The sequence below is a fragment of the Kribbella sp. NPDC004138 genome, from assembly GCF_053603655.1.
Genome location: NZ_JBSGFZ010000027.1, coordinates 53,977 through 110,307 on the forward strand (window position 1 = coordinate 53,977; position 56,331 = coordinate 110,307).

A 56,331-nucleotide genomic window follows, 5' to 3' on the forward strand; every position below is an offset into this window, starting at 1 on the left:
CCGCGATGGCGCAGTCCTTCCTGGCCGCGGGCGCGGACGGCTTCGTGCTCGGGTTCCTGACCCCGGACAACCAAGTGGACGTCGAGTCGGTGTCCGCGCTGGTCAGCACGTTCGCCGGGACGCCGTGGACGTTCCACCGCGCGATCGACGCGGTCCTGGATCAGCAGCAGGCCTGGCGCGCACTGCGCACGCTGCCCGGTCTGGACTGCGTGCTGACGGCCGGCTCGTCGATCGGCGTCAGCCACGGTCTGGACGACCTGTGCAAGCTGGCGAAGGAGGACGCCGCGGTGGCGGGCGTGATGATGGCGGGCGGCGGCCTGCAGCCCGAACACGTGCCCTGGCTCTACCAGAGCGGCGTCCGCCGGTTCCACGTCGGTACGTCGGTCCGCCAGGACGGCTCGTGGACGAAGGCGTACGTGAACTCCCGGTTCGTGCGCTCGTGGCGCACCCTGCTCGACGCCCAGGACGCGCGCGAATGATCCTCATCGACCCGCCCGCCTGGCCGGCCTGGAACCGGATCTGGTCGCACCTGGTGAGCGACGAGTCCCACGAGGAACTGCACGCGTTCGCGAAGGCCAACGGCATCCCGGAACGCGGCTTCGACCGCGACCACTACGACGTACCCAGCGACCGGTACGACGATCTCGTTGCCGCCGGCGCGGTACCGGTGTCCAGCCGCGAGCTGGTCAGCCGGCTGATCGCGTCGGGGCTACGGCACAGAAAACGGCCCCCGACCGGGTAGGTCGGGGGCCGTCGTTCAGTCGAGCAGCTCGGTGACGGTGCCTGCGGCGACCGTGTGGCCGCCCTCGCGGACCGCGAAGCCGAGGCCGACGTTCATCGCGACCGGCTTCTCCAGTTCCACGCCGAGCTCGATCGTGTCGCCGGGCATCACCAGGGCGATCTCACCCAGGTCGATCCCGCCGGACACGTCCGTGGTCCGGAAGTAGAACTGCGGCCGGTAGTCCGCGGCGAACGGGGTGTGCCGGCCACCCTCGGCGGTGGACAGCGCGTGCAGGTTCGCCCGGAACCTGCGGTGCGGCCGGACACTGCCCGGCAGCGCCACCACCTGGCCGCGACGGACCTCGTCGCGCTTCACGCCGCGCAGCAGCACCGCCGCGTTGTCGCCGGCGTCCGCGGACTCCAGCGACTTGCCGAACGTCTCCATCCCGATCGCCGTGCTGGTGATCGTCGGACCGAGCCCGACCACCTCGACCGCGTCGCCGAGCTTCAGCGAACCGCGCTCGACGGCACCGGTGACCACGGTGCCGCGGCCGCTGATGGTGAGCACGTTCTCGATCGGCATCAGGAACGGCTCGCCGAGCTCACGGTCCGGGACCGGCACGTAGTTGTCGACCGCGTCCAGCAGCTCGCCGATCGCGGCGGTCCACTGCGGGTCGCCCTCCAGCGCCTTCAGTCCGGACACGCGAACGACCGGTACGTCGTCGCCGGGGAAGCCGTACTCCGAGAGGAGCTCACGGACCTCCAGCTCGACCAGGTCGAGCAGCTCCGGGTCGTCGACGGTGTCGGCCTTGTTCAGCGCGACCACCAGGTACGGTACGCCGACCCGGCGCGCGAGCAGCACGTGCTCCCGCGTCTGCGGCATGGCGCCGTCCTGCGCGGACACGACCAGGATCGCAGCGTCCACCTGGGCGGCGCCGGTGATCATGTTCTTGACGTAGTCGGCGTGCCCGGGCATGTCCACGTGCGCGTAGTGCCGGGTCGCGGTCTCGTACTCGACGTGCGAGATGTTGATCGTGATCCCGCGCTGCATCTCCTCCGGCGCACGGTCGATGCCGTCGAAGGCGACGAAGCGGTTGACACTCGGGTCGCGCTCCGCGAGCACCTTGGTGATCGCGGCGGTCAGCGTGGTCTTGCCGTGGTCGACGTGACCCATCGTCCCGATGTTGAGGTGCGGCTTGGTCCGCACGAACTGGCTCTTGGCCATCAGAAATCCTTTGTCTGTCAGAAGGTTCGGTGTGAGCCAGGACCCTCCGGCAAGCCCTCACAGCGCTGTCACCGCGTGGAGGGGGCCGGTTCGGGCCACCCTCCTCCGCGGGTCCTGCTGGGCAGGAGGAGGGTCAGCTTCGCGCGCCGGTGCAATCGACTGACAGAGCCCACGTGGGAGCGCCCGTCAGGCCGGTGCCTGACAGGTCGGACTCGAAAACCACGCGGAACATGCGGATCACGGTAGGTGTCAACAGTGCCGGGAGCAACAGAATTCCCGGGCGCTCAGTTGAGCGCGAACAGCCGGGTTCCGTCGGAGAAGATCGGGCGGGCGGCGGCCACTGTGACGGCCGGCCTGTTGCAGGTGACTTCCTCGGACTTGGCCACCGGCTGCGTGTTCGGGCTGGGCAGGATCGGTCGCGGCTGGACGCCGGTGGTGCCGATCATCACGGGGGAGCAGCTGCCGTTCGGCTGCGGCATCAGCGTCACCACGCGCCCGTCCGGCAGCAGTGCGAAACCGTTCCGCGGGTACTCCGGCTGCTGCAGCCGCGGCGGCACCTGCAGCAGGTGGTGCCACTGCGGTGTCCCGTCGGCAGGGCTCGACGACGACACGTCGTACGTCTGCGGTTGTCCGGGGTCGTTCCCGGTCCGGCAGGTGATCAGCACCAGTGCGGCGTGCGTCGCGGCCAGCTGCGCGTCGCAGGACGAGGAGCCGAGCCGCGGGCGCGGGGTGCCCGGCACAGGCGTGGTCCAGATCAGGTGGCCTTCGCTGATGTCGACCGACCACTGGTACAGGGTGCCGCCGGCGGCACCGGTCCAGATCAGGCCGGAGACCTCACGGGTGTCCGGTACGGCGACCAGGTCGCCGACCCACGTCGACGGGTCCAGCTCCGAGCTCAGGTCGATCCGTGCGCCCAGGTCGACCTCCCAGCGCTGTGCGCCGGTCTTGATGTCCAGGCCGCGGACGACGGCGCCGTTGCCCGCACATGCGTCGACGACGACTGCCTGGTCGCCGACCAGCGCGCCCTGGGTGACAGTGCAGCGCACTTGCGCCCGCCAGTGTGTCGGGCTGCTGACGCCGTGCACGACCACGTAGTTGTCTTCAGCCACGAGCAACTGGTCGGCGTCGACGGCCAGCGCGGTCCCGTCGGTGTCGACCTCGGTCAGTACCTGTCCGCTCACCGCGTTCAGCACGGCGTACGTCGGCAGCTTGATGCCCGCGGGTGCGCGGTTGTCCGAGCGCGGGAGGTGCGCCACGACAGTGCGTCCGTCGGCGGACACCACCAGGCCCTTGGCCCCACTGGACGCGGCGTCCTGGACGTCGGCCCGGGAGTACCGCCACCTGATCTGGCCGGTGGCCGCGTCGGACATGACCACGCCGTCCGGCCGCAGCTCCGCGACGCCGCCCGCCGTACCGGTGATGGCGCCGGTCGCTGGGACCTCACGGCTCCACGCCAGCGTCCCGTCGAGCTGGACCGGCAGCTGGGTCGGCTGCGCGGTCGTTGTCGTGCTGACCGTGTTGGCCGTCTCCAGCCGGGCCTGGACGAACGGTTCGCCCGCCGAGACGACGACCCACGCCAGCAGCGCGCCGCACACGACGGTCGCGCCGACGCCCAGCCAGCGCGGGGGAGCCTGCGCGTATGGCGGGGCGAGCCGCAGTCGTCGTGCCAGCGCCAGCAAGGCGCCGGCGAGCACCAGCGCGACCGAGGCGATCAGGAGGTACGGCCAGCGCTCGGACATGGCTGCACCGGGCTGGGCGACCGGCCAGCGCCACCAGCACACGCCGACGGCGATGAGCCCGACAGCCGCGAAGACGATCGCCGGAACGGTCACCAGCCGCTGCTGCGACCGCCGGAACCACGCACAGGCCAGCGCGGCCGCCACCGCCGTACCGGCGATCGGGGCCCACACCGGGAAGCCGCTGATATCGGCCGGGTCGGCCGGCCACTTGGCGGCCGCGCCGAGGCCGCGGCCCAGCAGGACCGAGGACGCGACGACCGCTCCGAGGGCCGCACCGAAGTAGACGACCGGGATCAGCCCGCCGATCGGTCGGGCCGCCCTAGGGCCCAGGGAGCCGACCTCCCGGGTCAGGTTCTCCCTGGCGGGCCGTTCCCACTCCTCATGGCCCTTGGCGGTCGCGTACAGCCGGGTCTCGCTCAGACTCTGCAGGAACGACATCCGGCCGCGGGCGAAGTCCCGGTCGGCGATGTGCCCGTACTCCTGCCGGATCCCGGCGGCGTACTCGTCGTACCGCGCGGCCGGCAGGCTCAGGACCCGCAGGTCGGCGTCGCAGAGCACGGCGCCGTTGCGGTCGTCCGCCGCGCAGTCGTGCTTCGCGGTCAGCCGGACCAGGCGGCCGATCTCCTCGACCTGCGCGGCCTCGACGCCGTACGCCGCCAGCTCGAGCTCGGCCAGCTGCGCCGAGACCTCTTCGTTCTCGCCGGGGTCGGCCTGCGGGTCGTAGATGGCGTCGTGGAACCAGGCCGCCAGCCGCACCGTGTCCGCGTCGTCGGCGTACTCGGCCAGCTCGTCGATGGTCTGGAGGACCTCGGCGAGGTGCTGCTGGTCGTGATAGTGGCGATGTTGCTCTGCGTAACGAGCCAGCAGGTCGTCGCCCAACGGCTGCGCGTGCGGCAGCAGGCGATTCCACTGGTCGCGCAGGTCCATGGCCAAGGAGTCTGGCACCGGTAGGGAGCCGTCGCCGACCGATCCGGCGTTCCCGGATCGGTCCGTGGCCAAAGCGATATCGGCTCGTCACCTGACCGCTCCGGCAACTGCGCTCCGCAACGAATTGCACCCGTGGAATTGCGGCGCAGATCACACTCCGGCGCGGCCTCCGGGACTCGCGGACGACCCTGGCTACGCGCAGTCACTAGCGGAGGGCGATGACGTTGCTCCGGCCGGAGGTGAGGACCAGGTTGCCGACGGCGCGGGGGTCGCGGCTGCAGATGATGCCGGTGGGGAGGCGGGCCTGGCGGAAACCGGCGCGGCTGATCACGTTGGCGACGCAGGCGGTGGTGCCGAGGGCCAGTGAGACGACGCGGCCGTCCGCGGTGACCGTGACCTTGTTGCGCGGGTTCACCGGTGCCAGGGTCTGCCAGGCGGTCAGGCCGGTGTTCGCGTCGATGGCGGTCACGATCGTCCGGCGGTTCACCATGGTGGTCGGGCCGGGGCAGTCGATCACGATCAGGTACTTCCCGGCCGCGTTGAGCAGCGTGCGGCAGGCCCAGGTCTTCGGCACCTCCCAGCGCCACCGGATGTCGCCGGTGCGTGGCTCGATCGCGGTCAGCGCTGCCGGTACGTCGGAGTCGCCGCCGGGCTCGGCCACGACGACGAGACCCGCGACCACGACCGGGCGGCGGTAGGTGTCGGCCGAGGTCTTGGTCCACAGCTTCTTGCCCGACTGGACGTCCAGGGCGGTCATCTCGTCCGGCCGGTCGTCGCAGGTGTGGCTGACGAAGGTGAGCACGGTCTCGGCCGTGGCGATGGCGCCCATGTCGGTGCAGTCGCCGGAGTCGTACGTCCAGCGCTCGTGACCGCTGGGGTCGACACCGTGCAGCTTGCCGGAGCGTTCGCCGACCAGGAGCGGTTGAGCCTGCAGCACGAAGCGGTCCCGGGTCCGGCCGGGCCACGCCGCCTTGCGGTGACCGGTGTTCGCGTCGAGCAGCAGGTAGCCGACGTCGGCGAACTGGGCGAGCACGTACTCGCCGTTGCCGGTGGCCGCGATCACGGGCTTCTCGTCGGAGTCGGAGCGGCTGTAGCGCCAGCGCAGCGCGCCGGTGGCCGCGTCGAGCATCTCGACCACGCCGTTCGGGCGCGGGATCGCGACGCCGTACCGGGTGCCGATCGCCTCCTCTGCTCCGGTGCCCGCGACGGAGTCGCTGACCCACGCGACCCCGCCGTCGAGCACCGACGGGCTGGCCTTACCGGCCTCACGTGCGGCTCCCTCGATCCGCTCGTTGGACCGGAGGACGTACCCGCGGGACAGCGGCTGGACGATCAGCAACAGGACGAGGGCGACTGTTGCGGGTACGACGAGCCAGGCGAGCTGCTGACCAAGGTTGCGGGCCGGCAGGAAGCGAGCGGTCCGCGTACGAAGCAGCGAGGCCACGAGGGCAGCCGCACCGGCGCCGAGCAGCAGGATGAGTGCGGAGATCAGCAACGGGACGCGCAGGCCCACGCCGACGGCTGGGTTGGTTCTGGGCGCTTGAGCCCAGGCGATGAGCAGTCCGGTGACAGCAACCGCCAGTACGGCGCCCGCGATGAGGCGGGCGCGCTGACTGGCACTGCGGGCGCAGCGGAAGAGGACTGGTGCGCTGAAGAACGAGAGGACGGCCAGGGCGACCGTGGGCCAGCCGGCCTCGTCTTGTGCGGCCGGGGTCTGCCAGGACGCGCCCGACGCGGCAATGGCGACAACCGCGGCCGCAATCGCGGTGAAGGTGGCGATCGCGGTCAGGGCCGCTTGTTGCCAGCCACGCCACGGGGCCGGGAGCTCGCTGTCCAGTTCGGCGAGCTCTGCCTCGAGGTTGACCCGGGCGACCGGACTGAGGCGTTGGCGCGCCAGCTGGGTCCGGTACAGGTGGCCGCCGAGCAGTTCGCGGACCTCGTCGTACCTGTGCTCCAGTGCGGCCTTCCGGTCGCCGGCGTCGCGTCGTACCTCGGCTGTGTGGACGGCGTACCGGCTGGGGTCGGAGGCGAGGACGGCGTTGACGGCATCCAGCAGTACGTCGCCGTTCGCGTCCCGGCGCGGCGGCGCGTAGGAGTCCGGCGGCGGTGCGGCGAGGTCGCCGGTCAGCCGGATCAGCCGGGCGACCTCGGCGATCCGAACAGGAGGTACGCCGTACTGCGGCAGCAGCTGCTCGGCGAGCCGGGCCGATGCTTCGGCGTCCTCGTCCGGGGTGCCGCCCGGCTCATGGACCGCTCGATGGAACCAGGCCGCGAGGCGGACGCTGGTGGGGTCCGTGGACAGCTGGATCAGCGAGTCCAGCGCGGTGAGGACGATGCCGAGGTAGTGGTCGCGGTAGGCGCGACGGGTGCGCCCGACGTACCGCGCGACCAGGTCGTCGGCCAACGAGGCAGACCCGGGCACCAAGTCGTCCCACCGCGCCCGGAGCTCCACCACTGCTTCAGTCTGCCAGCCGCACTTCTACAACCGTCCCACGATCACCCCACCGCGAGCTTGCGGTTGCCTACTGCTTCGCCGACAGGATGCCCGTGAGCAGGCCGGGGTAGAGGGCCTCGAGGTCTTCGCGGCGCAGGATGCTGATCCGCCGGGTGCCGTCGGTGTGGGTGGACAGGACGCCTGCCTCGCGCAGGATCTTGAGGTGGTGGGCCCGCGTGGACGCGGTCACCGGCAGCTCGATCTCGCCGCAGCAGACGCCGGCCGGGTTGTCGGCGAGCGCGCGGACGATGGTCAGCCGGACCGGCTCGCCCAACGCCTGGAGAACCGCCTCGACGCGGATCTCGTCCCGCCCCGGCTGCGGGAGAACTTTCGTGGCCATGGCTCCATAGTACGACGCCCGTCGAAGTTCGATGAACTTCGTAGTACGATGATCGTCGAACTAGTGAACCTCGTCTCCGGAAGGTCTTCGATGTCCGCACGGATCTATCTGCTCGGCGCCGGTGCGTTCGCGGTCGGCACCAGCGCGTACGTCGTCTCCGGTGTCCTGCCCGACGTCAGCTCGGAGCTGCACGTCTCGCTCACCGCCGCGGGTCAGCTCGCCACCGCGTTCTCGCTCTCGTACGCGATCGGCGCCCCGATCCTGTCCACACTGACCGGCCGGTGGGAGCGTCGTACCCTCCTGATCGCCGCACTGGTCCTGGCCGCGCTCGGCAACCTGATCGCCGCGGTGGCCGCCGACTACCCGGTCCTGATCGCCGGCCGGGTCGTGGCCGCGCTCGGCGCCGCCCTGTACACACCGGCGGCCACACTGTTCGCCACCAGCCTGATGCCACCTGAGGAACGCGGCAGGGCAGTGGCCATCGTCTTCGGCGGTCTCACCTTCGCGCTGGTCCTCGGCGTACCCGCCGGGACACTGCTGGGTCCGACGCTCGGTTACAAGGGCGTCTTCGCACTCATCACCGCGGTCGCCGTACTGGTCGCCATCGCCGAGCGTGGCGTGCTCCCGAAGGTCGACGCTCCGCCCGTGGTCAGCCTGCGCGAGCGCTTCGCGGGCGTGACCGACCGTCGTGTGCAGGTCGTCCTGGCCATCACGGTGCTCGCCGTCCTCGCAGCGTTCAGCGTGTACATCTACATCGTGCCGCTGCTCAAGCACACCGCCGGACTGACCGGCAACGTCACCGGCCTGCTCCTGCTGCTGTACGGCGTGGGCGCGGTGATCGGGAACTTCCTCGGCGGACGGATCACGGACCGGTTCGGCAGCCTCCGCACGCTGGTCGTCCTGATGGCCGGCATCACGGCCGTCCTCGCCACGCTGGACCTGACGCTCACGACCGAGGCCGGCGCTGGGGTGGCCCTCGTGGTGTGGGGCATGCTGACCTGGGCGTTCAACCCGCCGATCCAGAACCTGCTGATGGAGCTCGGCGGTGGACTCCTGATCTCCCTCAACGCCTCCGCGATCTACCTGGGCGCCGGACTGTCGGCCGTGGTCGGCGGACTGGTGATCCAGACCGTCGGAGTCGGCTATCTCCCCGTGCTGGCCGCCGCGCTGTCGCTCGTGGTGCTCGGCCTGGTCTACGTGCTGTGGCGTGACCCGTCTCTGCAGCGCGTCGAGGAGCTCGAGCGTGACGAGGACATCTACGTCACGGCTACGGCTGACTGAGAACTGCGGGCAGGTCCTCGCTGTGCAGGACGACCAGTGAAGTGACCGCACGAGTCAGACAGACGTAGAGGCGGCGGAGCCCGGTCCGCTCGTCGGCTTCACCAGCCACGATGCCGGCCGGCTCCACCAGCACTACGTGGTCGAACTCGAGACCCTTGGCGAGTGAGGCCGGTACGACGTCCAGGTGGGCCTCTACGTCGTCCTCGTCGCCCAGCACCGAGAACGGGATGCCCTGCAGAGCCTTGCGGGCCGCGGGGACCAGCGCGTCCGGGACGATCAGCCCGATCGAGCCGAGACGCTCCGACACCTCGCGGACGGTGGTGACCGCGGCGGCCAGGCTGTCGGGCACGCGAGTGATGGTCAGCTCACCGCGTGCCCGTCGTACGGCCGTCGGCGGTTTCAGGTGCGGGGCGATCGACGGGAGCAGGCGGGCGGCGTACTCGATCACCTGACCGGGGACGCGGAAGCCGGCGGTCAGCTCCTCGGTGTGGGCGCTGGTCTTGCCCAGGTGCTTCAGCGCCTCGTCCCACGACGGCGTGGCCCACGGCGTGGTGCCCTGTGCGATGTCGCCGAGCACCGTCATCGAGCCGGTCGAGCAACGCCGCCCGACGGCCCGCAGCTGCATCGCGGACAGGTCCTGCGCCTCGTCCAGCACCACGTGCCCGAGGGACGGCGTACGGTCGACCAGGTCTGCGATCTCGTCGATCAGCGTGGCATCCGCGACGGACCACTTGGCCGCGCCCGCGGACCGCGGCACCTTGTCCCAGATCAGCACCGCCTGCTCTTCCGCGGTGAGGATGCCGTCGGCGTGCCGGGCCAGGAGCTCAGGGTCGGTGAACAGGCGGAAGAGCAGCTTCGCCGGGTCCACAGCCGGCCAGAGCGCGTCGGCGTACTGCTTGACCGGGCGGCTGCGGGCCACCGAGTCCTGCACGCGGTCGTCGGGGGAGTCGCCGGCCGCCTCCATCCGCAGCAGGACAGCGTGCGCCAGGCGCTGCGGCAGCATCGCGCGGCCGGCGCCGTACCGGATGCCGCGGCTGCGCAGCTCGGTGACGAGCTCCTCGGCCTGGTACGCCGCCACTCGCCAGCGGTGCGCCCCGCGGGGCACCACGAGCGACTCCTCGGGCAGCTTGACGTGGGACCAGACGGCCCGGTGCAGCACCTCGGCCATCCGCGCATCGCCCTTGAGTACGTCGACCAACGCCGGCCCGGGCCCCGCCACCTTCACGCGGGCGACCATCTCCTCGACGGTTGTCTGCTTCGCCTCGATCTCACCCAGCGCGGGGAGGACGTCGCCGATGTACCGCAGGAAGCTCGCGTTCGGACCCACGACGAGGACACCGGCCCGGCTGAGCTGGTCCCGGTACGCATAGAGCAGGTACGCCGCCCTGTGCAGCCCGACCGCGGTCTTACCGGTACCGGGGGCGCCCTGGACGCAGATGGTGTCGTCGACGCCGGCCCGGACGATCACGTCCTGCTCGGGCTGGATGGTGGCCACGATGTCGCGCATCGGGCCGGACCGTGGGCGCTCGATTTCCGCGTCGAGGATGTCGCTGTGCTGGTCGTCCTGACCACTCGCGGTGAGGTCCTCGTCCTCGAAGGCGGTCATCTCGCCGTGCGTGAAGCCGAACCGGCGACGGACCCCCACGCCCATCGGCTCGGTCTTGCTGGCCCGGTAGAACGGCACCGAGATGTCGGCCCGCCAGTCCACCACCAGCGGCTCGCCCAGCGCGTCGTTCACGTGCCGGCGGCCGATGTGGAACGTCTCGTCGGTCGGCTCGAGGTAGTCCAGCCGGCCGAAGAACAGGGGTACGTCGGGGTCGTCCTCCAGCTCCTTCATCCGCTGGAAGATGGCGGCCTGCAGGAACTCCTGGTTCACCCGGTCCGCGCTGTGGATCTCCAGTGCGCCGGTCTTCTCCCGCATCTGCGCCAGGGCCGCCCGGGAGGTCTTCAGGTAGTCCTTCTCGGCCTGGAGAGTGTCGGACGTGTCTGAGGGCATGCTGAAACCTCCGGCGAGTGTGGGGAGCCCAGCTACGTTACTTGAGCACTCTGCGCGGCGGAACTGAATTACGGGTCCATGGCCTGTCTGCGTGTAGGCCGCGCCGCAAGAGCAACGGCAGGCTGGCCGCCAGCAGGACCAGCGCGACCAGGCCGTCCAGCCAGTAGTGATTGGCGGTCACGACGACGACGCCGAACGTGATGATCGGGTGCAGCAGCCAGAGCCAGCGCCAGCGCGACCGGGTGATCAGGATCATCGACAGCGCGATCAGGGCGGCCCAGCCGACGTGCAGACTCGGCATGGCGGCGAACTGGTTCACCGCTCCGCCGGTGTGGTCCGGTCCGTAGACGGACTGACCGAACCGCAGCCCGGTGTCGACGAAGCCCGGCATCATCCGCGGCGGCGCCAGCGGGAACGCGATGTGACCGATCAGTGCCAGTCCGGTCAACGACACCATCGTCCAGCGGACATGCGAGTACGCCTGCGGCCGCCAGATGCTCAGCCAGAGCAGTACGGCGGCCGTCAGCGGGGCGTGCACGCTGGCGTAGTACAGGTTGGCGCCCTGGATCAGGTGGGGGAACTGGAAGGCCCAGTGCTGGACCGCGGCCTCGTTCGGCAGATGCAGCCAGTTCTGGAACGACAACACTTCGTGGGCGTGGTCGAAGGCCGACCCGGAGTGCCGGGCAGCGAGCTGCCGGCCGGCGCTGTAGACGAGAAAGAGGGTGGCCAGCAGGACTGCTTCCCGGGCCACTCTCCAAAAGACCTTCTGCTGTTGTTCCCTGCCCTGCCCCACCCGCTCCAGTGCCTGTATCCCCATACCGTTCGACGGTACTCGCCGGACCCTCAGGATGGGCCCAGGCCGGTCCCTGACGTTGCCCTGGGCAACCCCTGAGCGGTCAGCCCTTCACGGCGCCGGTCAGCACCCCCTTCGCGAAGTGCCGCTGCAGGAACGGGTAGATCACCAGGATCGGCACGATCGAGACGACCAGGATCGCCATCTGGATCGAGGCCTGCGGCGGCAGCAGTTCGGTGCCGAGCTCGGCGCTGCCGAGTTGCGTGTCGTTGATGACGTACGTCCGCAGGACCAGCTGCAACGGCCACAGCCTGGAGTCGTTCAGGTACAGCAGCGCGGAGAAGAACGCGTTCCAGTACGCCACCGCGTAGAACAGGCCGATCACCGACAGCACGGCCTTGGACAGCGGCAGCACGATGTACGAGAACGTCTTCAGCTCACCCGCGCCGTCGATCCGTGCGCTCTCGGTGATCTCGTTCGGCAGGTTCATGAAGAACGCCCGCAGGACGACCACGTTGAACGCGCTGATCATCGTCGGCACGATCAGCGCCCAGATGCTGTCCAGCAGCCCGACGCCCTTCACCGTGAGGTACAGCGGGATGATGCCGGGGGAGAACAGCATGCTGAACAGCACGACCAGCAGGATCGGCCGGCCCGCCACGAAGCCGGGGCGGGCCAGCGCGTAGGCCAGCAGGCACGACACGGTCAGGCTCAGCAGTGTGCCGACGATCGTGACGAAGATGCTGACGAACAGTGCCCGCGTCACCACACCGCCGGCGAACAACGACTCGTACGCCGCGAAGTTGATCGACTTCGGCAGCAGCACCAGACCGCCGGACTCGTTGATCTGCTTGTTCGGCGCCACGCTGGTCGAGATCACGCCCACGAACGGAATGATCACGACCGCGCAGAAGACCAGCAGCACCAGGCCCTTGAAGGCCCGCATCGGCCAGCCCGGCATCGGGACGCCCTGGACGATCTTCCGGCTCATTTCTGATACACCCCTTGCTCGCCGAAGATGTGGGCGACCTTGTTCGCGGTCAGCACGAGCACTACGCCGACGATGCCCTTCACGAGCCCGACCGCCGCGGCCACGCCCCAGGCGCCGCCCAGCACGCCGTTGTTGTAGACGTAGGTGTCCAGCACTTCGCTGACATCACGTCCGACCGCCTGCTGCTGGAGGATGATCTGCTCGAAACCGACGGTCAGCGAGTCACCAAGCCGCAGGATGAACAGCAGGATGATGATCCCGCGCAGGCCCGGCAGCGTGACGTGCCAGAGCTGTTTCATCCGGCTCGCGCCGTCCACGCTGGCCGCCTCGTACAGCTGCGAGTCGATCTGGGACAGCGCGGCCAGGAAAAGGATGGTCGCCCATCCGGTGTCCTTCCAGATGATCTGCGACGTCAGCAGCACGTGGAACAACTCGGAGTTCCCGATGATGTCGATCGTCGACAGGTCGTGGGACCGCAGGTAGTTGTTCAGCAGCCCGCTGCCGCCGAGCATCTGCTGGAACAGCGCGACCACGATCACCCAGGACATGAAGTGCGGCAGGTACAGGATGCTCTGTGCGATCCGCTTGATCCGCTCCGAGAACAGCGAGTTCAGCAGCAGGGCGAGCAGGATCGGCGCCGGGAACACGAAGATCGACTGCAGGCTGGTGAGGATCAGCGTGTTCTTCAGCGCCCGCAGGAACGCCGGGTCGCCGTTGAAGATCACACTGAAGTTCGCCCAGCCCGACCAGTCGCTGCCGCCGATCCCGAGGAACGGCTGATAGTCCTTGAACGCGATCACGTTGCCCAGCAGCGGCACGTAGTGGAACGCGACGATCAGCGCGACCCCGGGCAGCGCGAACAGCAGCAGCACGCGGTCCCGCAGCAGCCGCCGGCCGAGGCTCAGGCGCTGCTGCGGGTGCTTGGCGGATCTCTGCAGCATTACTTCCCTGCCGTGTCGGAGTGCGCCTGCTCGAGCTCGGTGCGGATCTTGTCGCCGCCCGAGGACTTCCAGGTCTGCACCGCGGCGGTCCAGTCCGACACCGGCTTCTTGCCCTGCACGATCTGGCCCTCCAGGTCGGTCATCGTCTTGGACAGCTGCGTCTGCTTCTTCGACTGGGTGTCGGAGTACAGCCCGTACGACGCGTCGTACACGAGCCGCTTCGCGACCTTCTCCTGGATCGCGTGCTGCTTGCGCGGAACGTCGGGCTTGCCGGCCCAGTACAGCGCGAGCGTCGAGTCGCTGATGTACTGCAGACCGATGCCCGTCTCCACCACGCCGACCTTCGTCGGGACCGGGTCGGTGCCCTGCAGCGTGTAGTGCCGGCCCGCGACGCCGTACTTGCGGAACATGTACTCCTCGGTGCCGAACGGGGCCGCCATCCAGTTGGCCACCTTCAGCAGCGTCTCGGCCGAGTGCTTGCTGGCCTTGCTGAACGACGTCACGTTGTTCAGCGCCGAGCCCATCCACGGCTTGCCCTCGCCGCCGTCGAAGCCCGGGACGTCGAGCATGTTCACCGCGAACGCGTCGCCGGCGGTGTTGTCGTTGTAGTACTGGTTCCAGGCGACGAAGCTGTCGTAGTCGAACGCGGCGATGCCGCCGTTGAACCACTGCTTGCGGGCGCTGGCCTTGTCGTTGAAGGCGTCGGGGTTGATCACCCCGGCGGCGACCATCTTGCGGCCGGCCTCGAGCGCCTCGAGCTGCGCCTCGTCCTCGAACGTCGAGGTGAATTTGCCGCCCTCCTCCTTCCAGACGTTGGCGATCCCCAGCATCTGCCGGATGGTCGACAGCGGCACCCGGGTCCAGGCCCACTTGTTCTGCTTGGCCGCGGTCAGCTCCTTGGCCAGGTCGAAGAACTCCTGGAAGTTCTTCGGCGCCGGGTCCTTGATGCCCTTGGCGGCGAGCAGGTCCTCGCGGTACAGCGCGAGCGACGTCCGGGACATGCCGCGCGGCACCGGTACGCCGTAGATGGCGCCGTTGAACACGCAGCCCTTCCAGTACTCGGCCGGGATGTTCGCCAGGAACGGGTACTTCTTGATCGCATCACCCGACAGGTGCTCGGTCAGGTCCATGCACTTGGACTTCACCAGGCCGGGGATCTGCGGCGTGTCGGTCGGGATGTTCAGGATGTCCGGCAGGTCGCCGCCGGCGATCCGGGTCGCGAACTTGTCCTTGTACTCGTCGTTGGACGCCATGCTGATCTGCAGCTCGGAGCCGAGCCGCTTGTTCAGCTCCTGCCAGAACTGGTTCTTGTCGGCGGCCGGCGGGATCGCGCCGGGGATGTTCGTCATGAACGTGATCGGCGAGCCGTCGCCAGGAGCCTCGGCGATCGCCTTGACCGGGTTCGCCGGGTACTTCAGGAAACCGTCCAGCACCACGTCGGTGCCGGGCAGGTCCGGCGTGATCTCGCCGTACTTCGTGTACGTCGGCAGCTTCACGGCCGCGTTCGCCGCGGCGGTGTTCTTCTTGTCGGACGCGCACCCCGCCAGCAGCGGCGTACCCGTGACCGCGACAGCGGCGGCGGCCAGACCGCCGCCGAGGAATGTTCTTCTGCTGACCGGCATGAGGCCTCACTTCCATCGGAGGCCCACACCATGACATAGTACGTCCTATGTCATCAAGAGTCGGCGCTTCGGAAATCTTCGATCCGGCGGGCAGCGGGTATCACACGTTCCGCATCCCGGCGGTGCTCGCGCACGGCTCGGTGCTGCTCGCGTTCTGCGAGGGCCGCCTGCACGGCTCGGGTGACGCCGGCGAGATCGAGGTCGTGCTGCGCCGGTCGCTCGACGGCGGGCTCTCGTGGTTGCCGTTGCAGGTGGTTTCGGCGGAGCCCGGCAAGACGTGTGGCAACCCAGTGCCGCTGGTCGATCCCGCGTCGGGCGACATCGTGCTGGTCACCGTGCAGAACGGCGCCGACGCGGTCGAGATGTCGCTTGCCCGGGGCACCGATCCGGTCGACGGCCGGCGGGTCTTCGTGCAGCGGTCCGCGGACGACGGCGCGACCTGGAGCCCGGCCGTGGAGATCACGTCCCAGGTGAAGCCGGCCGACTGGGGCTGGTACGCGACCGGTCCGTGTCACGGCATCACGCTGCGCTCCGGACGTCTCGTCGTACCGGCGAACCACTCGTTCGTCCCGGACCGGCCGGTGGACGACCTGATCCGGCTGAACGGCGGGCACTGCATCTACAGCGACGACGGCGGCGTCACGTGGTCGGTCGGATTCGTCGACCGCAACGACGGCGCCGAGATCAACGCCAACGAGACCACCGTCGCCGAGTTGCCGGACGGCCGGTTGTACTTCAACGCCCGCAATCACCAGGGCACCGGACCGGCCCGGGTGCACGCGTGGTCGTCGGACGGCGGTCAGACGCTCGATGCGCCGTACGCCGGGATTCCCGAGATCACCGCACCCGGGATCCAGGGCAGCGTGCTGTGCCTGCCCGACGGGCGGTTGCTGCTGTCCACGCCGGTGAACCCGGACAGCCGTCGCGAGTTGACCGTCTTCGTGAGCTCGGACGACGGCGCGTCCTGGAAGCCGGCGCTGGTCGTGCACGAAGGCATGGCCGGCTATTCCGACCTGGTGCTGCTCCCCGACGGTTCGGCCGGAATCTTCTACGAGGCCGGTGAGACCTCGTCGTTCGCGACCTTGCGCTTCACACCATTCGCCCTTTGAGGTTGGGAGACCCCTTGACCGCATCCGCCCGTCTGGCCGGCGTCGTACCGCCGCTGGTCACTCCGCTGACCCCCGAGTACGACGTCGACACCGCATCGCTGGCCCGGCTCATCCAGTACCAGCTGTCCGGGGGTGTGGACGGGGTGTTCGTGCTCGGCACCTCCGGCGAAGGCACCTTCCTGACCGACGAGCAGCGCCAGGTCGTGCTGGAGACGGCCGTCGGCGAGGTGGCCGGACAGGTCCCGGTCCTGGCCGGAGTCATCGACACGTCGACCAACCGGGTTGCCTCCCACGTCTCCGCGGCTCTGAAGGCCGGTGTGTCCGGCATCGTCGCCACCGCGCCGTTCTACGCCGCCACCCATCCCGCCGAGATCGAGCGCCACTTCACGCGCCTGGCGGAGCTGACCGGCGACACCCCGTTGTACGCATACGACATCCCGCCCCGCGCCGGCACCAAGCTGCCTGCGTCGCTGGTGACATCCCTCGGCGAGCGGGGCGTGATCGCGGGGGTGAAAGACTCGTCCGGCCAGGAAACCTCTTTGCGCGAGCTGGTCATCTCCCGCCGTGAAAAGAACCTGGACGACTTCGTGATCATGACCGGCTCGGAGGTGACGGTCGACTCCGCGCTGGCGTTCGGCGTCGACGGCGTCGTCCCCGGGCTGGGCAACGTGGACCCGGCCGGCTACGTGCGTCTGTTCAAGGCCGCGGTGGCCGGCGACGCGGCGGCGGCACGCGACGAGCAGGACCGGTTGTTCCGGCTGTTCGAGATCATCAACGTCGCGGACCGCTCGCGGATGGGGGCGAGCTCGGCGGCGCTGGGTGCGTTCAAGGCCGGCCTCTACCTGTTGGGCGTGATCTCCTGCCCGCTCACGGCGTACCCGAGCATCCCCTTGGACGACACGGAGATCGCCGCTGTCCGGCCGCTGCTGGAACGCGCCGGATTACACTGAGCGATCTCAGACAATGGGAGGCCGGCAGTGACAACGGGTGGGCTCAGCCGGGCACGTGGTGCGGCAGGCAACCAGTCCTTCATCCGGGACGCGATGAAGTCGTACATCCTGGAGCGCGGGCTGAAGGCGGGTGACCCGCTGCCCAACGAGCAGGAGCTGATGGCGCAGCTCGGTGTCGGCCGGCATCCCTTGCGCGAGGCGATGAAGGCGCTGCAGGCGGTCGGCATCATCGAGATCCGGCACGGGTACGGCACGTACGTCGGCGAGGTGAACCTGCAGTCCCTGGAGGACGGGCTCGCCTTCCGGATGTCGCAGTCGATGGCGGGTGACCTCCGCGACGTACAGAACGTCCTGGAGGTCCGCCAGGCCATCGAGGTCGGCCTCGCCGACGACGTGGTCGACCACTTCAAGCAGCACGGTTACGAGACCCTGGAACCGATCGTCGAGCGCATGGAGGCCACGGCCGCCGAGGGCAAGTACTTCCCCGACGAGGACTGGGCCTTCCACCAGGCCCTCTACGAGCCGCTCGGCAACGCCCTCGTCATCGACCTGCTCTCGGTCTTCTGGCGTACCTTCGCCCAGGTCGACGCCCGCCTCCCCGGCGCCCGCTACACCCCCGCCGACGCCGCCGCCTGGCACCGCGACCTCCTGGTAGCCCTGGAGTCCGGCAACCCCGCAACCTACGCCCACTCCATGAAGTCCCACTTCAACGGAATCCACACCCGCTTGGACTCGTAGCGACCGTGCAAGCTCGACAGGACGTATACGTCCACTGAAAGTGACTTGTCGGTCGGCTGAGCGTGCCTTGCACGCTCAGATGCGGACACGTCCTGTCGAGCTTGCATGCCTGTGGATGAACCACAGCACTGTGCGGCCGGTCTGGGGCACCATCCTCGGATGGAATCGGTCGGCGCGGTCCTCGAACGCCATGGCGGTTGGGCGACCCGGTCCGAACTGATCAAGGCGACGTCCCGCCGCGCCGTCGAGACCGCGCTCGAGTGCGGTGAGGCAGAGCGGATCGCGCTGGGGATCTATGCGTTGCCGGGTCTTCCGGCCGAAGAGCTCGCCGTGGTCGCGTACGACGGAGTGCTCTCGCATATGAGTGCAGCGCATGCGCTCGGGCTCCCGCTGCTCACAGCGCCGGAGAAGCCCCACGTCATCCTCCCTCCCAAGCGCCATCCGCGTCCGGGGCCACCGGCCGTTCTGCATTGGGCCGACACCACCTCCGGCGAACGCCGCAAGCGGATCACGTCACTCCTGCGGACTGTCGTGGATTGCTCTCGCACGCTTCCGTTCGGCGAAGCCTTGGCGGTCGCGGACGCGGCTCTCGCGACCGAACGGCTCAGCAAGGACGAGTTGCTCGCCGCCACAGCCGCGATACGTGGTCACGGATGTCCGAACGCTCGCCGAGCAGCCGCGGCAGCGAGCGGCCTGTCCGACAGTTTCCTCGAGTCAGTCCTCCGGGCGCTTCTCATCAGCGCGGGTGTCGAGGGCTTCGAACCGCAGATGCTGGTGACCCATGGGTCGTTTCGGGCTCGGGTCGATCTCGGGCACCGGGCAGCTCGGTTGGCGCTCGAGGCGGAAGGGTTCGAGTTCCACGGCTCCCGGCGCGACTTCGCCGCCGACTGTCATCGGTACGACGAGTTGGTGGCCGCCGGGTGGCTGGTCCTCCGATTCACCTACGAGCAGGTCATGGGTGATCCGGCCTGGGTCGTCGCGACCGTCAGGGCCGCGCTGGCTCAGCGGCTCGCAGGGTGACCGGGTGCCAGCTCGACAGGACATGTCCTTCGGATCGGGGCCGGTACTGCAAACGCTGAGCGTGGGGCTGACGTCCGCACCCCGACATGTCCTGTCGACCTTGCACGTTTCTCAGGCGAAGAGGTTTTCGGCGTCGACGATGGTGTAGGCGTAGCCCTGTTCGGCGAGGAAGCGTTGGCGGTGGGCGGCGAACTCGGCGTCGATGGTGTCCCGGGCGACGATCGAGTAGAAGCGCGCGGTGCGGCCGTCGCCCTTGGGGCGGAGGACGCGGCCGAGGCGCTGGGCCTCCTCCTGGCGGGAGCCGAAGGTGCCGGAGACCTGGATCGCCACCGACGCCTCGGGCAGGTCGATGGAGAAGTTGGCGACCTTGCTGACCACCAGCCGGGTGATCTCGCCGTTGCGGAACGCGTCGAACAGCCGCTGCCGTTCGCGGACCGTCGTCTCGCCCTTGATCACCGGGCATTCCAGTCGCTCGCCGAGCTCGTCCAGCTGGTCGATGTACTGACCGATCACGAGCAGCGGCTCACCGGCGTGGTGCTCGGCGATCCGGCGGACCAGCTTCGACTTGGCCGGTGTGGACGCGGCCAGGCGGTAGCGGTCCTCGGGCTCGGCGGTCGCGTACACGAACCGCTCGGTCTGCTCCAGATCCACCCGCACCTCGATGCAGTCCGCCGGCGCGATCCAGCCCTGCGCCTCGATGTCCTTCCACGGCGCGTCGTACCGCTTGGGGCCGATCAGCGAGAACACGTCGCCCTCGCGGCCGTCCTCGCGGACCAGCGTCGCGGTCAGCCCGAGCCGGCGCCGGGTCTGCAGATCGGCGGTCATCCGGAAGATCGGCGCGGGCAGCAGGTGCACCTCGTCGTACACGATCAGGCCCCAGTCGCGCGCGTCGAACAACTCCAGGTGCGTGTAGACGCCCTTCCGGCGCGTCGTCATCACCTGGTACGTCGCGATCGTCACCGGGCGGATCTCCTTGCGCGCACCGGAGTACTCGCCGATCTCGTCCTCGGTCAGGCTGGTGCGGCGGAGCAGCTCGTCCTTCCACTGCCGCGCGGACACCGTGTTCGTGACCAGGATCAGGGTGGTCGCGGACGCCTGTGCCATCGCGGCCGCGCCGACGATCGTCTTGCCGGCGCCACAGGGCAGTACGACGACACCGGAGCCGCCGTGCCAGAACGAGTCGGTGGCCTGCTCCTGGTACGGGCGCAGCTCCCAGCCGTCCTTCACCAGGTCGATCTGGTGCGCCTCACCGTCGACGTACCCGGCGAGGTCCTCCGCGGGCCAGCCGAGCTTCAGCAGGGTCTGCTTGAGGTGACCGCGCTCGGATGGGTGCACCAGAACCGTGTCGTCGTCGAGCCGGGCGCCCAGCATCGGCTTGACCTTGTTGCTGCGCAGGACCTCTTCCAGCACCGGCCGGTCGGTCGTCACCAGGACCAGTCCGTGCTGCGGATGCTTCTCGAGCCGCAGCCGCCCGTACCGATCCAGGGTCTCGGCGATGTCGACCAGCAACGAGTGGGGGACCGGGTAGCGGCTGTAGCGCAGCAGCACGTCGATGACCTGCTCTGCGTCGTGCCCTGCGGCCCGCGCGTTCCACAAGCCGAGCGGGGTGAGGCGGTAGGTGTGTACGTGCTCCGGCGCCCGTTCCAACTCGGCGAACGGCGCGATGGCCTTCCGGCACTCGTTAGCGTCCGCGTGCGCCGTTTCCAACAACAGCGTCTTGTCCGACTGCACGATCAGTGGACCGTCTGTCACCCGCAACTCCTATCGTCGCCCCGACCCTCCATTGTGCCTCCTACCTCAAAAGGACTCGGTGGCTCGGCGCTCCTCCTGCATCTCCCGGCGCGTTCCCGGGTTGCCTCCAGCGGCGAAGACGACCTCCGCGCGGATGTGCTTCGCGTAGGCCGACAGGTCTTCGTCGGCCGAGCCGGGCCAGCGCTCCCACGGGCCGCCTTCGCCCAGGAAGCGCTGGGCGTAGGCGGTGCCCAGCTGCTCGTCGAGGTAGATCAGCGTGGCGAGTGCCTGCCCCTGGCACTGGGTGTTGTGGCCCTCCGGCTCGACGGGCAAGGCGAGCACGTGGTCGAGGTAGCCGGCGAGGATCCGGGCGTCGGCCTCGGTACCGAGGCAGGCCAGCGCAGTGCAGTAGCTGTAGGTCCAGCCGAAGCCGCGTGGCCGACCCGCGAGCATGTGTTCTTCGATCACCGGGCGGAGGTCGGCCCGCTTCGCGGACGCGATCAGCCAGATTGCGGCCATGTTGGTCCGCCAGCCGCCGGATTCCAGCATCAGAGTCAGGTCTTTCGCGGGCGCCAGCCGGCCGCCCCACCGAAGGCGGAACTGGTACCACCACTGTCGCGGCCGTGGCCAGACCCACGCTCGGACGATCAGGGGCACGTAGCCGCCGTTCGGCGACCAGCGAAACATCGCCCAGAACGCTCGGTTGTCGTCGTCCATCAGTCGACCGCCCGGGCCGCGGAGATGCGGTGGAGGGCGTAGGTGCGGGGGTTGTCGGTGGTGTCGTCGTACGCGGTGAGCCAGCCGTCGGCGACGCGGACCGGCTCGACGATGCGCTCGGAGGAGTGGCCGTTGTGGTCGACGTACGCGATCCAGGTGCGGGTGTGCGCCTCGGCGGCGTTGGTGAGCACGGCGATGGTCTCCGCCGGGGCCGCGGGCTCGAGCAGGCCGTCGTCGCCGGGGCGTTCGGCGGCGATCCGGTCACCGGCGCGAACCTTCTCGATGACTGCCTTCACCTGGTCGTCCGTCAGGTCGAACGCGCTCTCGTTGAAGTCCCTGCTGGTACGACGACGCGGTGCCTCGCCACGCCGCGGCGCACCGGTCACATGCACCGATCCGTCGAACGTCTCCGCCAGCGGCGCCAGCCCGGCGTCGCGCAACCTGCTCAGCACCATGTCCGGCGGTGACGGCGACACGACCACGGTCGGTGCCAGCCGACGGAAGCGCAAACCGGGCAGATTCGAGTTGAGCAGCTGGGTCAGCACAGTCTCGTCGTCACAGCGCAGGTACGTCGACGCGGTCCCGAGCCGCAGTACGCCGTGGCGCCGCGCAACGTCGTCGATCAGGTACGCCAAGGGCTGCGGCACCGGAGTACGGGAATGCTCAGCGAGCCACGTGTGCAGCTGCTCCGCAGTACGTCCCAGGTCGAACGCACGCCGTACCGAGCTCTCACTGAACCGGTAGACACCGGCACCGCCGTCCGACTCCACGTCCGCCATCGCCGACAGCTCGTCCTGCACCGTACGCACTAGCGGTCCGGGGGCCACTGCCGTGAGATCGGCTTGCAACAGCACCTCGGAGACCGGTTCGGGCATCAGCGAACTGATCGCCTCGGCCAACTCGTCGGCAGTCGGCTCGGATCCCAGCAAAGGCTGCGCGTGCGACGCCAGCATGCCCAACCCGGTCAGCCCGAGCAGGGCGGCCTCGGACACGCTCCACTCGACCAGGTCGTCCCGGAACTGCCCACCACGTCGTGGGCGATGCCAAGCCACCCAGGTCACCACGGTCTCCGGAGCCGGCGCAGTCCCCGGACCGGCCTCGGCCAGCGCGTGCAGTGCCAGCAGCCGGATCTCCGGCGCCAGCAACCGCTCCAGGTCCGGTGCCAGCGCGTTGATCAACCTCTCGCGCGCAGCCGCAGTACTACCTGTGCTGTCGCGCCGTCCGATCAGCCCGATCGCGCGGAGACCTGAGAACCAGGCCATGACGAGCTGAGCCCACCGATGCGCCAGGTCCAGCTCCAGCCAGTCGTCGTACGAACTGGTCGGCAGCCACAGCTCGCTCGTACCGACTTCTACCGCTGCTACCAGCCCAGCGGCGTACGCCATCTCCAGCACAGCTGCAGCGGTGTGCTCCTGGGCACCGATCTTGCCAGCCAGACTGCGCAGTTCACGGACACCGACACCACCCGTACGCAGGACGGGCGGCGGCTCCGTGCCCAGCTGCTCCAGCGCCCGGTCCACCAACCGCACCAGGTCCAGAGCCGCACCGGCGGCGGCCCGGTTCGCGATAGTGGCAGACACCTTCTTGCCGTCCAGCGGCGGCGGTACCGGACGCGTCGACGCCAGCACCCGCCCGCCGCGGAGGTGCAGGCCGATCTGCCGCGGCAGCACCACCGTGTTCGCGTCCTTGGGTACGACGAGACCGCGCGCCAGCAAGCGCTCCACGGGCGTGCGCGCCGACGCGATCGTCACCGGCCGGTCGGCCTTCTCGACCGAGCCGGTCGGCGGACCCCAGGTCAGTTTGTCGAGGACCGCGCGCGCATCCGGGCCGGCGTCGTCGATCAGCTTGTCCAGATCACCGAAATGCCGGGTCGTGGTCGGGCCGAGTCCCGCCGGCGTCGGTCCGAGCAGCTCGTGCACCGCACGGATCGGACGCAGGTCGTCCTCGGCGCCCCAGACCAGGGCGAGGTCCAGCAGCTCGGCGACCCGCGGCTGGACGACCTCCACCGGCTGGCCGACGCCCCGCGCCAGCGCCTCCAGGTCCACCGGCTCCGGCAGCGCGGACAACGACTCCAGCAGGTCCACACCGAACTCGTCGAGCCGGTTGATCGCCCGCGCCGCGGACGCGTTGCTCGTACACCGGGCCGCGAGCTGCCCGGTGTCCGCGGGAATCGGCAGCGCCAGATCCGGCCGCCGCCGCAGCAGCTCACCGAGCGCGGCGTCACCCCAGCCCCGCAACGCCTCGGCGAGGGTACGGGGGCGGGTGGGCTCGGTCGTGCTCATCCCTCCAACGGTACGGGATCGGCCCCGAGGTCGGTCAGGATCCGGGTCAGGGTTTGGTCGAGCGTGCTGTCCGGGCCGATCACGGTCTGCTTGATGCCGTCGAGTACGTCGTGGTCGCGGTACCAGTCCTGCATCATGTCGGGGCTGACCTCGTGCAGGTCCCGGGTCGTGTGCCGGGCGACGGTCTCCGCGAACGGGATGTCGAAGTAGTAGTGCAGGGTCGTGCCGCGGTGGTCCGTGGTGAGCCTGCGCAGCATGTCGCCGTACCGGCCGGCGTCCAGGATGCCCTCGAGCACCACGTCGTACCCGTGGTCGAGGGTGTAGCGGACGGTGGTGTCGATGAGCCCGATGTTCACCCCGCGGGGGTGGTCGTGCTCGCGGAGCAGGACGCGGCGGATGTGGTCCTGCTCGACCCACGCCGTACCGCGGCCGAGGCGTTCACGCAGCGTCCGGGCTGTGGTCGACTTGCCGGAGCCCGAGTTGCCGCGCAGTACGACCAGACGGGTGTCCGGACTCCCCGTCACTCAGCTGCTCCGGCGTGTCCGATCCGGTGGAAGCCGACGCGTTCGTAGACGGCTGCGACCGCGTCCGACTCGGCGGACAGCAGTACGACGTCCACACCGTTGTCCAGCGCGTGCTCGACGAGGGTCGACGTCACTGCGGCCCCCAGGCCGCGCCGGCGCATGGACGGCAGCGTGCCGACGCCGACGATCTCCGTCATGGAGCCGACCGGCTGGTGAGTCCCGCTGGCAACCATGCCGTCGTCGGTGAACGCACCGGCGGTAACAGAGACCCCACGCCGCATCCGATCCTGCAGGGCCGCGACCGTGTCGGCCGCCATCCCTGCAGCCGCGGCGTCCCGCTCTGCCGGCCCGGCCGAACCAACAGCCGTGCCTGGCTCGCCGAATGCGAGTCCGGCGACCGCACGGGCCTGTCGTACCGGGCCGTCGTCGGCCGAGATGATCTCGCAGCGGGCATCTGCCACGGCAGGGCGGAAGTCCGCGCGCTCCAGCACCAGCAGGGGGTGTTCGACCACAGTGAGCCCGGCTGCCGCGGCTGCCGGACCCAACGACGGGCAGGTCTCCACGACCCACTCGAAGCTCAGCGGGATCTCCAGCTCGGCACACCGCTCCCGTACGAGCTCGATGTCAGCCGGCTGGATCGTCGCCCCGGATTTGGGCACCGGGCGTGCGTAGTACGGCCAGATCGTCGTACTGCGGAACAAAGTGAACGGCCCGACCTGTTCGGGAACCGCGCCGGACAAGGGAACCTTGTGCAGGTAGTCATCGACTCGCGTGATCATCGCGAAGCAGTGAACCATCCCGGCAGCCCAAGCGCCACCGACTATGTCGAAGTGCGTCGTCCGGCTCCGACGTCGCTGACGTCAGCCACGACGAGCGAGGAGCATCAGATGGAGAAAGTGACGTTAGCGGACGGCACGACGATCGCCTACGACCGCCTGGGCAGCGGGCACCCGCTGATCCTGGTCGGGGGCGCGCTGTGCGACCGGCACGCGCTCCGGCCGCTGGCCGACGAGCTGGCGAGCGACTGCGACGTGGTGACGTACGACCGCCGCGGCCGCGGGGACTCCGGCGACAGCACGCCGTACGACGTCCAACGCGAGGTGGAAGACGTCGCTGCGCTGCTGACGGCCTTCGGCGGCACGGCGGCGGTGTACGGGCACTCGTCCGGCGCCGGCCTGGCGGCGATCGCGGCGAGTCAGCTGCCGGTCACGAAGGTGGTGCTGCACGAGCCGCCGTACGGACCCGACGACGTGGACCCGACGGACGACGGCGAGCGGGTGCTCGAACTGATCCGCGAAGGCCGGAACCGGGAGGCCGTCGAGCTGTTCATGCTGATGACCGGTGCGCCGCAGCCCGACGCGCTGGAGGTGGCCGCGCTACCGGGTGTCGCGGAGCTCGCGCCGACGCTCGCGTACGACTTCGCGGTGATGGCCCACGAGGCCAATACACCGGTCGAGACGCTCCGTGCGGTCACGCAGCCGACCCTCGTGGTGGCCGGGACCGCGACCGCGCCGTTCATGCTCGACGCAGCCCACCGGATCGTCTCGATCCTGCCGAACGCGACGCTCACCGAGCTCCCCGACCACCACCACGTCGTACCGCCGGAGGTGCTCGCCCCGGTGATTCAGGCGATGATCTCGATGGACACCTTGTCCGGGTAGAACGCGACGTGCTCGCGGATGTCCGCGACCGCGTCGTACGGCTGCTCGTACGTCCAGACGGCGTTCACCAGGTCCGGAAGGATCGTGTAGTACGACGCGTCGCCCTTGTACGGGCAGTAGGTCTGGTGCTCGGTGCGCTCGAGCCGCGTGAAGTCGACGTCCGCGCGCGGGATGTACTGCACCGCCGGATAGTTCGCCTCCTGCAGCGACAGCGCGTCGCGGGTGTCCGCGATCACCACGTCGCCGACCTTCACGACGACCCGGTCCGGGTTCTTGCCCACGGTGATCGGGTGGTCCGGCCCGGGAATCTTCACAGTCTTGTCCGCCATAACCGCTGACAACCCCGCCCGGCCCGGCGCCATTCCCGGATCCGCGGTGGTCAGTCCGCGGTGAGCTCGACGACCAGGCAGGGGCCGCCGTCGAAGGCGCCGCCGTCGATGCCCAGGGCCAGGCCGTCGGCGTACAGGTGCGGGCCGGTCAGGAACTGCGGGTCGATGCCGAGCTGGTCGGCGACGATGCTGTGGCCGTGCACGATCCGGCGGCCGCCGAGATGCTGCAGCATGATCCGGGCCACCTCGGGACCGCTCGGGCCGCGGAACGCGTACCGCGACGTCATCCGGCGCCAGATCTCCCACCACACCTCGATGTCGTCGGAGTGCAGCTCGGCGCGGGCGGCGGCGTTGATCTGGTCGATCGTGTCGCCCCACTCGACGTACTCGGCGGTGTCGGAGTGCATCAGCAGCTGGTCGGCGTCCAGCCCGAGCATCGGCCGGTCGAGCAGCCAGGCCACGTCGTCGTCGGTGAGCAGTTCTTGGTCGCGGTCCTGGCCGCCGTTCAGGGCCCAGGAACGCTCGAAGCTGCGCAGCGTGAGGCCGTCGTGCGGGACGAACGTGTCGCCGAACTTGAACATCCCGAGCGCCAGGATCTCGTGATTGCCGAGCAGCATCCGGACCGCGCCGTCGGGTGCCTGGTCGATCAGGCCGCGCACGAAACGCAGGACGCCGATCCCGTCCGGGCCGCGGTCGAAGAAGTCGCCGAGGAACCACAGCCTGACGTCCACGCCCGCCCAGTTGCCGTCGGCATCGGTGAGGCCGGCGGCGTGCAGCGCGGCGGTCAGTTTCTCCAGGTGGCCGTGGATGTCGCTCACGGCGTACACCCGGGTCACGTCATCCCCGCAGCGTCAGCACGATCAGTACGACGTTGAGGGCCGTGACGGCGGTGGCTACCAGGCATGCCGCGAGAGTAGTCGCCCGGCGGTTGACGAAGTCGCCCATGACGCGCCGGGAGGCGGTCAATCTCACCAACGGCCAGAGCGCGCACGGGATGCCGAAGCTCAGCACCACCTGCGAAACCACCAGTGCGCGGCTGGGGTCGATGCCGATCGCAAGGACGAGCAGCGCGGGGATCAGCGTGATCAGGCGCCGCACCGGCAGCGGGACGTGACGCTGCCAGAAGCCGTCCAGGATGACCGAGCCGGCGTACGTCCCCACCGACGAGGAGGCGAAGCCGCTGGCGAGCAGCGCCAGCGCGAACAGCAGGGCCGGCAGCTGACCGAGCCGGTCACCGATCGCGACGTGGGCCGCCTCGAGGGAGTCGGCGCCCGTGCCCTTGAGGGCAGCCGCGGCCACCACGACCATCGCCAGGTTGACCGCGCCGGCGAGCGCCATCGCGACCGCGACGTCGAGCCGGGTGGCCCGCAGTACGCGGGACTTGCCGTTCTCGGAGCGGATGGTCTTCCAGTGCCGGTCCGTGACCAGTGCGCCGTGCAGCCAGATCGCGTGCGGCATCACGGTCGCGCCGAGCATGCCGGCCGCCAGTACCAGCGACTCCGTGCCGTCCAGCCGGGGCACCAGGCCGCCGACGACGCTGCCGGCCGACGGGTCCGACTTCACGGTGGACACCACGAAGCCGACCAGGACGACGGCGAGCAGACCGATGATCGCGGCCTCGAACGGCCGCTGACCGCGTTTCGACTGGTAGACCAGCAGCGCGAACGACACCACACCGGTGATCACGCCGCCGACCAGCAGCGGTACGCCGAACAGCAGGTTCAGCGCGATCGCGCCGCCGACCACCTCGGCCAAGTCGGTCGCGACCGCCACCACCTCGGCCTGCGCCCACAGCCCGGTCGACGTCGAGCGCCGGAACTCGTCGCGGCACAGCTGCGGCAGGGTCCGCCCGGTCGCGATGCTCGCCTTGGCCGCCAGGTACTGCACCAGGACGGCCATCAGGTTGGCGCCGACGACCACCCAGCACAGCAGGTAACCGTAGGTCGCACCGGCGGCGATGTTGGTGGCGAAGTTACCGGGGTCGACGTACGCGACGGCAGCCACGAACGCCGGCCCGAGCAGTAACAGCCCGGACCGACTCAGTTGCCGCCGCAGCGGTGCCGGTGCGTACATGAGAGAAGTCTCTCTGTCTGTACCCAGCGCGCAACCCCTGTGCGCGTTTTGAGACGCGGGTTACGCCCAGGCGAAGTGCACCTGGAGCGAGACCACGACGGATTCGTCGCCGGGTACAACGTTGATTGCGGAGTCGTACGCGCCTTTGGCCCCGAGCATGGCCTCAGGACGCATCGGGAAGTGACCCTGGGTTTCGGAGATCGCGGTCACCGAGCCGAGTGAGTAGCCGGACAGGGCAGCCAAGTGCGCCGCCTTCTCCTTGGCCTCCTGGAAGGCCAGCTCCCGGGCCTGGGCCAGCAGCGCGGACTTGTCCTCGATGTCGAACTGCAGCCCGTGCAGGGCGAGGCTGTTGCCGATAGCACCGACAGCCGCGTTCAGCAGCGCGCCGAAGCCGGTCAGGTCCTTCGTCTCCACCAGTACCGTGTGCGAGGCCCGGTACGCCGGGTCGGTGCCGGGCTCCCGGTACTCCTGGAACACGCTCACAGAACTGGTCCCCAGCTGCGAGTCCTGGACGCCCTGGGCGCGCAGAGCCGCCAGCACGGCGTCCGTCCGCTCCCCGACCGTAGCGACAGCCGCCGCCACATCAGGTGCGACCTGCTCGACGCCGAACGTCACCCGCAGCACATCCGGCTTACCGGAGACCTGGCCTGACCCGACAACACTCACCCCTGTGTCCATAACGGTCAGTCTGGCATCACCTGCAAGTCATCTGGGCATCTCACACTGCAGCATCGACTTTCGATCCGAGGAGACCGTCAATGCGCAGACGACTGCTGACATTCGCCGCCCTGACCGGTGTGTTGCTCACCGGTCTGACCACCGCCCAGGCAACCGGGCGGGACTCCGACGTCACGCGTGCCTTCCAGGCCACGGACCGCAGCACGGCCTGGAAGCTGGTGCAGCGTGTGCCGTTGAAGTTCCCGACGTACCACCCGCAGGGGATCGCGCTGGTCGGGGACCTGATCTTCCTGAGCAGCGTCGAGGTGCTGGAGGCGCCGGTGAAGTACCCGGTGCCGGTGGACGGGTACGACCGGACCCCCGGGAAGGGGATCGGGCATGTCTTCGTGCTGGACCGGCAGGGGAATCTGAAGAAGGACATCCGGGTCGGTGAGGGCACGGCGTACCACCCGGGCGGGCTGGACTTCGACGGGAAGGACGTGTGGGTGCCGGCGGCGGAGTACCGGCCGAACTCGCGGGCGATCGTCTACACGGTCGACCCGAAGACCTACCGCGTCACCGAGCGTTTCCGGGCGCAGGACCACGTCGGGGGAGTGGTGCGCGACCGGACGACCGGCCAGGTCCACGGGGTGAGCTGGGGCTCCCGCACGCTCTACGACTGGACGCCCGCCGGCAAGCAGCTCGGCAAGATGGCCAACGAGTCCCACCTGCTCGACTACCAGGACTGCGACTACGCCGCCCGCGGCAAGCAGCTCTGCGGCGGCGTCACGACCCTGCCCGGCCCCAGCAACACGTCGTACGACCTCGGCGGCCTGGCCCTCCTCGACCTCCGTACCAACCGCATCCTGCACGAGATCCCGTTCCCGTACTTCTCCCCGACCACCAACCACAGCGCCACCCGAAACCCGGTGGCCCTCGAAACCACCCCCACCACCCTCCGCCTCTACACCGCCCCCGACGACGGCGAAAACCCCGGCGGCACCGAACTCCAGCTCTACGAGAGCCCGCTCAAGTAGGCGTCACGGCCTGTGCGGTCGCGAGCAGCCGGGTCGCCCAGTCGATGCTCTTGGCTGCGTCCGCGGCAGACACCGAGGCGGCTTGGTACTGCGGCTTGGACTTCAGCCTCAACAGCCGGGACAGCGTTGCGCTGCTGTCCCGGCCTGCCGGCCCGGAACCCTTCAGCTCCGCGATCGCCTCCGCGTGATTGTCGGACTTCTTGGTCCGTCCGGTGAGCGCGAGACAGATTGCGTCCTTGGAGTTGATCCCTGAGGTCACGGCGTTGGACGCCGCCGCGTTGTAGAGCTCGAGGTCGTTGGTGAGGTCTGCGGCTTCGAGAAACTCGCGAGCCTTCGCCAGGTGCGCTCGGGCTTCGTCGAGTGCGGGCACTAGCCGGCCTTTCGATCGAGGGTTTGCCGTGGCGTGCTGCCGGTGATCGGTACGGCGTCGCGCCGGAGCTCGCTGACAATGCGCTCCTTGTGACTGATGAGATCGCGCACTTCTTGAGCGCTGTACTCCACAACCTCGCAGGAGTTACCGGACCAGAGACTCGCGTGCGCCGCGAGTGTGTCGACCTGCCTGATCCAGACAGGGTCCGACTCGTCGACCTCGTCCGGCCGGACGATCAGCAGATCGAGGTCGCTGGCGGCGTCACCTTGTCCCCGCGCTGTCGAACCGAAGAGCCAGATCGCCTTCGCAGGAATACCCCAGGCTTCGGCTTCTGCCTTGATCCGGTCGAGCAGTACGTCGCGGAGCCGTGCGAGCTGATCGATCGCCGGGGCCGCGACATGATCCCGGTTGAGCGTGTAGAGCCGGGCACGACCGGCCGGCTCGGCGATGACGACGCCGTTGTCGACCAGGTCGTCCAGAACCTTCTGGACGCCGCTCGGACTGGCCGGAGAGTGCAGGAGCCCAGCCACGGCCCGGCCGGTCAGCGCGCGATCGGTTCGGGCGAGCACGCCGAGAACTCGGCCGTGCAGCCCCGGCACCACACTGGACATCGGTTCCGAGAAGCGCATCCGCAATCCACCTCCGTTGCCCACTATAGCAAGCATATGCCCACTTTTGAGAACATGGTCAGCTGGCGCGGCGGATGATGCGGGCGGGGATGTCGTGGTGGTGGCAGAGGGCCAGTAGGGCGGTGCCGTCGATGAGTTGGAGGGGTTTGCCGTTGGCGAACTGGTAGCTGGTGGGGCCGAAGCCCGAGGTGGTGATCAGGATGCCTTTGGTGGCGCCGGCGTCGACGACGGTGCCGAAGAGGTCGCGGACGGCGGACGGTGGGACGGTGCGGGTCCAGAGCTTCGCCTGGACGACGAACTTGCCGCCGGTGATCGGCCGGGGGTCGTAGGCCACGCAGTCGATCCCGCCGTCCGTCCCGCGCCGGAACAGTCTGGTCTCCAGCCCCATCCGCGTGAGCAGGTTGTGCACCAGGTGCTCGAAGGCCTCGGGAGTGAGCTCCAGCAGGTTCGGGCGGGCGTCGATCTCGCTGATCACGTCGACCGCCTCGACGGTGCGCGGGTCGGCGAGGTCGAATTCCAGCACCGGCTCGACCGGCTGCAGCTCCTCCGGGTGCCGTGACACCTCAGCGGCGAAGTAGTGCCGTACGCACGCCACCGGATCGAGCTGGTCGAGCACCAGCGCCTGGTACTGCTCCCGGGTCGCCCGCAATGTGATCAGACAGGGCCGCACGGTCTGCCCGGTTGTGAGGTCGACCGACTCGACCATCCCGTTGAACACCACGGTCTCGACCACGCCGTACCTGTCGCTCCCGAACACCAAGTGCAGCGCGCGCAGAGCCAGCTGCGCCACCAGTTGCTGATACAGGCGCCGCAGCTCCAGCGGCTCCCGCAGGACCGGCAGCACCGCATCCAGCGAGCGGTCATAGCGGTACGACGCCTCGGCCGGTACGGCGTTGACGTCGGGCAGATCCCACTCCACAGCGAGCAGCGTCGACTCGGGGACGTACCCGACCTTGCGCCGGCGTGGAAAGTCGAGCGGCTCGGGTACCCGGTCCAGCGCCCGGGTGAAGTACCGCGTCACGGCGGCGCGGTCGCGTGTGCGGACCGCGTGTTCGTACGCGTCGATCCGCGCATGCTGTTCCGCGTTCGCCTCGTCGAGCCGGCGCTGGTGCTCGACCTGCTCCCGCAGCGCTCGTGCCACCCGCTCTTTGCGGGCTTCCTCAAAAGCACGGTGCCGCTCGATCGCCTCCGCGAACCGGTCCTCCGCGTCGGCGAGCCGGCGTGCAAACCGGCGCTCGGCGCCCCACCACCGGAACCGGCCCGGCGGCTGGGGCACGAACGCATCCCAGACAGGTCCGGGATGCGCCTCGAGATCGGCCGGCGGCACGGTCGGCGGCGCGCGCCGCGGAACCCGCTTCAGGGTCTGCAGATCGGTGCCGTGGACGTCGACCGCCAGCGCGCCGGCGAGGATGCCGCCCAGGACCTGGACGCGTTCCTGCGCCGCAGCGGTACGTTGCGCCGCCTCGGCAGTACGCCCGGGCGGACGGTCGCTGCGGGCGTGACCTTCCACGGATCGGCCCATCGCCTCACACCTCTCCACTCCAAGGTAACGGCCCAAACACGCTCCGCGACCGACGTGACGCAGAGTTGGTAAGGACATTGCTTGCCGTCCACCCCCTGTTTCCTGCCGCACGTGCACTTGCAGACGCATTTGACGAGCGTGACGATGGCAACCATGAGCCAGCCGTCGTACGCGTCCGGGGTGTCCGAGGTTCCGTTGCTGGGCGAGACGATCGGCGCGAACCTGAGACGGACGATCCGTGAGTACGGCGACCGCGAGGCGCTCGTCGAGGTGCAGACCGGGCGGCGCTGGACGTACGACGAGTTCGGCGCCGAGGTCGAGCTGGTCGCCCGCGGCCTGATGGCCCGCGGCATCGCGAAGGGCGACCGGGTCGGCATCTGGGCGCCGAACCAGGCCGAATGGACGATCACGCAGTACGCGACCGCGCTGATGGGCGCGATCCTGGTGAACATCAACCCGGCGTACCGCACCCACGAGCTGTCCTACGCGCTGAATCAGTCCGGGGTCCGGCTGCTCGTCTCCGCGACCGAGTTCAAGACCAGCGACTACCGGGCGATGGTCGACGAGGTGAAACCCGACTGCGCCGCCCTCGAACAGATCGTCTACCTCGGCACCGGCGACTGGGACGGGCTGCGCGACGACGCGTCCCGGATCCCGCTCGACGGGCTGCACGCCCGCGAGGCGGAGCTGTCCTTCGACGACCCGATCAACATTCAGTACACCAGCGGTACGACGGGGTTCCCGAAGGGCGCGACGCTCAGCCACCACAACATCCTGAACAACGGCTTCTTCGTCACCGAGACGATCGCGTTCACCGCCGACGACCGCCTGTGTATCCCGGTCCCCTTCTACCATTGCTTCGGCATGGTCATGGGCAACCTCGGCTGCACCACGCACGGCGCCTGCATGGTGATCCCGGGGCCGGCGTTCGACCCGGCCGCGACGCTCCAGGCCGTCCAGGACGAGCGCTGCACCGGGCTGTACGGCGTACCGACGATGTTCATCGCCGAGCTCGGCCTGCCGGGCTTCGCGGACTACGACCTGACCAGCCTGCGGACCGGGGTGATGGCCGGGTCGCCGTGCCCGGTCGAGGTGATGAAGCGCTGCGTAGCCGACATGCACATGGCCGAGGTCGCGATCTGCTACGGCATGACCGAGACCTCGCCGGTGTCCACGCAGACCCGGCGCGACGACGACCTGGACCGCCGGACGTCGACCGTCGGCCGGGTGATGCCGCACGTCGAGGTGAAGCTCGTCGACCCGGCGACCGGGCTGGTCGTCGACCGTGGCGAGACCGGCGAGCTGTGCACCCGCGGGTACTCGGTGATGCTCGGGTACTGGGACGAGCCGGGCAAGACCGCGGAGGCGATCGACCAGGCCCGCTGGATGCACACCGGCGACCTCGCGACGATGCGCGAGGACGGGTACGTGAACATCGTCGGCCGGATCAAGGACATGGTCATCCGCGGCGGCGAGAACGTGTACCCGCGCGAGATCGAGGAGTTCCTCTACACGCACCCGGCGATCGCCGACGTCCAGGCGATCGGGGTCCCCGACGAGAAGTACGGCGAGGAGCTCTGCGCCTGGATCAAGCTCAAGCCCGGCGCGGACCCGCTCGACGCCGACGCGGTCCGGACGTTCGCCGCCGGCAAGCTCGCGCACTTCAAGATCCCGAAGTACGTCCTGCTCGTCGACGATTTCCCGATGACGGTCACCGGGAAGATCCGCAAGGTCGAGATGCGCGAGAAGTCCGTCGAGCTCCTCGGACTGAACTGAGCAGCGACCCCGCGCCGAAGGCCGCGCCCAGGACGCACACGGCCGTCCAGCCGGCGCGCTCGTACAGCGCCGTGGAGGCGATCGCGCCGACGGCGCTGCCCAGCGAGTAGAACACCATGTACCCACCGATCAGCCGGCTGCCGGCGTCCGGCCGGTAGATCAGGCTCTGGTTGGTGACGTGGATCGCCTGTACTGCGAAGTCGAGCAGCACGGCGCCGATCGCCAACCCCACCAGGGAATGCGCCGTCACCAGCCAACTCGTTGCCAGCAGCATCGAAGCGCCGATGACGACGATCCGTCCCTGTCCGCGATCCGCCAGCCGCCCGGCCGGCCCGGCGGCAAGCGCCCCTGCCGCGCCGATCAGTCCGAACGCACCGATCTCGGTGTGCGACAGCCCGCGCTCCGTCAAGGGCAGCGCGATCGAGGTCCACAACGTGCTGAACGACGCGAACACGAAGAACGCTCGAACGGCGCTCTCCCGGAACAGCGGCTCCCGCCACAGCCCAACCGTCGACCTCAGTAGCTGACCGTAGGTCGGCACCGGGCCCGCGCCCAACGGCCCCGGGGCGCTTCGACGGGTGAAGAGGAGGGCGAATGCCAGGCAGGTGGCGCAGGCGGCGAGGTACACCGCTCGCCAGCCGAGGAGGTCGGTGAGGATGCCGGACGTGGTTCTGGCGAGGAGGATGCCCAGGACGATTCCGGTGGTGACGGTGCCTACTGTGCGGCCGCGTCGGGCGGGATCAGCCAGCGCGGCGCCGTACGCGACCAGGGACTGGGTGACTACGGCGAGGGTGCCGACGGTGGCCAGGCCCAGCAGGAGCATCGCGGCGTTCTGGGCGAGGCCGGTCGCGAGCAGAGCCGCGGCGAGCAGCAGGAACTGCAGCTGGATCAGGCGGCGCCGGTCCAGCAGATCGCCCAACGGGACAAGGAAGAACAGGCCGAGTCCGTAGCCGGCCTGCGTCACGGTGACGAACAGCCCGACCGTCCCGGCGGCGATCCCGAGGTCCGCGCCGATCGTCACCAGCAGCGGCTGGGCGAAGTACACGGTGGCGACCGCGACACCGGCTGCCATCGCGAGAAGTTTTGGTTGCATCTTGCTACCGTAAGATCAGTTGGTAGCATGTTGCAACTAGGAGGTGTGCGGGATGGTCAAGAGGACCCGGTTCGACGACGAGAGTTGCCCGGTCGCGCGGTCGGTCGACGCGGTCGGCGACTGGTGGTCGCTGCTGATCGTGCGCGACGCGTTCGACGGCAGCCGCCGGTTCGGCGACTTCCAGCGCAGCCTCGGCGTCGCCAAGAACATCCTCAGCGCCCGGCTGCGGTCCCTGGTCGACCAGGGGATCCTCGAGACGGTCCCGGCCGGCGCCCGGCACGAGTACGTGCTGACCGCCAAGGGCGAGGCGCTGTTCCCGGTGATCGTCGCGCTGCGCCAATGGGGCGAGGCCTTCGCCTTCGAGCCCGGCGAGCCGCATTCACACCTGCTGGATCGCCGCGATCAGCAACCGCTTCGGCCACTGGAAGTGCACGCTGCCGACGGTCGTCTCGTCACTCCCGCCGACACCGAGGTGCACAAGCTCGTCAGCTGACCTTGAGGTGTTCCGCGAACGCTTGCAGGGCAGGGTTTTCCTCGCCGCGGCGCCAGGTCAGGGCCAGGGCCGAATCAGGTACGCCGGTCAGCGGGATGCTGATGATGTCGGCGCGCTGGTTGCGGCTGGCGGTGGCCTGGCAGACGAGCATCGCGCCGCGGTCGGCGGCGATCAGTGAGAGGCCCTCCGAGAAGGTGCGCACCTCGGGGCCGCGATGGATCAGTGACCCGGCCGGGGTCTGCGTCGGGGCCTGGGTCAGGCGCCAGTAGGTCGGGGCCGGGCCGGAGAAACCGATCAGGGTCTCGCCGGCCAGGTCCTCCACGTCGACCGCCGGGCGGCCGGCCAGCCGGTGCCGCTTCGACACCGCGAGGGTCTGCGGCACCTTGGAGAAGATCGGTCCGACCACGAGGTCGTCCTCCGCGATCGGCAGCAGCGCGACGGCCGCGTCGACGTCGCCGCGCCGCAGGGCGCTGAACGGATCGTTCATCGGGAGCTCCCAGACGTCGATCAGGCAGTTCGGGTTCCGCGACTGGAAGGCCGACACCGCGTTCAGAATCTCGTCGTTCACCGTGCCCTGGAAGCCGATCCGGAGCTGCCCCTTGACGCAGGCGGCGTACTCGCGGGCATTCTCGACCACGCGCTCCAGGGCGACGTACGCCGGGCGCAGCGACGTCAGGAACTCCTTGCCCAGCGGGGTCAGCGCCACCCGGCGACTGGTCCGCTCGAACAGCGGTCCGCCGATCCGTCGCTCCAGCGCCTGCAGCAGTTGACTGACCCGGCTCTGCGAGAGGTACAGGCGTTCCGCCGTACGGCCGAAGTGCAGCTCGTCGGCAAGGACGAGGAAGCACTCCAGCTCACGGATCTCGACAGCCACGGCGTACCTCCGATCGATGAGCTCAGCTAATACAAGCATGACCAGATCGCCGTTGTTCCGCACCTCCTCCTGACGGCTCACTGGAGGTATGACGACGATCTGCGCCGACGAGACAGTCACCCGGGGATGGGCCGCACCGATCACGATGGCCGTGACGGTGTTCACCGTGGTGACCGCCGAGATGCTCCCGGTCGGCCTGCTCACACCGATCGGCGAATCACTCCACGTAACAGAAGGGACCGCGGGCCTCGCACTGACGACAACAGGCCTTGTCTCGGCAGTGGCCGCGCCTGTGCTGCCCCTTGCGCTGGGCAGGTTGGACCGCCGGGCAGCGCTGGGTGGGTTGATGGTGTTGCTCGCCCTCGGGTCGTTCGTCGTCGCGATCGCACCGGTCTACTGGATGTTCATCGCAGCGCGAGTCCTGATGGGCCTTTCCATCGGCGGTGTTTGGACGCTGACCATCGGCTTGGCCCGCCGCGTCGTACCCGAGCGTGCAGCCGGTCCTGCAACCTCACTCATCTTCAGCGGCATCGGAATCGCTTCGGTGCTGGGCATCCCGGCCGGCGCGTACGTCGGTGAACTCCTCGGCTGGCGCTGGGCCTTCGCAGGCGTCGGCGTGCTGTCCCTGGCGCTGGCCGTCGCGCTGAGCCTCCACCTTCCGTCGCTCGCACCGGAGCAGGCGGTGGGGTGGAAGGACGTACGCGATGTCCTGCAGATCAAGCAGGTCCGCGTCGGCCTCCTGCTGGTCACGTTGATCGTGACGGGCCACTTCGCGGCGTACACCTACATCCGCCCGCTCCTCGAACCGCACACCGGTCCGGCGCTGATCGGGACCTTCCTGCTCGCGTACGGCGTGGCGGGTGTCATCGGCAACTTCCTGACCGGCGCCCTCCGCCCGTCCCGGGCCCTGACCGTCATCGCGGGCGGCATCGCACTGTCCGCACTGGCCATGCCTCTCCTCGGTACGACGATCGCGGGATCCCTTGTCCTGCTGGTGATCTGGGGGCTCGCGTACGGCGGGACGAGCGTCAGCACCCAGGCTTGGGGACACGCGGCGGCGCCCAGTGCCCCCGAATCGTCGTCCGCTGTCCTGGTGGGGGTGTACAACGGAGCGATCGCACTGGGCGCCTTCACCGGCGGCCAGGTCGCCGACCGCCTCGGTACGACGGCGGTCACCTGGCTGCCCGCGGTCCTCGCGACCGCGGCGCTGCTCGTCCTGCTAGCGAACCGCCGCCAGCGCGGCTGAGTCCTCGTCGCCGAAGTCGTCCTCGAGCCTCTCCGGCGAGTAGTCGAGATCGATCCCGGCGACGTCCGCGCCGACCGCCGACTCGATCGCGCCGAGCCGGCGGGTGGCGCGATCACCGGCGTACGTCATCAGCGCCGTCGGGTTGATCTCCGGCGGCAACTCCGGCGAGTTGTCGAGCGCCCACTGGATCTGGACCAGTGCGTGCGGGAGTAGCTCCTCCATCGTGTCGGTGACGACCTTCCAGTTCGACGCGTCGGCGGCGACGTGCCGGCGGCAGGTGAACGTGCCCCACGCCATGTGCCGCCGTTCGTCGTCACCGATCCGGCGGATCAGCTCCTGCATCCCCGGCAGCACGCCGCGCGACGTACACAGCAGGTTCCACGCGTGGTACCCGGTCAGCGCCAGAGTCCCTTCCACCACGTGGTTGTAGGTCACCGACGCGCGGACCTGGTTGGCCGGCGACGGGTCGTCGGACAGCGATTTCAGCGCGACCGGCAGTGCCTCGTAGAAGATCGCGCGGTAGCCCGGATTGTTCTCGACGTAGCGGTGCAGGTCCTCGGTGACGCCGACCGCGTCCAGCCAGAGCCGGAAGACCGCGGTGTGCTTGGCCTCCTCGAAGCAGAACTGGGTCAGGTACATCTCGTCGCCGAACCGGCCCTCGGCCGCCATCGCCTGCAGGAACGGCTGCAGGTCCTCGGTCACCGCCTCCTCGCCGGCGATGAACTGCGAGCAGAGCATCAACGCGTTGTCCTTGTCGTTGTCGCTCAGCTCCTGCCAGTCCTTCGCGTCCTGGCTGAAGTCGATGTCGCGCGGGTTCCAGAACTTGCGGTTGCCCTTGTCGAACAGCCGCAACGGCATCGCGTCCCAGTTGAGGCCGCCGGCCTTGAGCGAGCTGAAGCCTTGCCTGTGCAGGTCGTTCATACGTGCTGCCTCCGGGATTCGGCGAGGAAGGGTGACAGAACACGAGCCAGCTGCGCCGCCACCACCGCCGGGGGAGGGCCGGGGGTGACGATGTGGCTGATGACGACGCGCAAGGCGACGTCGACGCAGCTGGTCGCGTCTTCCGCAGGCACCTCCGGCCAGTGCTCCCTGACATGGGCATCCAGTCGGAGGTGTGCCAGCTCCAGCACCTGCTGCCCCCGTGTGGTCAGCAGTTGACTGGCCTGGTCCGATCCCGGCTGACCCAGCGCCGCCTTCACCAGCGGGTTCTCCCCGGCCAGTGTGAGCGCCCGCTCCACGGCGGCCCGGAGGCCGTCGATCGGATCGGACTGCTCGGCGAGCGCTGCGTTCACATGCAGCAGGAACCGCTCGGTCTCGCGCGCCGCGACGGCCTCCAGTACGCCCCACTTGTCGCCGAACTCGTTGTAGACGGTCTGCCGGGACACCCCGGTCCGACGAGCCACCTCGGCCATCCGAAGCCCGTCGTACCCACCTGTCTCGATGGCGTCCTGCGCAGCGTCCAGCAACTCGTCCCGCAGCCGGCGTTTGGTCCGATCGGCAAACGAGTCCATGCAGACGAGGGTTTACAAAATCGGTCCTGATGTCAAGTACTCGGACATCATGTCTTCAGTTGTCAAGTGCGGAGAAGTGCGACGCGTCGGCCGTTTCGGGATGCGAGACCACGCCGCCGGCGGGAGCACGTAGGGTTGGGGACGTGTCAACCGCCGCTCTTGAACCCGCCCCCGATACCGCCGACGTGCCGGAGTTGGTGGTCGGGTTCGACCTGGACATGACGCTGATCGACTCCCGCCCGGGCATCCAGGCCGTCTGGGACCTGCTGGCCGCGGAGACCGGCGTACCGATCGACACCGACCTGGTGGTGAGCCGGCTCGGGCCGCCGCTGACCTGGGAGATGGCGAACTGGTTCCCGGCCGAGCAGGTCGACACGATGGTCGCGCGGTATCGCGAGCACTACCCGTCGCACGCGATCACGGGCAGCCTGCCGCTGCCGGGCGTGGCCGAGTCGCTGGCCGCGATCCGGGCGCTCCGCGGGCGGACGATGGTCGTGTCCGCGAAGCACGCCCCGTCGGTCCGGCTGCATCTCGAGCACCTCGGGCTCGACGTCGACGAGCCGGTCGGCGACCTGCACGGCGCCGAGAAGGGCACCGCGCTGCGCGAGCACCGGGCCACGATCTTCGTCGGCGACCACACCGCCGACGTCGACGGCGCGCACGCGGCCGGTGCGGTCGCGGTGTCGGTCGCGACCGGCCCGTTCACCGCGGACGAGCTGCGGGCGTACGGCGCCGACGTCGTGCTGAACGACCTGACCGAGTTCCCCGCCTGGCTCGACGCGTACGTACTCGAGCAGCGGCTCGAAGCGCTCATGCGGCGGCTGTCGTCGTACGACAAGATGGTGGTCGCGTTCAGCGGCGGCGCCGACTCGGCCTTCCTGCTCGCGGCCGCGGCCCGGGCGATCGGCCCGGCGAACGTGGTCGCGGCGACCGCGGTGTCGCCGTCGCTGCCCACGGCCGAGCTGGAGCCGGCGGCGCGGTTCGCGGACGCCCTCGGGGTCCGGCACGTCACGCCGCACACGCACGAGATGGAGCGCGAGGGGTACCAGGCGAACTCGGGCGCCCGGTGCTACTTCTGCAAGGCCGAGCTGGTCGAGACGCTGCAGCCGATCGCGGACGACTTCGGCATCACCGCGATCGCGACCGGGACGAACGCCGACGACGCGATCGCCGGGTTCCGGCCGGGCATCCGGGCCGCCTTCGAGCGGGGCGCGCTGACGCCGCTGAAGGATGCCCGGCTGACCAAGGCGCAGATCCGGACGGCGTCGCGCAGCTGGGGTCTCGAGACGTCGGACAAGCCCGCCGCGGCCTGCCTGTCCAGCCGGATCGCGTACGGCATCCGGATCACCCCGAACCTGCTCGTCCGGGTCGACCGGGCCGAGCAGGCGGTCCGCGCGCACCTCGCGTCGTACGGCGTGCAGAACGTGCGCGTCCGGGACCTCGGGGAGACCGCCTCGATCGAGATCGACGCCGCGTTGCTGGACCGCGTGGACCACGAAGCGCTGGTGAATGCGGTCATGGCCGAAGGGTTCCCGGCCGCGCAGGTGGACCCGCGCGGGTTCCGCTCCGGCTCGATGAACGAACGGCTGGCGGAGCCGGAGAAATACCGGAACCTGTAAGGGGTGCGGGGAGGCTGCTCGATCAGGTAGTTTCCCGGAGGCGCCGTCGCGCGGTGTCACGTACGCTGGGTTTCCTGATCGGGCCTCACGGCCCTGTTGCTTCCGACGATCGACTGAAGAGGTTGCCGTGCCCGTTGGCAAGGTGAAGTGGTACGACTCCGAGAAGGGGTTCGGATTCCTCAGCAAGGAGGAGGGCGGGGACGTCTATGTCCGCGCCGAGGCCTTGCCGTCGGGTGTGACCAACCTGAAGCCGGGCCAGAAGGTCGAGTTCGGCGTCGTCGAGGGACGCAAGGGCGAGCAGGCGCTGCAGGTCCGGCTGATCGACCCGCCGCCGTCGGTGGCCAAGGCGATGCGCCCGAAGCCGGAGGAGATGCAGGTCGTCATCGAGGACCTGATCAAGCTCCTCGACCGCCTCGGCGAGAACTACCGCCGCGGCCGCCAGCCCGACAACAAGTCCGCCCGCCAGGTCGCCACCGTCCTGCGCGGCGTCGCCGACAAACTCGACTACTGATCAGCCGCTGCGGCGGTTGATCAGGGCCTCGATACCGTCCAGCACCGTGGTGAGGCCGAAGTAGAACTCCGACGGGTCGTTGTCGACGTAGTCCTGCGGCTCGTCGAGCCCGGCCGCGATGGTCGGGAACCGGTCCGGGTCGGCCAGGCTCCGCAGCCGGCGGGTGTACCGCTCGCCGGCCACCGCGGCCTCGTCCGGCGGCAGGCTCAGCATGCTCGCGCTCAGCCCGGTGGTACCGCGGACGTAGATGTTCACCAGCAGCATCGCCGACATCCGGTCGGGCGGCGTCAGCGGTGTGTTCTCGAACGCGCGCAGGCCCTCCTCCATCCAGACCAGCTGGTTGGGTGACAGCGGCGGCTCGACCACCGGCACCTGCAGGATCCACGGGTGCTTCAGCAGCGCGGCCTGGAACGAGGTCGCCCAGGCGGTGATGCGGTCCCGCCAGTCGTCCCCACCGCTCGCCCGGGCCGGTAGTCCGAACGCCTGGTCGAGCATCACGACGTACAGGTCGTCCTTCGACTCGACGTAGCGGTAGAGCGCCATCGTGGTGACGCCGAGCTCGGCCGCGACCTTGCTCATCGACAGGGCGCCGAGCCCGCCCGCGTCCGCGAGCTTGATCGCCGCACGGCCGATGTCGCTCACCTGGAAGGCCGGCTTCGGCCCCGGGCGGCTCCGCCCCTCGATACCCCACAACTGCTGCAAGACCCTCGGCAGCTCGCTCTCGTCCATGCGCCGCAGTCTATCTGTTTACAGCATAGACAGTCTTGTGTATGGTCTGTGTACGGCGCACACAGTGTGCGGCGTATACAGATAAACCGGAGGGGCGTCATGGGTACCACCGAACGGGCGGGCCGCAAGGAATGGATCGCGCTCGGCGTGCTCGCACTGCCGCTACTGCTGGTCTCGATGGACGTGTCGGTGCTGTACTTCGCGGTCCCGTTCATCAGCGCGGACCTCGGCGTCGACGCGACCGAGCAGCTGTGGATCTTCGACATCTACGGGTTCGTCCTGGCCGGCCTGCTGATCACCATGGGGTCGCTCGGCGACCGGATCGGCCGCCGCCGGCTGCTGCTGTTCGGCGCGATCGGCTTCGGGCTCGCCTCGGTCGCGGCGGCGTACGCGCAGAACCCCGAGCAGCTGATCGCGGCCCGCGCGCTGCTCGGGATCGGCGGCGCGACCCTGATGCCGTCCACCCTGGCGCTGATCCGGAACATGTTCCACGACCCGAAGCAGCGGTCGAAGGCGATCGCGTTCTGGAGCGCGGTGATGATGGGCGGGATCACCCTCGGTCCGGTGCTCGGCGGGTTCCTGCTGGAGCACTTCTGGTGGGGCTCGGTGTTCCTGATCAACACTCCGGCAATGGTGCTGCTGGTCGTGCTCGCGCCGGTGCTGTTGCCCGAGTTCAAGGCTCCGGTGCGCGGGCGGTTCGACCTGCTGGGTTCGGTGCTGTCGCTGGCCGCCGTACTGCCGGTGATCTGGGGGATCAAGGAGCTGGCGGCGCACGGTGTGTCCGCGCTGCCGGTGGCGGCGATCGTGGCCGGACTGGTGTTCGGGGTGCTGTTCGTCCAGCGGCAGCGGACCGCTGAGCACCCGATGGTCGACCTGTCGATGTTCCGCAACCGCGCGTTCAGCGGGTCGCTGGCGGCGAACACCATCGGCACCCTGGCGCTCGTCGGCAACGCGGTGTTCCTGACCCAGTACCTGCAGCTGGTGCACGGCCTCTCGCCGTTCAAGGCCGCGCTGTGGTCGCTGGCCCCGTCGGTCCTGGTCGGCGGCGCGGCTCCGCTCGCCACCGCGCTGGCCGGGAAGATGGACCGCGCCTATGTGATCGGTGGAGCGTTCGTGCTCGCGGCTTCGGGGTACGGCGTGCTCACCCAGATCCAGGTCGACTCGTCACTGGTGGTGCCGCTGCTCGGGGCCGGGCTGCTCGCGGCCGGTCTGGTGATGGTGATGACCCTGGTGACCGAAGCGGTGGTGGGCTCGGTCGCGCCGGAGCGGGCCGGGTCGGCGTCCGCGGTGATGGAGACCTGCGCGGAGTTCGGTGGCGCGCTCGGGATCGCCGTCCTGGGCTCGATCGGCACCGCGGTCTACCGCTCCGACGTCCCGTCCGGCCTGCCCGCCGGCGTCGCGGCTCCGGTCCGCGAGGGGCTGCCCGCGGCGACCGCCGCAGCCGCCCAGCTGCCCGCGCAGCTGGCCGACACCGTCCTGGCCACCGCCCAGCACGCCTTCACCCACAGCATGAGCGTGGTCGCCCTGGTCGGCGCCGTCCTGCTGCTCGTCACCGCGGTCGGCAGCACCCTCACCCTCCGCGGCACCAGCCACGCCAGTGCCCGCGCCGAGGAGCCGGCGGCCGAGGAGGCAGACGTAGCCACCGTCTGAACCAGGGGCAGATGGGAGCGCGGACACCTGGTGTCCGCGCTCCTTGTCGTTTGCCCATGGATCAGCGCGGTGGGCGGCGGGGGTTGCTGCCGGGGCGGCGTTTGAACGGGCTGCGGTTGCGTTCCTCGGTGGGTTCCTCGGACCAGGGCTGCGGGTTCTCGCCGGTGTTCTCGTCGTCCTCGGGCTGGCCGCTCCACCAGCGGCCGATGGGCTGCTCGGGCGGCGGCTTCCGGTCGCCGGTGCGCCACTCGACGGTGGGTTCGTCGTGCGAGCTCGAGCGGCGCCGGCGGTTGGCCCGCTGCTCGGCGACGCTGAGGATCGTCCGGGTCGTGCTGTCCGCGTGGTGATCGCCCTCGTACGAGGGGTCGTGGTCGCGGTCGTGCGGGTGCGCCGCGGCGTGCGGCTTGGTGTGTGTGTCGGTGCGGGGGCCGCCGAGACCGCCCGGGCGCAGCGGCCCCGGGGTCGTCCGGGAGCTCGGCCGCATCCGTAGTACGAGGAAGACGACCACCAGCAGCACGCCCGCGAGGAAGCCGAACCCGAGGCGCGGGATCAGCGGCAGCACGATGCCGCAGCCGCCGCCGATCACCCACGCAAGCTGCAGCACCGTCTCGGACCGCGCGAACACCGACGTCCGCACGGACTCCGGCACGTCGCGCTGGATCATCGCGTCCAGCGACAGCTTGCCGAGCGAACTGCACAGGCCGGCCACCAGGCCGAGGGCGATCAGGATCGGCAGGCCGTACAGCACCGCGACGGCGACCGCGACCGCCGCGTCGACGAGCAGCACCACCAGCACGACCGCTTCCGGTTTACGGGCCTTGAGCAACGATCCGAGGATGGTGCCGAGACTGTTGCCGAGCCCGGCCGCGGCCACCACCGCCGCGGCCGCGACGGCGCCCTTGACCCCACTGACCGGCTGGTCGCGGAGCAGGAACGCCAGATACATGGTCAGGAACCCGGACACGAACCGCAGTCCCAGGTTGCACCGGATCCCGCGGGCCACGGCGGCGGTGATCGCGCGGCGGCGGGCATCACGCCCCGCCGTACCGGTCACCTCTTCGTCGGCGGGGGAGTCGACCGCGGCGGGCAGCCGGATGGCGAGGATCAAGCCGACGATGTAGACCAGCGCCGCCCAGCGCAGCGACCACTCCGGCCCGATCGCGGCGAACGCGGCCGCGATCCCGGCGCCGATCGTCGCGCCCGCGACACCGGCCAGCGAGATCCGGGAGTTGGCCGTGACGAGGGTGATCTGTTTGGGGAGCAGCCGCGGTACGGCGGAGGCGCGCGTGACGCCGTACGCCTTGGAGGCGACCAGGCAGCCGAGCGCCGCCGGATACAGCCAGGCGGAGCCGTGGCCGGCGATCGACGAGGCCAGGGCCCAGACCAGGAACGCGCGGACGCCGAGCGTTGCCCCGATCGCCCAGCGGCGGCCGTGGCGGAACCGGTCGAGGATCGGGCCGATCAGCGGCGCCATCAACGCGAACGGCGCCATCGTCAGCACCAGGAACAGCGCCACTCGGTCGCGCGCCTCGCCGCTCGGCACGGTGAAGAACACCGTCCCGGCCAGCGACACCGCGAACGCCGTGTCACCCGCCGCGTTCACCGCGCCGAGCTCGATCAGCCGCGACAGCCCCGACTCACCCGCGCCCTGGGCGCTGGTCAGCCCGCGGATCCGGCGCCCGGTCGCGCGACCGACCTTCCCGCTGACCTCCGCGGCCTTCTTCGACGCCGACGCGACACCTTCCGCGCCCACCTTCGACGCGTGCCCGACCTTCTTCCCCGCGGTCCCCATCCGCTCGCGCGCGTCACTGAACCGGTCGCCGGCGGACTTCCCGGCGGCCTTGGGCCCGCCCGCGTCGCCGCGCGGCGGACCGCCGGCGGCGTTGCCGCCGGGATTCGCCTTCGGGTCCGGGGAGTGCATGGAACCATCCTGCCTCGTGCCGGGGACAGACCGCAGGCACCGCGCGTACGAGCGGTGCGCGGCGGCCCGGGGGACGGCGGGGCTGACGGCGGTTCGGACTACTGCGGACGGCGTGCGAGAATGGGCGATTGTGACTCCCGTCAGAACCACCGAACCGGTACGCGCCAAGCCCGACGCCGTCTGCGTCGCGGCGGTCGAACCGGCACGTGAGGCCGCGATCGCCGAGGCCGGCGCCGCGCAGGTCGGGGAGCACCTCGGTCATTCGGTCGAGGGCGAGCGCCTCGTCACGCACTACTTCGCCTCCACCCACCCCGGGTACCGCGGCTGGCGCTGGGCCGTCACGCTGACCCGCGCGTCACGCGCCAAGACCGTCACGGTCAACGAGGTCGTGATGCTGCCCGGCGACGAGGCCGTCGTCGCGCCCGAGTGGATCCCGTGGTCGGAGCGTGTCCAGCCCGGCGATCTGCGCCCCGGCGACCTGTTCCCGACCCACGCCGACGACCCGCGCCTCGAGCCCGGGTTCACCGACACCGCTGACGCGCCGGAGGAGGTGCTCACGGTGGTCGAGGAGCTCGGCCTCGGCCGCGAGCGCGTGCTCTCGCCGGTCGGGCGCGAAGAAGCGGCCGAGCGGTGGTACGCCGGCGACTTCGGACCGACGTCCGCGATCGCCCAGGCCGTGCCGTACAAGTGCTACTCCTGCGGCTACTGGATCCGCCTCGCCGACAGCCTCGGCCAGGCCTTCGGCGTCTGCGCCAACGAGATGGCCCCCGGCGAGGCCCGCGTCGTCGCCTACGACTACGGCTGCGGCGCCCACTCCGACGCCACCATCGACATCACCGAACCCCCCACCCCCGACCACGCCTTCGACACCACCGGCTACGACACCCTCGAACTGGAGAACTGACCAGCAGGTCGGGTTCTCGGCAGCTCGACAGTACGTATACGTCCACTGCGGGCTGCTGGCGGGAGGGCTGAGCGTGCGGGCTGGTGCTGTTGGGCGACACCTCCTGTCGAGCTGCCGCCTGTGGATGACGGACAGCATGGAACGGGGTGGTTCAGGCACCATCCGTGGATGGAATCGGTCGAGCAAGTCCTTGCGCGGCGGGGCGGGTGGGCGACGGCCTCGGAGTTGACGAGCGTCGTGACGCGCCATGCTGTCGCCAAGGCTGTTGCGCGCGGGGACGTTCAGCGGATCGGGCTTGGAATGTACGCGCTGCCGGGTCTTCCCGCGGACACGGTCGCGGTGCTGGCGTACGACGGTGTCCTCTCGCACGTGAGCGCCGCGGCGGCGTCCGGCCTTCCGCTGTTGGTGGTACCCGAGAAGCCGCACCTGATTCTGCCGCCGCACCGCCGTCCGCGACCAGGCCCACCTGCGGTGCTGCATTGGGCGAACGTCAGCTCACCCGAGCGGCAGGACCGGATCACCTGCCTGTCCCGCACCGTCGTCGACTGTTGTCGAATACTCCCGTTCGCTGAGGCGCTCGCCGTCGCTGATGCCGCTCTGGCTACTCGGAACCTGGCTCCGGAGGAACTGCTTGCCGAGGCCTCGGCGATGCGCGGTGCCGGTTGCCCGAACGTACGTCGGGTCGCGGCCGCGGCGACGGCATTGTCCGGGAGTTTCCTGGAGTCGATGCTCCGGGCGCTCCTGCTCGACGCGGGCGTCGAGGGTTTCGAGCCGCAGGTGCTCGTGTCGCACGACGGGTTCCATGCCCGGGTCGACCTCGGGCATCGCGTTGCCAGGCTGGCGCTGGAGGCTGAGGGGTTCGAGTTCCACGGTTCACGACGGGACTTCGCCGCCGACTGCTACCGGTACGACGAGCTGAACACGGCCGGCTGGCTGGTGCTCAGGTTCACCTATGAGCAGATCGTCGGTGACCCCGCCTGGGTGGTCGCCACCGTTCGCGCTGCCCTGGCGCAGCGGCTCGGCGAGTGAAGACCGGCAGCTCGACAGTACGTATACGCCCACTGCCGCGAAACGCGCGGTCGGCTGAGCGTGCGAGTTGGCGCTGCTGGCCGACAGCTCCTGTCGAGCTCCCGACAGTGCGCCTGGTCAGTCTTCGGTTTCGGGGCGGTGGCCGGCTTGGATGGCGGCCCAGCGGCGTTTGCAGTACCAGAGGCCGATCAGGCCGAGGCCGATGCCGGCGACGGGGACCCAGAGCCACCAGTCGAGGCCGTTGGCCTCGAGGTGGTCGCGGAAGATGAACAGGACGACGAGGGCGACGGCCCAGAGGGCGATGCCGGTGATCACGCTGGGGATGCCGGACAGGTCGAGCGGCTTGACCTCGGCGTGGACCAGTTCGCCGCGGGCCAGCTGACTGGTCGGGTCGGTCCGCTTCTTGGATGCCCCCTGATCCTCCGTCACGCCACCTACCTTAGCTTCGTTTCCGATTAGTGCTCGCAACTGCCCGGTAGGAACTGGCACGATGCGTTCATGAGCTCGTCCCAGGCCGCGACGGCCCGCTCCGGTTCCGGTCCTCTCGACTCGTTCTTCAAGATCACAGAACGCGGATCCACGCTCGGCCGCGAGGTGCGCGGCGGGCTGGTCACCTTCTTCACGATGGCCTACATCGTGGTGCTGAACCCGCTGATCATCGGCACCGTGAAGGACGGCGCCGGTCAGTTCATCGGCGGCGGCACCGACCCGGCGGCGGCGATCGCGAAGGTCGCGGTGGCGACCGCGCTGGTGGCCGGCGTGGTGACGATCCTGATGGGCGTGTTCGCGAACTTCCCGCTGGCGCTGGCCACCGGCCTTGGCCTGAACGCGTTCATCGCGTTCTCGGTGGCGACCAAGATGACCTGGGCGGACGCGATGGGCCTGGTGGTCCTCGAGGGCCTGATCATCCTGGTGCTCGTGCTGACCGGCTTCCGCAAGGCGGTGTTCGAGGCCGTGCCGCTGCAGCTGAAGATCGCGATCAGCGTCGGCATCGGCCTGTTCATCACGTTCATCGGCGTGGTCGACGCGGGCTTCGTACGGCGTCCCGCGGCACCGGGCGGTCCGCCGGTCGAACTCGGTGTCGGCGGCAACCTCCACGGCTGGCCCGTCCTGGTGTTCGTGGTCGGCCTGCTGCTGATCGTCACGCTGTACGCCCGGAAGGTGAAGGGCGCGATCCTGATCGGCATCCTGGTCTCGACCGCGCTGGCGATCGTGCTCGAGTCGCTCGCGACCATCGGCGCCCGCACCGACCAGAACCCGGGCGGCTGGGGCCTGAGCGTGCCGAAGCTGCCGGACCAATGGTTCACCACACCGAACCTGGACACGATCGGCGAGTTCAACCTGTTCGGCTCGTTCGAGAAGATCGGGGCGGTGTCGGCGCTGCTGCTGATCTTCACGCTGATGCTCGCGGACTTCTTCGACACGATGGGCACGATGACCGCGATCGGCGCCGAGGCCGGCCTGAACGACAAGGACGGCATCCCGCCGAACTCGCAGCGGATCCTGGTCGTGGACAGCCTGGCGGCGGCCGCCGGCGGCGCGGCGTCGGTGTCCAGCAACACGTCGTACATCGAATCCGCGTCGGGTGTCGGCGAGGGGGCGCGGACCGGGCTGGCGAGCGTGGTGACCGGAGTCTGCTTCCTGATCTCGATGGTGGTCGCGCCGCTGGTGACGCTCGTTCCGTACGAGGCGGCGACGCCGGCGCTGATCCTGGTCGGGTTCCTGATGATGACGCAGGTGAAGGGCATCGACTTCGACGACATCGAGGTCGCGTTCCCGGCGTTCCTGACGATCGTGCTGATGCCGTTCACGTACTCGATCTCGGCCGGTATCGGCGCCGGCTTCGTCTCGTACGCCGTGCTCAAGACCGTCCGCGGCAAGGCCCGCGAGGTGCACCCGCTGATGTGGGTGGTGTCGGCGCTGTTCGTGGTCTACTTCGCGATCGGCCCGTTGACCGACTGGCTGACCTGACGCAACTCGAGGTACTCGGTGCGCGCGGTGAACAGGTCGCGCAGTTCGGCGCTGACGGTGTCGAGGAACTCGGTGCGGTACGTCGAGTCGGTGAGCAGCGCGATCGAGTAGTACAGGCCGGTGAAGTTCGCGATGCCGACGGCGACCTTGATCAGCGAGGCGCTGAGGACGAGCGGGTGGTCCAGCAGCGTGAGGTGGTACGACCAGGAGCCGGCGTCGACGCCCCACTGTTCGTAGATGTGTTCGCTGATCGCGAGCATGCCGAAGGCAACGAAGAACAGTCCGACGCCGGCACTCACCACCAGGACCTGCATCCACTGCCGGATCACCAGGCTGACGCTGACGTTGAAGCGCTGGATCCGGCGCAGCGGCGGACCGGACCCGGCGGTGCGCTCGATCGCGTCCACCTCCAGCGGCAGCCGGATCAGCAGGAACACCGTGCTCAGCAGGGTGAAGGCGATCACCGAGAAGACGATGAAGGCGGCGGGCATCCCCGCGAACACCTGCCACATGTCCGCGGTCATGAACAGCACCAGTGAGAAGACCAGCAGGAGCGGCAACGCCCGGATGAAGCTGGCGACCGAGTTGGCCAGCTCGCGGGCCAGCTGGCGCATTCCCCAGACGACGGTCGCGATGAAGCCGTAGCCGACCACGACGTACACCGCTCCCAGCAGCACCAGGTTGCCGCCGGCGACGCCGAAGAACTGCTTGAGCTGTCCCTGGGTGACCACCGGCAGCAGGGCGGGCAGCAGCACGAACACCGCCAGTTCCGGGATCCCGAACCGGGTCGGCAACGACCAGAACGGCCGGCCGCGGAACCCGTTCAGCAGGCCGAAGCCGACGACGAGCGCGACCAGGCCGCCGATCGCGGCCAGCAGGTTCTGCCACCACAGCCAGTCCAGCGAGGTGGCGCCGAGCATCTCGGCCAGGAACACCAGCCAGAGCAGCGGCGCGGCCCGCGTGTAGATGTCGTGCGTGGGCGAGAAGTCCTCGATGAACAGCGGCAGTCCCGCCCGCCGGAACCGTTGCTCGTACCGCTCCAGCTCGGCCGTCGTCCCCATGACCGCGAACTCTAGGCCATGGCCGTGGCGGGCCGGGGAATACCAGCCGGTGGAAACCGGTTTTAGTTAGCAAAAGTAATGAGTTAAGGTAACGACATGCCCGAAGTCGTAGCGCAGCAGGTGAAGAGTGACGTCGGGCTGGCGAGTGCTCTGCGGTCGTCGACCCTGCGGTTGTCCCGGCAGATCCGCCGGCAGCGCGAGCCCGGTCACGACCTCACCGCGAACCAGCTGAGCGTGCTCGGCGCGCTGGCCAAGCACGAGGCGATGACGATCGGCGAGCTGGCCGCGCACGAGCAGGTGAAGCCGCCGTCGATGACGCGGATCGTGACGAACATGGAGGAGGCGGGCCTGGTGGTCCGCCGGCCCCATCCGACCGACAAGCGCCAGATCATGGTCGAGCTCACCGCCAGGGCCGACGAGCTGATCCTGGCGAACCGCCGGCGCCGCGACGAGTGGCTGCAGACCAAGCTGAAGCAATTGACCCCCGAGGAGCGCGACATCCTGCGCAAGGCAGCACCTGTACTGGAACGACTGGCGGCTCGATGAGCCCCACGTTCCGTGCCTTCAAAGTCCGAAATTTCCGTCTGTACGCCTCCGGCGCGATCGTCTCGAACGTCGGCACCTGGATGCAGCGCGTCGCCCAGGACTGGCTGGTCCTGGAGCTGACCCACTCCGGTACGGCGCTCGGTATCGTCACCGGCCTCCAGTTCCTTCCGGCCCTCCTGCTCGGCCCGTACGCCGGGCTGGTCGCCGACCGCTTCCCGAAGCGGCAAGTGCTGACCGTGACCCAGATCGCGATGGCGAGCGTCGCCCTCGTGCTCGGCGGCCTCACGATCGCCGGTGTGGTCCAGCCCTGGCACGTGTATCTGCTGGCGCTGCTGTTCGGTGTCGGCACAGCCTTCGACGCCCCGACCCGGCAGGCGTTCGTGGTCGAGATGGTCGGCCGCGACGAGCTGTCGAACGCAGTGGGCCTCAACTCCGCGTCGTTCAACGCGGCCCGGCTGCTGGGCCCGGCGCTGGCCGGCCTGCTGATCAACTGGATCGGCACCGGACCGGTGATCCTGATCAACGGGTTCACCTACTCCGCCGTGATCCTGTCGCTGCACCTGATGCGGGTGGGCGAGCTGCACACGCCGAAACCCGCGGCCCGGGACAAGGGCATGATCCGCGACGGCATGCGGTACCTGTGGCGCCGGCCCGATCTGATGATGGTGCTGGTGGCGGTGTTCTTCGCCGGCACGTTCGGCCTGAACTTCCAGCTGACCTCGGCCCTGATGGCGACGGAGGTTTTCCACAAGGGCGCGGGGGAGTACGGCATCCTCGGTTCGGTGCTCGCGATCGGCTCGCTGGCCGGTGCCCTGCTGGCGGCCCGCCGGGTCCGGATCCGCGCTCGCCTGGTGATCGGTGCGGCCCTGGCCTTCGGGATCGCCGAGGTCGTCAGTGCGCTGATGCCGAGCTACCTGGGCTTCGCGCTGGTGCTGCCGCTGGTCGGTCTCGCCTCGCTGACCATGCTGACGTCCGCCAACGCGACGATGCAGCTGAGTATCGAGCCGACGATGCGCGGCCGGGTGATGGCGCTCTACATGACCGTTCTGATGGGCGGTACGCCGATCGGGTCGCCGCTCATCGGCTGGGTCGGGCAGGAATTCGGCGCCCGCTACTCGCTGATCGTCGGCGGCGGGCTGACCGTGCTCGGAACCGTCGGCTCGGTGCTGTACTTCTCCCGCCGGCGCGGTCTCGCGATCCGGCCGCGGCTGCTGCCGCGCCCGCACCTCGAGGTGCTGCCGCAGACCGAGCTGCTCGGCGAGAAGGCGGTCCTCGACGGCTCCCCCGAGGTGGAGCCCAAGAAGACGGTAGGCCCGCAGGTCGCCTAGGGCCTGATCCGGGTCAGCAAGCGAGCCGCGAAGAAGAGCGCGTCGACGTCCGTGTGCCGCCGGCTCACCATCGCCGCCGGGTCGTGCCTGGGCTTCGGGCGTACGTCGGGGGTCGCGGCGGTCGCGATCCGGAGGAATCCGCGCGCGCCGAAGCGACCCTGCTCCGGCATCCACTCGACGTCGACGATCTCGCCGAGCGGTACCGGCCAGAGGTCGCCGTGCGCCTTCTTCTTCCGGCCCGCGAACCGGTGGTAGGTGAACGTGAGGCGCCCGTTCGCCACCACCAGCGTCGCGTCGTGTCCCTCGAACTGGTCCGGTGCGGCCGGCGGCGCGACCAGCCATGCGGCGGAGGCGGTTTCCGGTACGTCGCGCCGTACCAGGACCTGGGCGACGTCGCGGGCGATGGCCTCGGCGAGATCCCGGTCGACGTCCGGGAAGTCGTAGACGTCGATCAGCCGGGTCACCGACCGCAGCGGGTCGGCGCCGTCGCGCAGGACGAGCCGGAGCCCGGTCCGGGTCACCTCGACCGACCGTAACGCCTCGACCGGCAGCACGCGCTCGCCCAGCCGGGCCCGGACCGCGGCGGCGAGCGGATGGAACCCGCCCGGCGTGCCGTCGTACCGGATCCGGAGGGTGCCGAGGCCGTCCCAGACGACCGTGCCGTGCGTGCTCGTCAGCTCACCACTCACCACGTGTCCTATCTTTCACCGTAGGCGGGTCCAGCGCAGTCCTTGCGGGTCAGGGGCACAATGAGGCGTGACCCATTACGACCTCGTCATCATCGGGACCGGCTCCGGCAACACCATCGTCAACCGGCGGTTCGCCGACTGGAAGGTGGCGATCGTCGAGCGCGGCACGTTCGGCGGCACCTGCCTGAACGTCGGCTGCATCCCGACGAAGATGTTTGTGCACGCCGCCGACGTGGCCGCGACCCCGTCGGTGAGCTCGCGGTACGGCGTCGACGAGCAGCTGCTCGGCGTCCGCTGGCCCGAGGTCCGGGACCGGATCTTCGGCCGCATCGACCCGATCGCGGCCGGCGGCTCGGAGTACCGGCACCACAACCCGGACAACGCCAACGTCACCGTGTACGACGGCACCGGGCGGTTCACCGGCTTCAAGGAGCTGACCGTCGACACCAAGGACGGGGCGTCGAGCGTGTTCAGCGCGGACCGGTTCGTGATCGCCACCGGCAGCCGGCCGATCGTCCCGCCGATCCCGGGGCTGGAGGACACCGGATTCCACACGTCGAACACGATCATGCGGCTCGAGGAGCTGCCGCGCCGGCTGGCGATCATCGGCAGCGGGTTCGTGGCGGCCGAGTTCGCGCATGTGTTCGCGTCGTTCGGGGTCGAGGTCACCGTGGTCGCCCGCTCGAAGGAGCTGCTCCGGACCGAGGACGCGGAGATCGCCGCGCGCTACACGGAGATCGCGCAGGCGAAGTACGACGTCCGGCTCAACCACGAGACCATCCGCGTCGCGCGCCGTGACGACGGCACGATCCTGCTCGGGATGCTGCACCCGGACGGCTCCGACGAGCTGGAGGTCGACGAGCTGCTGGTCGCCGTCGGCCGGGAGCCGAACTCGGACCTGCTGAACCTGGACGCGACGGGTGTCGAGGTGGACCACGAGGGACGCGTGGTCGTGGATGCGTACCAGCAGACCACCGTCGAGGGCATCTACGCGCTCGGCGACGTGACGAACCCGCACCAGCTGAAGCACGTCGCGAACCACGAGGCCAGGGTGGTGAAGCACAACCTGCTCAACCCCGACGACCGGATCGAGGCCGACCATCGGTTCGTCCCGCACGCGGTGTTCAGCTCGCCGCAGATCGCCTCCGTCGGACTCACCGAGGAGCAGGCCAGGGACCGCGGGATCCCTTATGTGGCAGCGGTTCAGCGGTACGGCGACATCGCGTACGGCTGGGCGATGGAGGACACCACCGGCTTCGCGAAGGTGCTCGCCGACCCGGAGACCGGGCAGATCATCGGCTGCCACGTCATCGGCCCGCAGGCGCCGACCGTGATCCAGCCGGTGATCCAGGCGATGAGCTTCGGCCTGGACGCGTACACGATGGCGCGCGGCCAGTACTGGATCCACCCCGCGATGCCCGAACTGATCGAAAACGCCCTGCTGAAGCTGGACCTACGTCCGGAACGCTGAGATCACGTCGGCCACCGTGGCGAGCGTGTCGAGGTCGGGGAGGCTGATCATCACCTCGGTCACCCCGGCCTCGGACAGTTCGCGGAAGCGGCCGATCTGATCGTCGACGGTGCCTGCGTTCACGTGGTCCGCGTACTTCGCGGGGTTCACGTTCCGCGGCCGGAGCTTGCGAATCAGCTGGTCGAGCTGTTCGTGGTCTTTCCCTACGAGCGTTGTGGACAGATGCGTCAGCTCGGCCCGGCTGTCCTGCAGGTAGCCGGCGGCCTTGCGGACCGCGGCGGCGTCGCCGAACACGTTCACCGCGTCGGCGTACCGCGCGGCCAGCCGCAGGGTCCGTGGGCCGCTGCCGCCGACGAGCACCGGCAGGTGTTCCTGCAGCGGTCGCGGATAACACGCGGTGTCCGGTACGTCGAGGACCTTGCCGCGGAACAGTTTGTTGCCTGGGCCCCATAAAGCCGGCAGCAGCTGCAACGCGTCTTCGAGCAGCGCGTAACGCTCACCGACCGGCGGGAACGGCCAGCCGTACGCCTTGTGCTCGGCCTCGAACCACGCGAGCCCGATGCCGCAGACCGCCCGCCCACCGCTCAGTACGTCCAGCGTCGCCGCGATCTTCCCGAGGTGCGCGACGTTGCGGTACGTGATGCCCGAGACCAGCGTGCCCAGCCGGACACGCGTCGTACAGGCGGCGAGGTAGCCGAGTGTCGTCCAGCTCTCCAGGAAGTCCTCCCAGGCCCGCCCCACCTGCGGGATCTGCCGGAAATGGTCCATCACGTAGATCGCGTCGAACCCGGCCGCCTCGGCCCGCTCCGCCACGTCACGAACCCACGCGGCCGTCCCCGCCCGTCCCGCCGGATGGGTGTAGCTGCTCAGCTGCAGCCCGAAGCGCAACCCGACCGGAGCTTCCGACTGCCGGGTCTGCGCCGCGGTCGACTCGACGAACACGTTCGGCACCACCCGCGCGGCGGTCGGCTCCAGTACGTCGTCGTACCCCTCCGTCGGCAACGCCTTCTTCACCGCGGCCCATGACCGCAGCTGCGCCGTCAGGGCGTCGGCAGGGATGCGCTTGTCCCGTTGACGATTCCGCCGCCGACACTCCTCAGCAGGTGTATCGAACGCCACCGCAACACAAGCCATCCCGGCATCCCGAGCCAGCGCCAGCCAGGACCTTCGCCGGTCCGCGTCCAGTCCCAGGGTGTCGACGACAGTCGTCAGGTCCCGCCCGACTCGTTGCCGCACCACCACGTCCAGCACGGCGAACGCATCCGCGCTCGCCGCGATGTCGTCCTCGCCGGCGCCCACCAACGCCCGCAACCGGTCACTGGACACGATCAGGTCGGCGGCGAAGTGCTCCGCCGCCCAGGTCGACTTCCCCGAGGCCCCCGGACCGGCCAGGATCACCACACACGGCGACGGCAGCTTGAGCTCGGACACAAAAGCAGTTTCCACCACGGATACGCTTTTCGGATGCGATTGTTCGTGGCCGTCGTGCCA

The 56,331-nt window shown here is 69.5% G+C and carries 53 protein-coding genes (2 of these 53 cut by a window edge); 22 read left to right on the top strand and 31 right to left on the bottom strand.

The window, feature by feature from the left end; translation table 11 throughout:
- Positions 1–479, top strand: partial view of a copper homeostasis protein CutC gene (locus ACWEOO_RS32805; RefSeq protein ID WP_452146336.1) — the 3' portion only. It extends 226 nt beyond the left edge of the window; the window shows 479 of its 705 coding nt (coding positions 227–705); its start codon lies off the left edge, out of view; the stop codon is at positions 477–479.
- Complete coding sequence (locus tag ACWEOO_RS32810) at positions 476–742, top strand: DUF4031 domain-containing protein (protein WP_355699602.1); 267 nt, start codon at positions 476–478, stop codon at positions 740–742. Before ACWEOO_RS32805 ends, ACWEOO_RS32810 begins: the two co-directional genes overlap by 4 nt.
- A gap of 15 nt (positions 743–757) precedes the next feature.
- On the opposite strand, the gene tuf is transcribed toward ACWEOO_RS32810, so the two are convergent.
- From tuf to ACWEOO_RS32830, 4 genes are all read right to left on the bottom strand, one after another.
- Complete coding sequence (gene tuf, locus ACWEOO_RS32815; protein WP_363713362.1) at positions 758–1,945, bottom strand: elongation factor Tu; 1,188 nt, start codon at positions 1,943–1,945, stop codon at positions 758–760.
- A 284-nt stretch (positions 1,946–2,229) separates the two neighbouring features.
- Positions 2,230–4,611: an outer membrane protein assembly factor BamB family protein gene (locus tag ACWEOO_RS32820; RefSeq protein ID WP_452146337.1), complete on the bottom strand. Its 2,382-nt coding sequence runs from the start codon at positions 4,609–4,611 to the stop codon at positions 2,230–2,232.
- Between the two features lie 205 nt (positions 4,612–4,816).
- Positions 4,817–7,066 carry an outer membrane protein assembly factor BamB family protein gene (locus ACWEOO_RS32825; RefSeq protein ID WP_452146338.1) on the bottom strand — a complete coding sequence of 750 codons (2,250 nt, stop codon included), beginning with the start codon at positions 7,064–7,066 and terminating at the stop codon, positions 4,817–4,819.
- A 67-nt stretch (positions 7,067–7,133) separates the two neighbouring features.
- Entirely contained in the window at positions 7,134–7,445 is a 312-nt protein-coding gene (locus ACWEOO_RS32830; protein WP_355699606.1) for an ArsR/SmtB family transcription factor, read from the bottom strand.
- A gap of 90 nt (positions 7,446–7,535) precedes the next feature.
- Between ACWEOO_RS32830 and ACWEOO_RS32835 the strand changes: the two genes are divergently transcribed.
- Complete coding sequence (locus ACWEOO_RS32835; RefSeq protein WP_452146339.1) at positions 7,536–8,726, top strand: MFS transporter; 1,191 nt, start codon at positions 7,536–7,538, stop codon at positions 8,724–8,726.
- On the opposite strand, the gene ACWEOO_RS32840 is transcribed toward ACWEOO_RS32835, so the two are convergent.
- The 5 genes from ACWEOO_RS32840 to ACWEOO_RS32860 form a co-directional block, all read right to left on the bottom strand.
- Positions 8,713–10,722 carry a HelD family protein gene (locus ACWEOO_RS32840; protein WP_452146340.1) on the bottom strand — a complete coding sequence of 670 codons (2,010 nt, stop codon included), beginning with the start codon at positions 10,720–10,722 and terminating at the stop codon, positions 8,713–8,715. The genes ACWEOO_RS32835 and ACWEOO_RS32840 overlap by 14 nt on opposite strands.
- A 37-nt stretch (positions 10,723–10,759) precedes the next feature.
- Complete coding sequence (locus ACWEOO_RS32845; RefSeq protein ID WP_359927416.1) at positions 10,760–11,473, bottom strand: phosphatase PAP2 family protein; 714 nt, start codon at positions 11,471–11,473, stop codon at positions 10,760–10,762.
- Positions 11,474–11,618: 145 nt separating this feature from the next.
- On the bottom strand, positions 11,619–12,506 hold the full coding sequence (locus ACWEOO_RS32850; RefSeq protein WP_452146341.1) for a carbohydrate ABC transporter permease: 888 nt from the start codon (positions 12,504–12,506) through the stop codon (positions 11,619–11,621).
- Positions 12,503–13,447: an ABC transporter permease gene (locus tag ACWEOO_RS32855; protein ID WP_359927412.1), complete on the bottom strand. Its 945-nt coding sequence runs from the start codon at positions 13,445–13,447 to the stop codon at positions 12,503–12,505. Before ACWEOO_RS32855 ends, ACWEOO_RS32850 begins: the two co-directional genes overlap by 4 nt.
- Complete coding sequence (locus tag ACWEOO_RS32860; RefSeq protein ID WP_452146342.1) at positions 13,447–15,069, bottom strand: extracellular solute-binding protein; 1,623 nt, start codon at positions 15,067–15,069, stop codon at positions 13,447–13,449. The genes ACWEOO_RS32855 and ACWEOO_RS32860 overlap by 1 nt, the downstream gene beginning before the upstream one ends.
- A gap of 47 nt (positions 15,070–15,116) precedes the next feature.
- On the opposite strand from ACWEOO_RS32860, the gene ACWEOO_RS32865 reads away from it, so the two are divergent.
- The 4 genes from ACWEOO_RS32865 to ACWEOO_RS32880 all read left to right on the top strand — a co-directional run bounded on the left by ACWEOO_RS32865 (position 15,117) and on the right by ACWEOO_RS32880 (position 18,886).
- Positions 15,117–16,178: a sialidase family protein gene (locus ACWEOO_RS32865; protein WP_452146343.1), complete on the top strand. Its 1,062-nt coding sequence runs from the start codon at positions 15,117–15,119 to the stop codon at positions 16,176–16,178.
- 14 nt (positions 16,179–16,192) lie between these two features.
- On the top strand, positions 16,193–17,128 hold the full coding sequence (locus tag ACWEOO_RS32870; protein ID WP_452146344.1) for a dihydrodipicolinate synthase family protein: 936 nt from the start codon (positions 16,193–16,195) through the stop codon (positions 17,126–17,128).
- 27 nt (positions 17,129–17,155) lie between these two features.
- Positions 17,156–17,866, top strand: a complete 711-nt coding sequence (locus tag ACWEOO_RS32875; protein ID WP_359927401.1) for a FadR/GntR family transcriptional regulator — start codon at positions 17,156–17,158, stop codon at positions 17,864–17,866.
- Positions 17,867–18,025: 159 nt separating this feature from the next.
- A complete protein-coding gene (locus ACWEOO_RS32880; RefSeq protein WP_452146345.1) occupies positions 18,026–18,886 on the top strand; it encodes a DUF559 domain-containing protein in 861 nt (286 codons plus the stop codon).
- 111 nt (positions 18,887–18,997) lie between these two features.
- Here ACWEOO_RS32880 and ACWEOO_RS32885 read toward each other — a convergent pair whose 3' ends face one another.
- From ACWEOO_RS32885 to ACWEOO_RS32905, 5 genes are read right to left on the bottom strand one after another with little or no spacing between them, the layout of a single operon-like run.
- Entirely contained in the window at positions 18,998–20,638 is a 1,641-nt protein-coding gene (locus ACWEOO_RS32885; protein WP_452146346.1) for a DNA repair helicase XPB, read from the bottom strand.
- A 45-nt stretch (positions 20,639–20,683) separates the two neighbouring features.
- Positions 20,684–21,334, bottom strand: a complete 651-nt coding sequence (locus ACWEOO_RS32890; RefSeq protein WP_452146347.1) for a DUF6000 family protein — start codon at positions 21,332–21,334, stop codon at positions 20,684–20,686.
- Entirely contained in the window at positions 21,334–23,616 is a 2,283-nt protein-coding gene (locus tag ACWEOO_RS32895; RefSeq protein WP_452146348.1) for a helicase-associated domain-containing protein, read from the bottom strand. The genes ACWEOO_RS32890 and ACWEOO_RS32895 overlap by 1 nt, the downstream gene beginning before the upstream one ends.
- Complete coding sequence (locus ACWEOO_RS32900; protein ID WP_452146349.1) at positions 23,613–24,140, bottom strand: AAA family ATPase; 528 nt, start codon at positions 24,138–24,140, stop codon at positions 23,613–23,615. The genes ACWEOO_RS32895 and ACWEOO_RS32900 overlap by 4 nt, the downstream gene beginning before the upstream one ends.
- The gene (locus ACWEOO_RS32905; RefSeq protein ID WP_452146350.1) at positions 24,137–24,919 is read right to left on the bottom strand and encodes a GNAT family N-acetyltransferase; all 783 of its coding nucleotides are present in this window, start codon (positions 24,917–24,919) and stop codon (positions 24,137–24,139) included. The genes ACWEOO_RS32900 and ACWEOO_RS32905 overlap by 4 nt, the downstream gene beginning before the upstream one ends.
- A 108-nt stretch (positions 24,920–25,027) precedes the next feature.
- Here ACWEOO_RS32905 and ACWEOO_RS32910 point away from each other — a divergent pair, with 108 nt between their 5' ends.
- Complete coding sequence (locus ACWEOO_RS32910; RefSeq protein WP_452146351.1) at positions 25,028–25,801, top strand: alpha/beta fold hydrolase; 774 nt, start codon at positions 25,028–25,030, stop codon at positions 25,799–25,801.
- Here the strand turns inward: ACWEOO_RS32910 and ACWEOO_RS32915 are convergent.
- The 4 genes from ACWEOO_RS32915 to ACWEOO_RS32930 are packed head-to-tail and all read right to left on the bottom strand — an operon-like array spanning position 25,765 to position 28,869.
- The gene (locus ACWEOO_RS32915; protein WP_359927382.1) at positions 25,765–26,130 is read right to left on the bottom strand and encodes a DUF427 domain-containing protein; all 366 of its coding nucleotides are present in this window, start codon (positions 26,128–26,130) and stop codon (positions 25,765–25,767) included. The genes ACWEOO_RS32910 and ACWEOO_RS32915 overlap by 37 nt on opposite strands.
- A 50-nt stretch (positions 26,131–26,180) precedes the next feature.
- On the bottom strand, positions 26,181–26,948 hold the full coding sequence (locus tag ACWEOO_RS32920) for a metallophosphoesterase (protein ID WP_452146352.1): 768 nt from the start codon (positions 26,946–26,948) through the stop codon (positions 26,181–26,183).
- A 19-nt stretch (positions 26,949–26,967) separates the two neighbouring features.
- Positions 26,968–28,203, bottom strand: coding sequence for an Nramp family divalent metal transporter (locus tag ACWEOO_RS32925; RefSeq protein WP_355699626.1), 1,236 nt, complete (start codon positions 28,201–28,203; stop codon positions 26,968–26,970).
- Positions 28,204–28,263: 60 nt separating this feature from the next.
- On the bottom strand, positions 28,264–28,869 hold the full coding sequence (locus ACWEOO_RS32930) for an SIMPL domain-containing protein (protein ID WP_452146353.1): 606 nt from the start codon (positions 28,867–28,869) through the stop codon (positions 28,264–28,266).
- Positions 28,870–28,961: 92 nt separating this feature from the next.
- On the opposite strand from ACWEOO_RS32930, the gene ACWEOO_RS32935 reads away from it, so the two are divergent.
- Positions 28,962–29,897, top strand: a complete 936-nt coding sequence (locus tag ACWEOO_RS32935; protein ID WP_452146354.1) for a DUF6454 family protein — start codon at positions 28,962–28,964, stop codon at positions 29,895–29,897.
- Here the strand turns inward: ACWEOO_RS32935 and ACWEOO_RS32940 are convergent.
- Genes ACWEOO_RS32940 through ACWEOO_RS32950 form a run of 3 tightly spaced genes read right to left on the bottom strand, consistent with a single transcriptional unit; the run spans position 29,890 to position 32,418 of the window.
- Entirely contained in the window at positions 29,890–30,267 is a 378-nt protein-coding gene (locus ACWEOO_RS32940) for a hypothetical protein (protein ID WP_452146355.1), read from the bottom strand. The two genes, ACWEOO_RS32935 and ACWEOO_RS32940, sit on opposite strands and share 8 nt — an antisense overlap.
- On the bottom strand, positions 30,267–30,896 hold the full coding sequence (locus ACWEOO_RS32945; protein WP_452146356.1) for a nucleotidyltransferase domain-containing protein: 630 nt from the start codon (positions 30,894–30,896) through the stop codon (positions 30,267–30,269). Before ACWEOO_RS32945 ends, ACWEOO_RS32940 begins: the two co-directional genes overlap by 1 nt.
- A gap of 58 nt (positions 30,897–30,954) precedes the next feature.
- The gene (locus tag ACWEOO_RS32950; RefSeq protein WP_452146357.1) at positions 30,955–32,418 is read right to left on the bottom strand and encodes a restriction endonuclease; all 1,464 of its coding nucleotides are present in this window, start codon (positions 32,416–32,418) and stop codon (positions 30,955–30,957) included.
- A 153-nt stretch (positions 32,419–32,571) separates the two neighbouring features.
- On the opposite strand from ACWEOO_RS32950, the gene ACWEOO_RS32955 reads away from it, so the two are divergent.
- Positions 32,572–34,194 carry an AMP-binding protein gene (locus ACWEOO_RS32955; protein ID WP_452146358.1) on the top strand — a complete coding sequence of 541 codons (1,623 nt, stop codon included), beginning with the start codon at positions 32,572–32,574 and terminating at the stop codon, positions 34,192–34,194.
- Here ACWEOO_RS32955 and ACWEOO_RS32960 read toward each other — a convergent pair.
- Positions 34,130–35,287, bottom strand: a complete 1,158-nt coding sequence (locus ACWEOO_RS32960; RefSeq protein WP_452146359.1) for an MFS transporter — start codon at positions 35,285–35,287, stop codon at positions 34,130–34,132. The two genes, ACWEOO_RS32955 and ACWEOO_RS32960, sit on opposite strands and share 65 nt — an antisense overlap.
- A gap of 52 nt (positions 35,288–35,339) precedes the next feature.
- Here ACWEOO_RS32960 and ACWEOO_RS32965 point away from each other — a divergent pair, with 52 nt between their 5' ends.
- Complete coding sequence (locus ACWEOO_RS32965) at positions 35,340–35,780, top strand: winged helix-turn-helix transcriptional regulator (RefSeq protein WP_363713417.1); 441 nt, start codon at positions 35,340–35,342, stop codon at positions 35,778–35,780.
- Here the strand turns inward: ACWEOO_RS32965 and ACWEOO_RS32970 are convergent.
- Complete coding sequence (locus ACWEOO_RS32970; RefSeq protein WP_452146360.1) at positions 35,773–36,654, bottom strand: LysR family transcriptional regulator; 882 nt, start codon at positions 36,652–36,654, stop codon at positions 35,773–35,775. The two genes, ACWEOO_RS32965 and ACWEOO_RS32970, sit on opposite strands and share 8 nt — an antisense overlap.
- Positions 36,655–36,742: 88 nt before the next feature.
- Here ACWEOO_RS32970 and ACWEOO_RS32975 point away from each other — a divergent pair, with 88 nt between their 5' ends.
- Positions 36,743–37,900: an MFS transporter gene (locus ACWEOO_RS32975; RefSeq protein WP_452146361.1), complete on the top strand. Its 1,158-nt coding sequence runs from the start codon at positions 36,743–36,745 to the stop codon at positions 37,898–37,900.
- Here ACWEOO_RS32975 and ACWEOO_RS32980 read toward each other — a convergent pair.
- Together ACWEOO_RS32980 and ACWEOO_RS32985 are read right to left on the bottom strand one after the other, a co-directional pair.
- Complete coding sequence (locus ACWEOO_RS32980; protein ID WP_452146362.1) at positions 37,874–38,821, bottom strand: R2-like ligand-binding oxidase; 948 nt, start codon at positions 38,819–38,821, stop codon at positions 37,874–37,876. The genes ACWEOO_RS32975 and ACWEOO_RS32980 overlap by 27 nt on opposite strands.
- Positions 38,818–39,411 carry a TetR family transcriptional regulator gene (locus ACWEOO_RS32985; RefSeq protein WP_359927349.1) on the bottom strand — a complete coding sequence of 198 codons (594 nt, stop codon included), beginning with the start codon at positions 39,409–39,411 and terminating at the stop codon, positions 38,818–38,820. Before ACWEOO_RS32985 ends, ACWEOO_RS32980 begins: the two co-directional genes overlap by 4 nt.
- 143 nt (positions 39,412–39,554) lie before the next feature.
- Between ACWEOO_RS32985 and larE the strand changes: the two genes are divergently transcribed.
- The gene (gene larE, locus ACWEOO_RS32990) at positions 39,555–41,030 is read left to right on the top strand and encodes an ATP-dependent sacrificial sulfur transferase LarE (protein WP_452146363.1); all 1,476 of its coding nucleotides are present in this window, start codon (positions 39,555–39,557) and stop codon (positions 41,028–41,030) included.
- A gap of 127 nt (positions 41,031–41,157) precedes the next feature.
- On the top strand, positions 41,158–41,541 hold the full coding sequence (locus tag ACWEOO_RS32995; protein ID WP_355482957.1) for a cold-shock protein: 384 nt from the start codon (positions 41,158–41,160) through the stop codon (positions 41,539–41,541).
- On the opposite strand, the gene ACWEOO_RS33000 is transcribed toward ACWEOO_RS32995, so the two are convergent.
- Complete coding sequence (locus ACWEOO_RS33000) at positions 41,542–42,270, bottom strand: TetR/AcrR family transcriptional regulator (protein WP_452146364.1); 729 nt, start codon at positions 42,268–42,270, stop codon at positions 41,542–41,544.
- Between the two features lie 99 nt (positions 42,271–42,369).
- Between ACWEOO_RS33000 and ACWEOO_RS33005 the strand changes: the two genes are divergently transcribed.
- Positions 42,370–43,920, top strand: coding sequence for an MFS transporter (locus ACWEOO_RS33005; protein ID WP_452146365.1), 1,551 nt, complete (start codon positions 42,370–42,372; stop codon positions 43,918–43,920).
- 61 nt (positions 43,921–43,981) lie between these two features.
- Here the strand turns inward: ACWEOO_RS33005 and ACWEOO_RS33010 are convergent, their stop codons facing one another.
- Positions 43,982–45,841 carry an MFS transporter gene (locus ACWEOO_RS33010; RefSeq protein WP_452146366.1) on the bottom strand — a complete coding sequence of 620 codons (1,860 nt, stop codon included), beginning with the start codon at positions 45,839–45,841 and terminating at the stop codon, positions 43,982–43,984.
- A 130-nt stretch (positions 45,842–45,971) separates the two neighbouring features.
- Here ACWEOO_RS33010 and ACWEOO_RS33015 point away from each other — a divergent pair, with 130 nt between their 5' ends.
- A complete protein-coding gene (locus tag ACWEOO_RS33015) occupies positions 45,972–46,745 on the top strand; it encodes a DUF3027 domain-containing protein (protein WP_452146367.1) in 774 nt (257 codons plus the stop codon).
- A 168-nt stretch (positions 46,746–46,913) separates the two neighbouring features.
- A complete protein-coding gene (locus ACWEOO_RS33020) occupies positions 46,914–47,774 on the top strand; it encodes a DUF559 domain-containing protein (protein ID WP_452146368.1) in 861 nt (286 codons plus the stop codon).
- Between the two features lie 117 nt (positions 47,775–47,891).
- Here the strand turns inward: ACWEOO_RS33020 and ACWEOO_RS33025 are convergent, their stop codons facing one another.
- Positions 47,892–48,203 carry a DUF2530 domain-containing protein gene (locus ACWEOO_RS33025; RefSeq protein ID WP_452146369.1) on the bottom strand — a complete coding sequence of 104 codons (312 nt, stop codon included), beginning with the start codon at positions 48,201–48,203 and terminating at the stop codon, positions 47,892–47,894.
- 69 nt (positions 48,204–48,272) lie between these two features.
- Here ACWEOO_RS33025 and ACWEOO_RS33030 point away from each other — a divergent pair, with 69 nt between their 5' ends.
- Entirely contained in the window at positions 48,273–49,745 is a 1,473-nt protein-coding gene (locus ACWEOO_RS33030) for an NCS2 family permease (protein WP_452146370.1), read from the top strand.
- Here ACWEOO_RS33030 and ACWEOO_RS33035 read toward each other — a convergent pair.
- Entirely contained in the window at positions 49,706–50,806 is a 1,101-nt protein-coding gene (locus ACWEOO_RS33035) for a hypothetical protein (RefSeq protein ID WP_452146371.1), read from the bottom strand. The genes ACWEOO_RS33030 and ACWEOO_RS33035 overlap by 40 nt on opposite strands.
- A gap of 96 nt (positions 50,807–50,902) precedes the next feature.
- On the opposite strand from ACWEOO_RS33035, the gene ACWEOO_RS33040 reads away from it, so the two are divergent.
- Positions 50,903–51,352: a MarR family winged helix-turn-helix transcriptional regulator gene (locus ACWEOO_RS33040; RefSeq protein WP_355701090.1), complete on the top strand. Its 450-nt coding sequence runs from the start codon at positions 50,903–50,905 to the stop codon at positions 51,350–51,352.
- Positions 51,349–52,680: an MFS transporter gene (locus ACWEOO_RS33045; protein ID WP_452146372.1), complete on the top strand. Its 1,332-nt coding sequence runs from the start codon at positions 51,349–51,351 to the stop codon at positions 52,678–52,680. Before ACWEOO_RS33040 ends, ACWEOO_RS33045 begins: the two co-directional genes overlap by 4 nt.
- On the opposite strand, the gene ACWEOO_RS33050 is transcribed toward ACWEOO_RS33045, so the two are convergent.
- A complete protein-coding gene (locus tag ACWEOO_RS33050) occupies positions 52,677–53,369 on the bottom strand; it encodes a DUF4429 domain-containing protein (RefSeq protein WP_452146373.1) in 693 nt (230 codons plus the stop codon). The genes ACWEOO_RS33045 and ACWEOO_RS33050 overlap by 4 nt on opposite strands.
- Positions 53,370–53,436: 67 nt before the next feature.
- Here ACWEOO_RS33050 and ACWEOO_RS33055 point away from each other — a divergent pair, with 67 nt between their 5' ends.
- Entirely contained in the window at positions 53,437–54,840 is a 1,404-nt protein-coding gene (locus ACWEOO_RS33055; protein WP_359927313.1) for a mycothione reductase, read from the top strand.
- Here the strand turns inward: ACWEOO_RS33055 and ACWEOO_RS33060 are convergent.
- Positions 54,823–56,271 (bottom strand): LLM class flavin-dependent oxidoreductase, encoded by a 1,449-nt coding sequence (locus ACWEOO_RS33060; RefSeq protein ID WP_452146374.1) that lies wholly within the window; start codon positions 56,269–56,271, stop codon positions 54,823–54,825. The genes ACWEOO_RS33055 and ACWEOO_RS33060 overlap by 18 nt on opposite strands.
- A gap of 33 nt (positions 56,272–56,304) precedes the next feature.
- Between ACWEOO_RS33060 and thpR the strand changes: the two genes are divergently transcribed.
- Positions 56,305–56,331 carry the start of an RNA 2',3'-cyclic phosphodiesterase gene (gene thpR, locus ACWEOO_RS33065; protein ID WP_452146375.1) on the top strand. The gene runs 537 nt beyond the window's last position, so 27 of the gene's 564 nt are visible here — the first part of the coding sequence; the start codon lies at positions 56,305–56,307; its stop codon lies off the right edge, out of view.

Excerpts from the sequence above, each read along its gene's own strand:
- ACWEOO_RS32810 (WP_355699602.1), top strand. The coding sequence starts at position 476 with ATGATCCTCATCGACCCGCCCGCCTGGCCGGCCTGGAACCGGATCTGG.
- tuf (WP_363713362.1), bottom strand. The coding sequence starts at position 1,945 with ATGGCCAAGAGCCAGTTCGTGCGGACCAAGCCGCACCTCAACATCGGG.
- ACWEOO_RS32820 (WP_452146337.1), bottom strand. The coding sequence starts at position 4,611 with ATGGACCTGCGCGACCAGTGGAATCGCCTGCTGCCGCACGCGCAGCCG.
- ACWEOO_RS32830 (WP_355699606.1), bottom strand. The coding sequence starts at position 7,445 with ATGGCCACGAAAGTTCTCCCGCAGCCGGGGCGGGACGAGATCCGCGTC.
- ACWEOO_RS32835 (WP_452146339.1), top strand. The coding sequence starts at position 7,536 with ATGTCCGCACGGATCTATCTGCTCGGCGCCGGTGCGTTCGCGGTCGGC.
- ACWEOO_RS32840 (WP_452146340.1), bottom strand. The coding sequence starts at position 10,722 with ATGCCCTCAGACACGTCCGACACTCTCCAGGCCGAGAAGGACTACCTG.
- ACWEOO_RS32850 (WP_452146341.1), bottom strand. The coding sequence starts at position 12,506 with ATGAGCCGGAAGATCGTCCAGGGCGTCCCGATGCCGGGCTGGCCGATG.
- ACWEOO_RS32855 (WP_359927412.1), bottom strand. The coding sequence starts at position 13,447 with ATGCTGCAGAGATCCGCCAAGCACCCGCAGCAGCGCCTGAGCCTCGGC.
- ACWEOO_RS32860 (WP_452146342.1), bottom strand. The coding sequence starts at position 15,069 with ATGCCGGTCAGCAGAAGAACATTCCTCGGCGGCGGTCTGGCCGCCGCC.
- ACWEOO_RS32865 (WP_452146343.1), top strand. The coding sequence starts at position 15,117 with ATGTCATCAAGAGTCGGCGCTTCGGAAATCTTCGATCCGGCGGGCAGC.
- ACWEOO_RS32880 (WP_452146345.1), top strand. The coding sequence starts at position 18,026 with ATGGAATCGGTCGGCGCGGTCCTCGAACGCCATGGCGGTTGGGCGACC.
- ACWEOO_RS32890 (WP_452146347.1), bottom strand. The coding sequence starts at position 21,334 with ATGGACGACGACAACCGAGCGTTCTGGGCGATGTTTCGCTGGTCGCCG.
- ACWEOO_RS32895 (WP_452146348.1), bottom strand. The coding sequence starts at position 23,616 with ATGAGCACGACCGAGCCCACCCGCCCCCGTACCCTCGCCGAGGCGTTG.
- ACWEOO_RS32905 (WP_452146350.1), bottom strand. The coding sequence starts at position 24,919 with ATGATCACGCGAGTCGATGACTACCTGCACAAGGTTCCCTTGTCCGGC.
- ACWEOO_RS32910 (WP_452146351.1), top strand. The coding sequence starts at position 25,028 with ATGGAGAAAGTGACGTTAGCGGACGGCACGACGATCGCCTACGACCGC.
- ACWEOO_RS32915 (WP_359927382.1), bottom strand. The coding sequence starts at position 26,130 with ATGGCGGACAAGACTGTGAAGATTCCCGGGCCGGACCACCCGATCACC.
- ACWEOO_RS32925 (WP_355699626.1), bottom strand. The coding sequence starts at position 28,203 with ATGTACGCACCGGCACCGCTGCGGCGGCAACTGAGTCGGTCCGGGCTG.
- ACWEOO_RS32935 (WP_452146354.1), top strand. The coding sequence starts at position 28,962 with ATGCGCAGACGACTGCTGACATTCGCCGCCCTGACCGGTGTGTTGCTC.
- ACWEOO_RS32945 (WP_452146356.1), bottom strand. The coding sequence starts at position 30,896 with ATGCGCTTCTCGGAACCGATGTCCAGTGTGGTGCCGGGGCTGCACGGC.
- ACWEOO_RS32950 (WP_452146357.1), bottom strand. The coding sequence starts at position 32,418 with ATGGGCCGATCCGTGGAAGGTCACGCCCGCAGCGACCGTCCGCCCGGG.
- ACWEOO_RS32955 (WP_452146358.1), top strand. The coding sequence starts at position 32,572 with ATGAGCCAGCCGTCGTACGCGTCCGGGGTGTCCGAGGTTCCGTTGCTG.
- ACWEOO_RS32960 (WP_452146359.1), bottom strand. The coding sequence starts at position 35,287 with ATGCAACCAAAACTTCTCGCGATGGCAGCCGGTGTCGCGGTCGCCACC.
- ACWEOO_RS32965 (WP_363713417.1), top strand. The coding sequence starts at position 35,340 with ATGGTCAAGAGGACCCGGTTCGACGACGAGAGTTGCCCGGTCGCGCGG.
- ACWEOO_RS32975 (WP_452146361.1), top strand. The coding sequence starts at position 36,743 with ATGACGACGATCTGCGCCGACGAGACAGTCACCCGGGGATGGGCCGCA.
- ACWEOO_RS32980 (WP_452146362.1), bottom strand. The coding sequence starts at position 38,821 with ATGAACGACCTGCACAGGCAAGGCTTCAGCTCGCTCAAGGCCGGCGGC.
- ACWEOO_RS32985 (WP_359927349.1), bottom strand. The coding sequence starts at position 39,411 with ATGGACTCGTTTGCCGATCGGACCAAACGCCGGCTGCGGGACGAGTTG.
- ACWEOO_RS33000 (WP_452146364.1), bottom strand. The coding sequence starts at position 42,270 with ATGGACGAGAGCGAGCTGCCGAGGGTCTTGCAGCAGTTGTGGGGTATC.
- ACWEOO_RS33005 (WP_452146365.1), top strand. The coding sequence starts at position 42,370 with ATGGGTACCACCGAACGGGCGGGCCGCAAGGAATGGATCGCGCTCGGC.
- ACWEOO_RS33010 (WP_452146366.1), bottom strand. The coding sequence starts at position 45,841 with ATGCACTCCCCGGACCCGAAGGCGAATCCCGGCGGCAACGCCGCCGGC.
- ACWEOO_RS33020 (WP_452146368.1), top strand. The coding sequence starts at position 46,914 with ATGGAATCGGTCGAGCAAGTCCTTGCGCGGCGGGGCGGGTGGGCGACG.
- ACWEOO_RS33030 (WP_452146370.1), top strand. The coding sequence starts at position 48,273 with ATGAGCTCGTCCCAGGCCGCGACGGCCCGCTCCGGTTCCGGTCCTCTC.
- ACWEOO_RS33035 (WP_452146371.1), bottom strand. The coding sequence starts at position 50,806 with ATGGGGACGACGGCCGAGCTGGAGCGGTACGAGCAACGGTTCCGGCGG.
- ACWEOO_RS33040 (WP_355701090.1), top strand. The coding sequence starts at position 50,903 with ATGCCCGAAGTCGTAGCGCAGCAGGTGAAGAGTGACGTCGGGCTGGCG.
- ACWEOO_RS33045 (WP_452146372.1), top strand. The coding sequence starts at position 51,349 with ATGAGCCCCACGTTCCGTGCCTTCAAAGTCCGAAATTTCCGTCTGTAC.